53 protein-coding genes, 1 tRNA gene and 1 pseudogene (2 of these 55 running past the window's edge) are annotated in these 56,916 nt (G+C 62.3%); 39 read left to right on the top strand and 16 right to left on the bottom strand.

All coding sequences use genetic code 11. The features are described 5' to 3' along the window. Positions 1-936: the 3' portion of a catalase gene (locus tag N430_RS15150; RefSeq protein WP_110637822.1), read on the top strand. It extends 504 nt beyond the left edge of the window; only the last 936 of its 1,440 coding nucleotides appear in the window; the start codon falls outside the window, past its left edge; it ends in the stop codon at positions 934-936. A 164-nt stretch (positions 937-1,100) separates the two neighbouring features. Continuing rightward, entirely contained in the window at positions 1,101-1,565 is a 465-nt protein-coding gene (gene bfr / locus N430_RS15145; RefSeq protein ID WP_003257116.1) for a bacterioferritin, read from the top strand. Between the two features lie 72 nt (positions 1,566-1,637). Here bfr and uvrA read toward each other — a convergent pair whose 3' ends face one another. After that, positions 1,638-4,472, bottom strand: coding sequence for an excinuclease ABC subunit UvrA (gene uvrA / locus N430_RS15140; RefSeq protein ID WP_165837358.1), 2,835 nt, complete (start codon positions 4,470-4,472; stop codon positions 1,638-1,640). A 129-nt stretch (positions 4,473-4,601) separates the two neighbouring features. On the opposite strand from uvrA, the gene N430_RS15135 reads away from it, so the two are divergent. The 8 genes from N430_RS15135 to N430_RS15100 all read left to right on the top strand — a co-directional run bounded on the left by N430_RS15135 (position 4,602) and on the right by N430_RS15100 (position 14,551). Next, positions 4,602-5,996, top strand: a complete 1,395-nt coding sequence (locus N430_RS15135) for an MFS transporter (protein WP_103448766.1) — start codon at positions 4,602-4,604, stop codon at positions 5,994-5,996. A 9-nt stretch (positions 5,997-6,005) separates the two neighbouring features. Then, positions 6,006-6,548, top strand: a complete 543-nt coding sequence (locus tag N430_RS15130; RefSeq protein ID WP_085677073.1) for a single-stranded DNA-binding protein — start codon at positions 6,006-6,008, stop codon at positions 6,546-6,548. A gap of 143 nt (positions 6,549-6,691) precedes the next feature. Further along, a complete protein-coding gene (locus N430_RS15125) occupies positions 6,692-7,909 on the top strand; it encodes a site-specific integrase (RefSeq protein ID WP_110637820.1) in 1,218 nt (405 codons plus the stop codon). Beyond that, on the top strand, positions 7,899-9,419 hold the full coding sequence (locus N430_RS15120) for a site-specific integrase (protein ID WP_110637819.1): 1,521 nt from the start codon (positions 7,899-7,901) through the stop codon (positions 9,417-9,419). Before N430_RS15125 ends, N430_RS15120 begins: the two co-directional genes overlap by 11 nt. Continuing rightward, entirely contained in the window at positions 9,412-11,415 is a 2,004-nt protein-coding gene (locus N430_RS15115) for an integrase (RefSeq protein WP_110637818.1), read from the top strand. Before N430_RS15120 ends, N430_RS15115 begins: the two co-directional genes overlap by 8 nt. A 3-nt stretch (positions 11,416-11,418) precedes the next feature. Next, positions 11,419-11,832: a hypothetical protein gene (locus N430_RS15110; protein WP_110637817.1), complete on the top strand. Its 414-nt coding sequence runs from the start codon at positions 11,419-11,421 to the stop codon at positions 11,830-11,832. Then, positions 11,832-12,272 carry a VPA1267 family protein gene (locus N430_RS15105; RefSeq protein ID WP_110637816.1) on the top strand — a complete coding sequence of 147 codons (441 nt, stop codon included), beginning with the start codon at positions 11,832-11,834 and terminating at the stop codon, positions 12,270-12,272. Before N430_RS15110 ends, N430_RS15105 begins: the two co-directional genes overlap by 1 nt. Continuing rightward, complete coding sequence (locus N430_RS15100; protein WP_110637815.1) at positions 12,269-14,551, top strand: ATP-dependent RecD-like DNA helicase; 2,283 nt, start codon at positions 12,269-12,271, stop codon at positions 14,549-14,551. Before N430_RS15105 ends, N430_RS15100 begins: the two co-directional genes overlap by 4 nt. Before the next feature lie 349 nt (positions 14,552-14,900). Here the strand turns inward: N430_RS15100 and N430_RS15095 are convergent, their stop codons facing one another. Continuing rightward, entirely contained in the window at positions 14,901-16,301 is a 1,401-nt protein-coding gene (locus N430_RS15095; protein ID WP_110637814.1) for a PLP-dependent aminotransferase family protein, read from the bottom strand. A 425-nt stretch (positions 16,302-16,726) separates the two neighbouring features. Between N430_RS15095 and N430_RS15090 the strand changes: the two genes are divergently transcribed. The 12 genes and pseudogenes from N430_RS15090 to N430_RS15025 all read left to right on the top strand — a co-directional run bounded on the left by N430_RS15090 (position 16,727) and on the right by N430_RS15025 (position 30,936). Then, on the top strand, positions 16,727-17,752 hold the full coding sequence (locus N430_RS15090) for a TauD/TfdA family dioxygenase (RefSeq protein WP_110637813.1): 1,026 nt from the start codon (positions 16,727-16,729) through the stop codon (positions 17,750-17,752). Between the two features lie 32 nt (positions 17,753-17,784). After that, positions 17,785-18,570: a TSUP family transporter gene (locus tag N430_RS15085; RefSeq protein ID WP_099814604.1), complete on the top strand. Its 786-nt coding sequence runs from the start codon at positions 17,785-17,787 to the stop codon at positions 18,568-18,570. Positions 18,571-18,592: 22 nt separating this feature from the next. After that, entirely contained in the window at positions 18,593-19,354 is a 762-nt protein-coding gene (locus tag N430_RS15080; RefSeq protein ID WP_110637812.1) for an SDR family NAD(P)-dependent oxidoreductase, read from the top strand. Positions 19,355-19,730: 376 nt separating this feature from the next. Further along, a pseudogene (locus N430_RS15075) lies at positions 19,731-20,599 on the top strand (DMT family transporter). Between the two features lie 230 nt (positions 20,600-20,829). After that, positions 20,830-21,303, top strand: a complete 474-nt coding sequence (locus N430_RS15070) for a hypothetical protein (RefSeq protein WP_110637811.1) — start codon at positions 20,830-20,832, stop codon at positions 21,301-21,303. A gap of 427 nt (positions 21,304-21,730) precedes the next feature. Beyond that, the gene (gene fdnG / locus N430_RS15060) at positions 21,731-24,799 is read left to right on the top strand and encodes a formate dehydrogenase-N subunit alpha (RefSeq protein ID WP_146232699.1); all 3,069 of its coding nucleotides are present in this window, start codon (positions 21,731-21,733) and stop codon (positions 24,797-24,799) included. After that, positions 24,799-25,749 (top strand): formate dehydrogenase subunit beta, encoded by a 951-nt coding sequence (fdxH, locus tag N430_RS15055; RefSeq protein WP_110637808.1) that lies wholly within the window; start codon positions 24,799-24,801, stop codon positions 25,747-25,749. The genes fdnG and fdxH overlap by 1 nt, the downstream gene beginning before the upstream one ends. Next, positions 25,746-26,402, top strand: coding sequence for a formate dehydrogenase subunit gamma (locus tag N430_RS15050; RefSeq protein WP_110637807.1), 657 nt, complete (start codon positions 25,746-25,748; stop codon positions 26,400-26,402). The genes fdxH and N430_RS15050 overlap by 4 nt, the downstream gene beginning before the upstream one ends. Before the next feature lie 4 nt (positions 26,403-26,406). Further along, positions 26,407-27,327 (top strand): formate dehydrogenase accessory protein FdhE, encoded by a 921-nt coding sequence (gene fdhE / locus N430_RS15045; protein WP_110637806.1) that lies wholly within the window; start codon positions 26,407-26,409, stop codon positions 27,325-27,327. Between the two features lie 160 nt (positions 27,328-27,487). Beyond that, on the top strand, positions 27,488-28,915 hold the full coding sequence (gene selA, locus N430_RS15035) for an L-seryl-tRNA(Sec) selenium transferase (protein WP_110637805.1): 1,428 nt from the start codon (positions 27,488-27,490) through the stop codon (positions 28,913-28,915). Next, positions 28,912-30,834, top strand: a complete 1,923-nt coding sequence (gene selB, locus N430_RS15030; RefSeq protein ID WP_110637804.1) for a selenocysteine-specific translation elongation factor — start codon at positions 28,912-28,914, stop codon at positions 30,832-30,834. Before selA ends, selB begins: the two co-directional genes overlap by 4 nt. A gap of 6 nt (positions 30,835-30,840) precedes the next feature. Next, positions 30,841-30,936: transfer RNA gene (locus N430_RS15025), tRNA-Sec, on the top strand. Positions 30,937-30,947: 11 nt separating this feature from the next. Here N430_RS15025 and N430_RS15020 read toward each other — a convergent pair. Then, entirely contained in the window at positions 30,948-31,934 is a 987-nt protein-coding gene (locus tag N430_RS15020) for an asparaginase (RefSeq protein WP_110637803.1), read from the bottom strand. Positions 31,935-32,006: 72 nt separating this feature from the next. Further along, positions 32,007-33,449 (bottom strand): sodium:alanine symporter family protein, encoded by a 1,443-nt coding sequence (locus N430_RS15015; RefSeq protein ID WP_110637802.1) that lies wholly within the window; start codon positions 33,447-33,449, stop codon positions 32,007-32,009. Positions 33,450-33,627: 178 nt separating this feature from the next. Between N430_RS15015 and N430_RS15010 the strand changes: the two genes are divergently transcribed. Next, positions 33,628-34,437: a helix-turn-helix transcriptional regulator gene (locus N430_RS15010; protein WP_110637801.1), complete on the top strand. Its 810-nt coding sequence runs from the start codon at positions 33,628-33,630 to the stop codon at positions 34,435-34,437. A gap of 5 nt (positions 34,438-34,442) precedes the next feature. Here N430_RS15010 and N430_RS15005 read toward each other — a convergent pair whose 3' ends face one another. Further along, positions 34,443-35,240: a TSUP family transporter gene (locus N430_RS15005; protein WP_110637800.1), complete on the bottom strand. Its 798-nt coding sequence runs from the start codon at positions 35,238-35,240 to the stop codon at positions 34,443-34,445. A 280-nt stretch (positions 35,241-35,520) separates the two neighbouring features. Here N430_RS15005 and N430_RS15000 point away from each other — a divergent pair, with 280 nt between their 5' ends. Beyond that, on the top strand, positions 35,521-36,405 hold the full coding sequence (locus N430_RS15000; protein ID WP_103448783.1) for a sugar nucleotide-binding protein: 885 nt from the start codon (positions 35,521-35,523) through the stop codon (positions 36,403-36,405). Next, on the top strand, positions 36,398-37,330 hold the full coding sequence (locus N430_RS14995; RefSeq protein ID WP_110637799.1) for an NAD-dependent epimerase/dehydratase family protein: 933 nt from the start codon (positions 36,398-36,400) through the stop codon (positions 37,328-37,330). Before N430_RS15000 ends, N430_RS14995 begins: the two co-directional genes overlap by 8 nt. Before the next feature lie 134 nt (positions 37,331-37,464). Here N430_RS14995 and N430_RS14990 read toward each other — a convergent pair whose 3' ends face one another. After that, entirely contained in the window at positions 37,465-37,908 is a 444-nt protein-coding gene (locus N430_RS14990; protein ID WP_110637798.1) for a helix-turn-helix domain-containing protein, read from the bottom strand. Between the two features lie 103 nt (positions 37,909-38,011). On the opposite strand from N430_RS14990, the gene N430_RS14985 reads away from it, so the two are divergent. Further along, positions 38,012-39,205, top strand: a complete 1,194-nt coding sequence (locus tag N430_RS14985) for an MFS transporter (RefSeq protein WP_110637797.1) — start codon at positions 38,012-38,014, stop codon at positions 39,203-39,205. On the opposite strand, the gene N430_RS14980 is transcribed toward N430_RS14985, so the two are convergent. From N430_RS14980 to N430_RS14960, 5 genes are all read right to left on the bottom strand, one after another. Further along, positions 39,193-39,876, bottom strand: coding sequence for an OmpW family protein (locus N430_RS14980; protein ID WP_110637796.1), 684 nt, complete (start codon positions 39,874-39,876; stop codon positions 39,193-39,195). The two genes, N430_RS14985 and N430_RS14980, sit on opposite strands and share 13 nt — an antisense overlap. 109 nt (positions 39,877-39,985) lie before the next feature. Beyond that, complete coding sequence (locus N430_RS14975) at positions 39,986-40,501, bottom strand: DUF3299 domain-containing protein (protein WP_110637795.1); 516 nt, start codon at positions 40,499-40,501, stop codon at positions 39,986-39,988. Between the two features lie 8 nt (positions 40,502-40,509). Further along, positions 40,510-41,775 (bottom strand): ABC transporter permease, encoded by a 1,266-nt coding sequence (locus N430_RS14970; protein WP_110637794.1) that lies wholly within the window; start codon positions 41,773-41,775, stop codon positions 40,510-40,512. Next, complete coding sequence (locus N430_RS14965) at positions 41,775-42,485, bottom strand: ABC transporter ATP-binding protein (protein WP_110637793.1); 711 nt, start codon at positions 42,483-42,485, stop codon at positions 41,775-41,777. The genes N430_RS14970 and N430_RS14965 overlap by 1 nt, the downstream gene beginning before the upstream one ends. A 1-nt stretch (position 42,486) precedes the next feature. Continuing rightward, positions 42,487-43,062 (bottom strand): DUF2796 domain-containing protein, encoded by a 576-nt coding sequence (locus N430_RS14960; protein WP_110637792.1) that lies wholly within the window; start codon positions 43,060-43,062, stop codon positions 42,487-42,489. A 131-nt stretch (positions 43,063-43,193) separates the two neighbouring features. Between N430_RS14960 and N430_RS14955 the strand changes: the two genes are divergently transcribed. Then, on the top strand, positions 43,194-43,529 hold the full coding sequence (locus N430_RS14955; protein ID WP_110637791.1) for a hypothetical protein: 336 nt from the start codon (positions 43,194-43,196) through the stop codon (positions 43,527-43,529). A gap of 130 nt (positions 43,530-43,659) precedes the next feature. Here the strand turns inward: N430_RS14955 and trxA are convergent, their stop codons facing one another. The 3 genes from trxA to N430_RS14940 are packed head-to-tail and all read right to left on the bottom strand — an operon-like array spanning position 43,660 to position 45,688. Continuing rightward, entirely contained in the window at positions 43,660-44,544 is an 885-nt protein-coding gene (gene trxA, locus N430_RS14950) for a thioredoxin (protein ID WP_110637790.1), read from the bottom strand. A 31-nt stretch (positions 44,545-44,575) separates the two neighbouring features. After that, positions 44,576-45,235, bottom strand: a complete 660-nt coding sequence (locus tag N430_RS14945; RefSeq protein ID WP_110637789.1) for a methyltransferase — start codon at positions 45,233-45,235, stop codon at positions 44,576-44,578. Beyond that, positions 45,236-45,688, bottom strand: coding sequence for a YbaY family lipoprotein (locus N430_RS14940; protein WP_110637788.1), 453 nt, complete (start codon positions 45,686-45,688; stop codon positions 45,236-45,238). A gap of 105 nt (positions 45,689-45,793) precedes the next feature. Between N430_RS14940 and nrdR the strand changes: the two genes are divergently transcribed. The 12 genes from nrdR to N430_RS14880 all read left to right on the top strand — a co-directional run bounded on the left by nrdR (position 45,794) and on the right by N430_RS14880 (position 54,631). After that, positions 45,794-46,258 (top strand): transcriptional regulator NrdR, encoded by a 465-nt coding sequence (gene nrdR / locus N430_RS14935; RefSeq protein WP_003255402.1) that lies wholly within the window; start codon positions 45,794-45,796, stop codon positions 46,256-46,258. A gap of 2 nt (positions 46,259-46,260) precedes the next feature. Further along, complete coding sequence (ribD, locus tag N430_RS14930; RefSeq protein ID WP_110637787.1) at positions 46,261-47,391, top strand: bifunctional diaminohydroxyphosphoribosylaminopyrimidine deaminase/5-amino-6-(5-phosphoribosylamino)uracil reductase RibD; 1,131 nt, start codon at positions 46,261-46,263, stop codon at positions 47,389-47,391. A gap of 42 nt (positions 47,392-47,433) precedes the next feature. Further along, positions 47,434-48,099, top strand: a complete 666-nt coding sequence (locus tag N430_RS14925) for a riboflavin synthase (RefSeq protein ID WP_016497780.1) — start codon at positions 47,434-47,436, stop codon at positions 48,097-48,099. An 18-nt stretch (positions 48,100-48,117) separates the two neighbouring features. Further along, positions 48,118-49,209 (top strand): bifunctional 3,4-dihydroxy-2-butanone-4-phosphate synthase/GTP cyclohydrolase II, encoded by a 1,092-nt coding sequence (ribBA, locus tag N430_RS14920; protein WP_027917815.1) that lies wholly within the window; start codon positions 48,118-48,120, stop codon positions 49,207-49,209. Positions 49,210-49,300: 91 nt separating this feature from the next. Then, positions 49,301-49,777, top strand: a complete 477-nt coding sequence (gene ribE / locus N430_RS14915; protein ID WP_027917814.1) for a 6,7-dimethyl-8-ribityllumazine synthase — start codon at positions 49,301-49,303, stop codon at positions 49,775-49,777. Beyond that, on the top strand, positions 49,774-50,274 hold the full coding sequence (gene nusB, locus N430_RS14910; RefSeq protein ID WP_003255393.1) for a transcription antitermination factor NusB: 501 nt from the start codon (positions 49,774-49,776) through the stop codon (positions 50,272-50,274). The genes ribE and nusB overlap by 4 nt, the downstream gene beginning before the upstream one ends. 18 nt (positions 50,275-50,292) lie before the next feature. After that, positions 50,293-51,261 carry a thiamine-phosphate kinase gene (gene thiL / locus N430_RS14905; RefSeq protein WP_110637786.1) on the top strand — a complete coding sequence of 323 codons (969 nt, stop codon included), beginning with the start codon at positions 50,293-50,295 and terminating at the stop codon, positions 51,259-51,261. Next, complete coding sequence (locus N430_RS14900) at positions 51,258-51,761, top strand: phosphatidylglycerophosphatase A (protein WP_027917812.1); 504 nt, start codon at positions 51,258-51,260, stop codon at positions 51,759-51,761. Before thiL ends, N430_RS14900 begins: the two co-directional genes overlap by 4 nt. 16 nt (positions 51,762-51,777) lie before the next feature. Then, positions 51,778-52,521, top strand: a complete 744-nt coding sequence (locus N430_RS14895; protein ID WP_110637785.1) for an ABC transporter substrate-binding protein — start codon at positions 51,778-51,780, stop codon at positions 52,519-52,521. A gap of 264 nt (positions 52,522-52,785) precedes the next feature. Next, the gene (gene ribA, locus N430_RS14890; protein WP_103448799.1) at positions 52,786-53,403 is read left to right on the top strand and encodes a GTP cyclohydrolase II; all 618 of its coding nucleotides are present in this window, start codon (positions 52,786-52,788) and stop codon (positions 53,401-53,403) included. Then, positions 53,400-53,819 carry an MFS transporter gene (locus N430_RS14885; protein WP_110637784.1) on the top strand — a complete coding sequence of 140 codons (420 nt, stop codon included), beginning with the start codon at positions 53,400-53,402 and terminating at the stop codon, positions 53,817-53,819. The genes ribA and N430_RS14885 overlap by 4 nt, the downstream gene beginning before the upstream one ends. Then, on the top strand, positions 53,819-54,631 hold the full coding sequence (locus N430_RS14880; RefSeq protein WP_110637783.1) for a cobalamin-binding protein: 813 nt from the start codon (positions 53,819-53,821) through the stop codon (positions 54,629-54,631). Before N430_RS14885 ends, N430_RS14880 begins: the two co-directional genes overlap by 1 nt. Here N430_RS14880 and N430_RS14875 read toward each other — a convergent pair. Further along, positions 54,609-56,480 carry a TonB-dependent receptor domain-containing protein gene (locus N430_RS14875; RefSeq protein ID WP_116583644.1) on the bottom strand — a complete coding sequence of 624 codons (1,872 nt, stop codon included), beginning with the start codon at positions 56,478-56,480 and terminating at the stop codon, positions 54,609-54,611. The genes N430_RS14880 and N430_RS14875 overlap by 23 nt on opposite strands. A 104-nt stretch (positions 56,481-56,584) precedes the next feature. After that, a protein-coding gene (gene dxs / locus N430_RS14870; protein ID WP_110637781.1) for a 1-deoxy-D-xylulose-5-phosphate synthase crosses the window boundary here: on the bottom strand, positions 56,585-56,916 show its final stretch. It continues 1,564 nt past the right edge of the window; 332 of the gene's 1,896 nt are visible here — the last part of the coding sequence; the start codon falls outside the window, past its right edge; the stop codon is at positions 56,585-56,587.

Here is a 56,916-nt window from a genome sequence, read left to right as displayed (position 1 = left end):
GAAGCATTGCACCAGGTCACCATCCTGTTCTCCGATCGCGGTATCCCGGACGGTTACCGGCACATGCACGGCTTCGGTAGCCACACCTACAGCCTGATCAATGCCGAAGGCGAGCGCACCTGGGTTAAATGGCACTTCAAGACCCAGCAAGGCATCAAGAACCTGGCCCCGGCCGATGCAGCGCGCCTGGCCGGTACCGATCCTGACTATGCTCAGCGTGACCTGTTCGAGGCCATCGAGCGTGGAGACTTCCCGCGCTGGACCGTGTGCATCCAGGTGATGAGCGAGGCCGAGGCCGCCAACCGCAGCGAGAACCCGTTCGACGTGACCAAGACCTGGTCGCAGAAGGACTACCCGCTGATCGAGGTCGGTGTACTGGAGCTCAACCGCAACCCGCTCAACTACTTCGCCGAAGTGGAACAGGCGGCATTCGGCCCGAGCAACATGGTCCCGGGTGTCGGCCTGTCGCCTGACCGCATGCTGCAGGGCCGCGTATTCGCCTACGCCGATGCACACCGCTACCGTGTAGGTACCAACCACCAGCAACTGCCGGTGAACGCCCCACGCAGCCCGGTGAACAGCTACCAGCGCGATGGTTCGATGGCTATGGGCAGCTACGGCAGTGCGCCGAACTATGAGCCCAACAGCTACGCTGATGCGCCGAAGCAGTCGCCACGCCACGCCGAACCCGCGCTGGCCCTCAGCGGCGCAGCTGACCGCCACGACCACCGTGAGGACAACGACTATTACAGCCACGCCGGTGCGTTGTTCCGCCTGATGAGCGACGAGCAGAAGGCGCTGCTGATCAACAACATTGCCGGCACCATGGTGGGCGTCAGCGAAGACGTCATACAGCGCCAGTTGCAGTACTTCTTCAAGGCCGACCCGGCCTACGGCGAAGGCATCGCCAAGGCATTGGGCGTGAATCTCGCCTAAGTCGAAGTGATAAGAAGAACCGCCCTCATTTGGGCGGTTTTTCAATGAATATCACTACTGTTTAACCGATTTTTTGCTTCTAATTGCGCGTTTTTCAGTGACCGCGCGCAAAAGCTGGTTCACACTATGTGCATCAAGCCGTTTTCACAGGGAGAATCAGGGCGATGCAAGGTCACCCGGACGTAATCAACTACCTCGTCACGTTGCTGAAGGGCGAACTGGCCGCTCGCGACCAGTACTTCATCCACTCGCGCATGTACGAAGACTGGGGCCTGTCCAAGCTCTACGAGCGTATCAACCACGAGATGGAAGAAGAGACGCAGCACGCTGATGCCCTGATGCGTCGTATCCTCATGCTCGAAGGCACTCCCGACATGCGCGCGGACGACCTCGAAGTGGGCAGCACCGTGCCGGAAATGATCGAGGCCGACCTCAAGCTTGAGTACAAGGTGCGTGGCGCGCTGTGCAAAGGCATCGAGCTGTGCGAATTGCACAAGGACTACATCAGCCGCGACATCCTGCGCGCGCAGCTGGCTGACACCGAAGAAGATCACACCTACTGGCTGGAGAAGCAGCAGGGCCTGATCAAGGCCATCGGCCTGGAAAACTACCTGCAGTCGCAGATGTAAGTTATTCACAGCTTCATGAAAAAGCCCCTGGCACCATCGGTACCAGGGGCTTTTTCATGTCAGCGGCAACCGTCAGGCCCGGTCACGCTCCAGCAGTGGCTTGAGGTAGTGCCCGGTATATGACTGCTTCATCTTGGTCAGCTCTTCCGGGGTACCGCAGGCAATGATCTGCCCGCCCTTGGAGCCGCCTTCCGGCCCCAGGTCTACCAGCCAGTCGGCGGTCTTGATCACATCCAGGTTGTGCTCGATCACCACCACGGTGTTGCCGTGGTCACGCAGGCGATGCAGAACGTCCAGCAACTGCTGGATGTCGGCGAAGTGCAGGCCGGTGGTTGGTTCGTCGAGGATGTACAAGGTCTTGCCGGTGTCGCGCTTGGACAGCTCACGGGACAGCTTCACCCGTTGCGCCTCGCCACCGGACAAGGTGGTCGCCGATTGCCCCAGCTTGATGTACGAAAGCCCCACGTCCATCAGCGTCTGCAGCTTGCGCGCCAGCGCCGGCACTGCATCGAAGAACTCACGGGCATCCTCGATGGTCATTTCCAGCACTTCGTGGATGTTCTTGCCCTTGTACTTGATCTCCAGGGTTTCGCGGTTGTAGCGCTTGCTCTTGCACACGTCGCAGGGCACGTAGATGTCCGGCAGGAAGTGCATTTCGACCTTGATCAGGCCATCGCCCTGGCAGGCCTCGCAACGGCCGCCCTTGACGTTGAACGAGAAACGCCCCGGGCCGTAGCCACGCGAGCGCGATTCTGGCACGCCGGAGAACAGCTCGCGAATCGGCGTGAAGATGCCGGTGTAGGTCGCCGGGTTCGAGCGCGGGGTGCGGCCGATCGGGCTCTGGTCGATGTCCACCACCTTGTCCAGGTGCTGCAGGCCGTCCATGCTGCTGTGCGGTGCGGCTTCCAGGCTGCTCGCGCCGTTGAGGGCGGTGGCGGCGAGGGGGAACAGGGTGTTGTTGATCAGCGTCGATTTGCCCGAGCCGGACACGCCGGTCACGCAGGTCAGCAGGCCGATCGGGATCTCCAGGTCGACGTTCTGCAGGTTGTTGCCACGTGCGCCCTTGAGCTTGAGTTGCAGCTTCTTGTTGCGTGGGGTGCGCTGCGCCGGCACGACAATTTTCTTGCGCCCGGACAGGTACTTGCCCGTCAGCGAATCAGGATGGTCCATGACCTCCTGCGGCGAGCCCTCGGCGACGATCTGGCCACCGTGCACGCCAGCCCCAGGGCCGATGTCCACCACGTAGTCGGCCAGGCGGATCGCGTCCTCGTCGTGTTCCACCACGATCACCGTGTTGCCCAGGTCGCGCAGGTGGTTGAGGGTGGCCAGCAGGCGGTCGTTGTCCCGTTGATGAAGGCCGATGGACGGTTCATCGAGGATGTACATCACCCCGACCAGGCCGGCACCGATCTGGCTGGCCAGGCGGATACGCTGGGCTTCACCGCCAGACAGCGTGTCGGCACTGCGGTCGAGGGTCAGGTAGTCGAGACCGACGTTGACCAGGAACTGCAGGCGCTCGCAGATCTCCTTGAGGATCTTCGCCGCAATCTCGCCGCGGCGACCGGTCAGGGTCAGGTCACCGAAGTAACTGCTGGCTTCACCGATCGGCAGGTTGGTCACCGCTGGCAGGGTCTTCTCGCCGACCCACACGTGGCGGGCTTCGCGGCGCAGGCGGGTGCCGCGGCAATCCGGGCAGGGCTGGGTGCCGAGGAACTTGGCCAGCTCTTCACGCACGGTGGCCGACTCGGTTTCGCGGTAGCGGCGTTCGAGGTTCGGCACGATGCCTTCGAACGGGTGTGAGCGCTTGACGATATCACCGCGGTCGTTGAGGTACTTGAAGTCGACGCTCTGCTTGCCGCTGCCCTGCAGGATCACCTTCTGGTGGTCGGCTGACAGTTCGCCGAACGGCTCCTCCAGGCTGAAGCCGTAATGCGCGGCCAGCGAGCCGAGCATCTGGAAGTAGTAGACGTTGCGCCGGTCCCAGCCGCGAATCGCGCCTTCGGCCAGGGTCAGCTCGCTGTTGACCAGGCGCTTGGTGTCGAAGAACTGCTTCACGCCCAGGCCGTCGCAGGTCGGGCAGGCACCGGCCGGGTTGTTGAAGGAGAACAGCTTCGGCTCCAGCTCGCTGATCGCGTGGCCGCACACCGGGCAGGCGAAGCGCGCGGAGAAGATCATCTCTTCGCCTGGCTCGTCGTCCATGGGCGCCACCAGGGCGATGCCGTCGGCCAGCTTCAACGCGGTCTCGAACGACTCGGCCAGGCGCTGCTGCAGGTCGGCGCGAACCTTGAAACGGTCCACCACCACGTCGATGCTGTGCTTTTTCTGCTTGTCCAGCTTGGGCAGTTCATCCAGCTCATAGAGCTTGTCGTTGACCCGTGCACGGACGAAGCCTTGGGCGCGTAGCTCATCGAACACCGCCAGGTGCTCACCCTTGCGTTCGCGCACCACTGGCGCCAGCAGCATCAGCTTGCTGCCTTCCGGGCGCTCCAGCACCAGGTCGACCATCTGGCTGATCGTTTGCGCTTCCAGCGGAATATCGTGGTCCGGGCAGCGCGGCGTACCGACGCGTGCGTACAGCAGGCGCAGGTAGTCGTAGATTTCGGTGATGGTGCCGACCGTGGAGCGGGGGTTGTGCGAGGTCGACTTCTGCTCGATGGAAATGGCCGGTGACAGGCCTTCGATGGTGTCGACGTCGGGTTTCTCCATCATCGACAGGAATTGCCGCGCGTAGGCCGACAGCGATTCCACGTAGCGGCGCTGGCCTTCGGCGTAGAGGGTGTCGAACGCCAGGGACGACTTGCCGGATCCGGACAGGCCGGTGATCACGATCAGCTTGTCCCGCGGCAGGGTCAGGTCGATGTTCTTCAGGTTGTGGGTACGCGCCCCACGAATCAGGATCTTGTCCACTGCGGCCTCGCTCGGCGGGCATAAACAAGGAAGTATACGGCGCGCTGCCAGTACGCGGCAAAGCGTCGCGTAGATGCCGTCAAGCTGTCGGACTGATAGAATCGCCGCCGGTTCACACGAGGTTTATCCATGCACGACACCCACAACGAGCGCATGAGCAGCGGCGAAACCCGCGCTGCTAGCGGCCTGGCCCTGGTCTTTGCCTTTCGTATGCTGGGCATGTTCATGGTCTTGCCGGTGCTGGCCACCTACGGCATGGACCTGGCCGGCGCCACACCTGCACTGATCGGCCTGGCCATTGGCGCCTATGGCCTGACCCAGGCAGTATTGCAGATCCCGTTCGGGATGATTTCCGACCGCATCGGCCGCCGGCCGGTGATTTACCTGGGGCTGGTGGTCTTTGCCCTGGGCAGCTTGTTGGCGGCCCAGGCCGACTCCATCTGGGGCGTGATCGCCGGGCGAATCCTGCAGGGCGCCGGGGCGATTTCCGCGGCGGTCATGGCCTTGCTCTCGGACCTGACCCGCGAGCAGCACCGGACCAAGGCGATGGCGATGATCGGCATGAGCATCGGCCTGTCGTTCGCGGTCGCCATGGTTATTGGCCCATTGCTCACAAGCCACTTCGGCTTGTCAGGATTGTTCCTGGCCACCGCAGGACTTGCCCTGGTCGGCATCCTGTTGATCGCCTTCGTCGTACCCAATACCCACAGCACCTTGCAGCACCGCGAGTCGGGTGTGGCGCGCCAGGCCCTCGGCCCGACCCTGCGTCACCCGGACCTTCTGCGCCTGGACGTGGGCATTTTCATCCTCCACGCCATCCTCATGGCCAGCTTCGTCGCGCTGCCCCTGGCATTCGTCGAACGCGGCGGCCTGCCCAAGGAACAGCACTGGTGGGTGTACCTGACCGCGCTGCTGATCTCATTTTTTGCAATGATCCCGTTCATCATCTACGGCGAAAAAAAGCGCAAGATGAAACGTGTGTTGGCCGGTGCGGTCAGTGTCCTGCTGCTGACGGAAGTGTTCTTCTGGCAGTGGGCTGACGGTTTGCGCGGACTGGTGATTGGCACCGTGGTATTCTTTACCGCATTCAACCTGCTGGAGGCTTCGTTGCCTTCGCTGGTGAGCAAGGTGTCGCCTGCTGGTGGCAAGGGGACGGCGATGGGGGTGTATTCCACCAGCCAGTTCCTCGGCGCCGCCCTGGGAGGAATCCTCGGTGGCTGGCTGTTCCAGCACGGCGGGCTGAACATGGTGTTCCTTGGTTGCGCAATCCTGTGTGCCATCTGGTTGGTCGTTGCCTTGCGCATGAACGAGCCGCCCTATGTGACCAGCCTGCGCATGCCGCTGACGCCAGAGGCAGTTCGGGAAGCCGGCTTGACCGAGCGCCTGATGGCCGTGCCGGGTGTGACCGACGCCGTGGTGGTGGCAGATGAAGCCGCCATCTATATCAAACTGGATACGAAAATTTTGGACCGTGCGACCCTCGAGCGACTGGTGAATCCAGCCTCTTCGGCGTGCGAAGCCTAGGAGAACGTTATGGCCCGTGGGGTTAACAAAGTCATTCTGGTCGGCACCTGTGGCCAGGATCCCGAAGTCCGCTACCTGCCCAACGGTAACGCCGTGACCAACCTGAGCCTGGCCACCAGCGAGCAGTGGACCGACAAGCAGTCGGGCCAGAAGGTCGAGCGTACCGAGTGGCACCGTGTGTCGCTGTTCGGCAAGGTTGCCGAAATCGCCGGCGAATACCTGCGCAAAGGTTCGCAGTGCTACATCGAAGGCAAGCTGCAGACCCGTGAGTGGGAAAAAGACGGCATCAAGCGCTACACCACTGAGATCATCGTCGACATCAACGGCACCATGCAGCTGCTCGGCGGTCGTCCGCAAGGTCAGCAGCAGGGCGGCGACCCGTACAACCAGGGTGGCGGCAACTACGGTGGCGGCCAGCAGCAACAGTACAACCAGGCTCCTCCACGCCAGCAGGCTCAGCGCCCGCAGCAGCAACAGCGCCCGGCGCCGCAGCAGCCTGCGCCGCAGCCGGCGGCTGACTTCGACAGCTTCGATGACGATATTCCGTTCTAGAGTCCACCTGAGACTTTTTTGTAAAGTTTCATAAGAGAGCCCCCGCCCTGCGGGGGCTTTCGCGTTTTCGGGGTGTAAAAAATCGGTTGACGATTATTTTCCACACTCCTACCTTGAATTTACGTAAGGAATTCGAGGTGTGTATGCGGCTGTCGATCAGAAGGTTTCAAGGTGAATCGGGGGAGAGATTTTCGATCCTTGTCGATGAGACTGGTATGCCTCTCTACTACCCATCGCTCTATGTGACAGCCGAGCTGCGTGGTGCCTCCCTTTCCATCAACACCATCAACAGCGCTCTGTCATCTCTCAAGGTGCTTTTCGCCTGGCAGGATTACTACAACCTGGAGCTGGAGTCGCGGTTTAAGCGAAGCGAGCTGCTCCTGCCCCATGAGATCCACTCCCTTCGAGACTTCGCTCAGAAGCGGCTAGAGGATGCCCGACCGAAAGACGGCAAGGTGGTATCGATCAAAGGCCGTCGCAGACGAGTTAGCAGGGACAGCCAGTACAACCGCATGACTGACATTGCATGCTACATAGGCTTTCTGGCGGGAAGACTGCACCCCATGACGGAGAGCAGTGTGAGCTCAATCGCGCTCATGGTCGCGCAGATCAAGGCGAACCGTCCCAAAACCCCCGGCAAGACAGAGTCAGATCGGTCGGAGAGTCATCTCGATGAGGATCTGTTGGACAAGCTTGAAGAGATCCTCACTCCTGGCCATGAAGCCAACCCTGTCAAAAGCATTGGAGTCCAATTCAGGAATGCGTTGCTGTTCGGGCTTCTCCGTATCACTGGGATGCGGCGAGGAGAGATATTGAATCTTAAAATTGGGGATTTTGACTTTGCTAAGAACACAGTCAAGGTTGTCCGGCGTGCGGACTCACCTGATGATCCAAGAACATATCAGCCGTTGGCCAAGACCCGTGAGCGAACCTTCCCCCTGATCCCCGAGTTCATGGATAAAATCCGTGATTACGTATCTCACTATAGGAACAAAGTTCCTGGTGCTAGAAAGCATGGGTATTTGTTCGTAACTCATAAGTCCGGTGATAGTTTGGGATGGCCATTGTCCAACTCCGGATTTGGGGTATTCATCGGGACTTTGTCCGGTCTTGCTAATGAGTTTTCTAGTCTTCATGCCCACGCACTTCGTCATCATTGGAATTACATTTTCTCCAAGAGTTGCGATGAGCGAGGAACGAGCCCCGAGCGTGAGGAAAAGCTTCGATCATACTTGATGGGTTGGAGTGAAACATCAGGTACTGCTCGTACTTACAATAAGCGTCATATCAAAGAACAAGCTGGTAAGGCTGTGATCGGTTTGCAAGAGAAATACTTGAGGAAGTCGTCTGGTGATCGTTAATAAAAGTGCTCTGCCGTCTCGTTATCTGCGTGCTGAGTTTCTGTCAAAAGATGGGTATGAAATTGTCGTCTCATCTGATCATTGGCGCTTGAATAAAGATATTGCTTTTTACCCCGTTGATATCGATAAGTTAATCGGTAAGGAAATGGGTGAAAGCTTTCGCCAAGTGCTGGCGATTTACTCGGAGACTTGCTCTGCAAACCACGCGAGAAATACTTTTTCGTGGCTTAAGCTCTATTTTGAATTCTGCGCCGGTTTTGAACTTTTCAGTTCGGAATCTCTTATTTCATATCGGGCTAACTTGGGTAAGAACGAATGGATGCTCAGCACAATTAGAGCCTTCATGCGTACGTGGACTACGCTTGGCTATCCCGGTATTCCTCCCCACTCGATGAGCATGATCGAGAAATGGAAGATTAAGGGGAACGAGAAGGGCTACGCAGTGCAGTCCATGTGCCCGGAAAATGGCCCGCTTACTGACATTGAAATGGATGGAATTGTCTCAGGCGTTATCGAAGGATTTGCGGAGGGTAGGATAATACTTCGCGACACCTGCTATGCGATGATTCTGTCTATGACAGGGCGACGGCCAATCCAAATTGCTGCTCTGAAAATCAAGGATCTTATTAAAGTAGGTCAGAAGTATTTTGTGAACTTCCCTCGTGCCAAGCAGCGGCATGCGGATTGGCGTAGTTCATTTGCTAAGTTCGAGGTCGTAGAGGATCTTTGGGTGTTGTTGCAGTCCCAAGCGGAAGCAGTGCGATTGGCTTTCGACGAAGCCTATGGGAAACCGCTACCGCAAAAGCTAGCTCTCGAGCTGCCTCTATTTCCTGTCTTGGGGAATTACGACTCGAAGAGGAGCTTGAAAGACCAACTGGACGGTGACTTTCTTCACGCACGAACGTTGGAAGTCGCTGAGGTCATGCGGGGTATCAAAGAGACCATCGGCGTGATAAGTGAGCGAACGGGCGCCATTACCCACCTTAATGCATACCGCTTCAGGTATACGCTCGGTACAAACCTGGCGAGAGAAGGGAAGGGTGAGTACGTCATCGCGGAAGCCCTTGATCACTCCGATCTTCAGAATGCTGGGGTTTATGTGAAGAACATCCCTGACATCGTTGAGCGGATTGACAAGGCTGTGGCTTTGCAGCTGGCTCCATTGGCTCAAGCGTTTCAAGGTGTCCTGGTATTGGATGAGTCGAAGGCCCGTCGAGGTGATGACCGTAGCAGTCGGATCTGCAGCTCCGGAGGTAATGTTGGCACCTGTGGGAGTTACGGATTCTGCAGCGCGCTGGCTCCTATCGCTTGCTACACCTGCTCTCACTTCCAGCCTTGGCTGGATGGGCCTCACGAGTATGTTTTGGAAGGACTGATCGCTGAGCGGGACGGTGTACTCGCGAGCACCGGCGATCTCAAGATCGCGTCCGTGAATGACCGGCTCATCCTCGCCGTCAGTGATGTAGTAACACGTTGCAAAGCCATGAAGGGCGACTCTGCCGATGACTAATATTTTTCAGTTTGTTCCAAAGCCTGAGCTGACCAGCCAGCAAAACCTGGAAGAGTTCATCCTCATGTGCCGGGACAGGCTCACAGTGTTCGGCGCAGACCTCGATTGGTACAGCCACACCTGGCCGCAGATTGGGAACTTCACGAAGACGGGGGCTCCTTCTCGAGGTTTCACTCCCGACCAGCTTTTGGATGCCGGTATCATGTCCTTTGCTAAGGCATATGTCCGTTATCAGCAAGGTCACAAACCTACCAAGCTGAAGAATGAGTTCAAAGCTATTCGCTGCATTGAAGCTGCTCTGTTGGAGATCAAGAACTGTGCGGACATCACCAAGACTGACCTCAGCGTTATGGATGAGGCCGCTAACGTCGCCCGTACACTTGACGCCACGTCTTACCAGGCTGGCATTAGCCTCGCAAAGCTGCTCGCATTTCTGAACGAGAGTCGGATCATCCCTACGCCAATCTCTTGGAAAAACCCAATCAAGAAGCCAAAGGAGATCAACCGTACCGACGAGGCTGGTAAGCAACTACGTGAGGACAAAATGCCAGAAGAGCATGTGTTGCATGCTATGGCAGAGATGTTCAATAACGATTTGCTAGGCGCTAGGGATCGCTTCACTACGTCAGTTTTTGCTCTGTGTATGTGCGCACCTTCAAGAATCACAGAAATTCAAGATCTGCCGTTGAATTGTTTGCATCGAGACAAAGACAGCAAGGGTGTGGATCGATTAGGCCTTAGGTTCTATGCCGGTAAGGGATATGGGGCTGACATCAAGTGGCTGCCGACTCCTATGCAGCAGATCGCAGAGGAAGCTGTTCGCCGCCTCGCCGAGATGTCTGAGCCAGGGCGAAAATTGGCCCGGTGGCTTGAGGCTAACCCAGATAAGTTCTACCGCCATGAAGGATGCCCGGATGTAGCGGAGGATCATCCGCTTACTGATACTCAAGCGTGTTTGGCACTCGGGTTTCTGCCATCTCAGAGCCCCAGATCTAGGTTGAAGGTTGCACTGGAAGGGTACGCCCCCTTTCAGGACTTCTATGCTGAGCATGGATATGTGACGCTGCGCTTTCTGAACGGCTTCATGCACAGCAAGCTGCCGGAAGGGTGGCCATGGCTGAACAAAGAGCGGCACGTTAAGTACTCTGAAGCGCTTTGCTGCTTCCGTCAGAACGAGTTTCGGGCTGATCACCCACCACGGCCTATCATCGTCTGGGCACCCGGCAAGAGCACGTTCACGACCGATATCAACTATATCGATGGTCAGGAGCGGAGCATCTGGGAACGTAACGGCTACAAGAACCCGGACGGCACGCCGATCAACCTCAGTTCTCACCAGATTCGCCATTACCTGAACACCCTGGCCCAGCGCGGTGCACTCGGCCAACTGGACATTGCGAAATGGTCAGGTCGGGCGAATATTCATCAGAACGCCACCTACAACCACATGACAACCGACGAGCATGTCGAGTTGGCGAGGGAGGCTGGGATTGGTGTGGCTCTGACCAAAATTCGGCAGAACATGCCGGTCACGTTGGCTGACCTAGATGCTATCGGCGATGGAATCGCGCACATCACTATCTTCGGCTTCTGCGTACATGACTACTCGATGCTCCCATGCCAGAAACACCGTGACTGCCTCAACTGCACTGAGCAGGTGTGTGTCAAAGGGGACGCAACCAAGCTCGAAAGGCTCAAGGCTCATCGCGACGCAACTCGCACACAGCTTGAAAAGGCCGAAGCGGCAAATGAGGAGGGGATCTATGGGGCAGACCGTTGGAGTCAACACCAGATCAAGACCTTGGCGCGAGCGGATCAACTGGTTCAGATCCTTGAGTCGAAGGATACCCCTGATGGCACGATCATCCGTTTGAGCAACGACCAAGAATTCAGTCCGCTGAAGCGTGCCATCGCTGCACGGTCTACTGCTCCTAGTTTGCCTGCTCCGGATGATGAGCCGGACATGAGCGAGCTTCGTGCTCTGATGGGGATGTAAGCCATGGCAAAACACCTGAGCCCAAAAGACCTGGATGTGATTGTCGGCCTCATCGATGGATGGGACGGAAAGCTTTCATGGGATGCCCTGTGCGATGCGGTAGAGCCGGTCATTGGGTCGCGTCCTACTCGGCAGACCTTGAGCTCACACGAGAAGATCAAGAATGCCTTCTCGCATCAGAAAGTGCGGCTGAAATCCGGGTTCGTCTCAACCAAGCGCCCGGCCAGCCTGAGTATCGCGGAGCAAAGGATTCGTCGACTTGAGGCAGAGAACCATCGCCTGGAGCGGGAGAACCAACGCTTGTTGGAGCGCTTCATTCGGTGGCAGTACAACGCTCACAAATTCAACGTCTCCGCTGAGAAGCTCGATGCGCCGCTGCCGTTTGTTGACCGTGACTCATCAGAGGTCAAATCCTGATGGCTAATGGGCAACAGATCGCTGAAGAGAACCATGCTGCCTTCCTGGCTTGGTCGACCTCCAAGTCAGACAGCGACTTCAGGGAATATGTACATCGAGGCAAGCTCAAACGCTCTGAGATCGCGACTGAGTGTGGATTCGGCAAGAGCGCTCTCACACAGAATCCAGCGATTCGCTCAGCATTGGAGAATCTCGAGAAAGAGCTTCGCGCCGCCGGGGTTCTGCCTCCCCTGGTTGCATCGCTACCAGCAGGGCAAAAGCCTGAGCCTGCGCTGCGTGATGCGGACGCTAAACAGCGAAGACAGGACGGGCAGCGCCTCAACTCCCTGGAGCAGGAGAACGCTGCTCTTCGCGCAGAGCTCCAAGCGGCAAAGCAGATGCTTGATCGTCATGCCCTGATAACTGAGTTCTTGGAAGAAACAGGGCGTATGCCACGATGAATGCCATAGCCCCTGTTCTGCTCAATATCAGCGTGCGTATCACCAGCATCCGCTCCGCCAATCGCAAGGGGTGCATAGCCTTCGGTCATCGCATGGATGTGGCCCTTGGCATCAATGACCGCTCGAAACCTGTAGTCATCCGAGTTCCCGCTGCCATCGCCAAGCTCTCTGACATTGCTGTGGGGGCGATCTTTGAGGTGTATGGCGAGGCGAGCACGGTCTTGCGCAGTCACGGCGCATTCGCGATCAGTGAACTGACTCTGGACGCCCAGGACGTTCGGCTTGTTCGTCCCAGTGGCTCCCAGGTTATTCAATGGTTGGGAGACAACGTAAAGGGCGTGGGAGAGGTCAAAGCCACTCGATTGTGGGACATGCTAGGGGAGCGACTCTATGAGGCTTTGGATCAGGCCGATCACGGCGCAGTAGAGGTGATTCTCCCATCTAAGGATGTTCGCGAAAGGATGTTCGCGAGATGGTCTCAGGATGGTGACGCCAAGACATTGCGATTTGTCCAGGACAGGCAGATTCCATTGGAAATCGCTCGCAAGGCAATTCGTTTTCATAAGAAGAACACCATCTCAGCTCTCACCAGCGATCCTTATCGGCTGCTGAGTTTCGCAGGCGCCTGGGACTGTGTTGATGACATCGCAAGGCGCAGCTTTGGCCTCACCCTTGATGACCCGCGTCGGCTGACCGCCGCACTGGAAGAGGCGCTGTATCGCGTCGCTGAAAAGGGGCACACATGCAGCTCGCTGACTGACCTTCAGGCATCTGTTGGACAGCTCATTAAGCCGCACGCGGCTCCCATGTCTGCGCTATCGAAAGCCTTACTGGAAGGCTCACGGGTCGGCCAGTTCGTCTTCAAGGATCTGCCAAAGCTAGGGCCTATGCTTTTCGCTCCAGGCTCGTGGTTGATGGAGCGGCGTTGCGCTCAATTCATCCGAGATCTGATCCTCACTCCATCGATGCAGCCTTCCTTGTTTAAGGTAGATGTCGGAGAGGTGATCTCGGGGTTTGAGGAAAGAGAGCGTACCCATCTTGGTTTGCCAGCTTTCGGCTTGAACCAAGCACAGCGGGATGCCGTTGCCACTTCCTTCTCGGCGAGATTCAGTGTGATCACCGGTGGAGCAGGGGTCGGAAAGACCACTGTGCTCAAGGCACTCTATGAAGCCCTGGACACGACGGGACGCCCTCGCTTCCAAATGGCTTTATCAGGCCGAGCTACCGCTCGAATGATCGAGGCTACAGGGCAAGAGGCAAAGACAATCGCCGGGTTCCTGCGCACGGTGACGGACAAGGATATGGGGCTGGCACCGGTAATCGTCATCGACGAGGCCTCTATGCTCGACCTAGTGACGTTCTACCGGCTGGTTCAGAAGCTGCCGCCTCAATGCCAGGTCATCCTTGTAGGTGACCCCTACCAGCTTCCGCCTATTGGTGCTGGGCTCATCCTCCATGTCCTGTGCAACCTGGTGGGCATCCCGAAGACTGAGCTGCTTGAGGTCAAACGCCAGGCCAAAGATTCGGCGATTCCCGCCGTGTCCCGACAGATCAGGAATGGTGAAACGCCTGTGTTCAGCTCAGATGAGGCCGATGATGTGGTCTTCCTGGCGTGTGCCGATGAGGACATCATTCCTACTGTAATCAGGCTCTACGAGCAGGACAGGACGAATACCCAAATCCTGTCTGCAACCAAGTCGTGCCGATATGCAGGTGTCGATGCCCTCAATCGTATCTGCCACACCAAGTATGCAGACCATAGCAAGCAGCTGCTTGTGGAAAACCCTGAGACGGGCGAGACCGAGGCGACCGGACTGTGCGTTGGCGATCTGGTGATGTACACGTCGAACGACTGGGCTCGGGATCTGCAGAACGGCTCGCTTGGCCAAATCGATGAGATCTTCGAACAGCCCAGGACTGTGGATATCGGAGATGAGGAGAGGCCCCGCATATGCAATGCGGTTGGCTTCGCGACGTTCGATGGCGTGCAGCACTACCTTCTGGATAGCGATCTGGACAGCCTGGAACTGGCTTACTCCATCACCGTTCATAAAGCCCAAGGCTCTCAGTTCAGGCGCGTCATCATCCCTGTGCGTAAGTCCCGTATTCTCGACCGGACATTCGTCTACACGGCAGCAACCAGGGCTCAGGTGCAGGTCATTCTGGTCGGCGACATCAAGGCTGTTCAGGACGCTATCAAGCTCCCACCGAAAGCATTCTCGCGGCAGGTTGGTCTCTCTGCGCTGCTGGAGGCAGATCTGGTGAGAGCGGCGGCTTAGAGCAGCTCGGCTCTTGGCGCGGAAGGCAGGCATGACCGTTCGTCGGGTTTTCAGCTGCGGCATCGTTCCCACTCCTGTGACGGTGCCCGCTGCGATTTTGTAAAGTTTTCAGCACCTTGCCAGCCGCCACTTGGCGAAAACCTGACAAAAAACTATACGCCTGATGGCCTGGGTTTAGCGGTCGTTTCTGGCCTTGCCCAAGGAAACCTAGCCATCCACTCACTCACTCGCTCAGCCTATCGACTTTTCGGTGTTCATAACCGTTCTGATCGAGCGGCAAGGCGTTTAGCTGAAACAAAAACCCAGGGCAGTTGCCCTGGGTTTTTTTATGCCCTTCCCACAACCCCGCTCAGTAAAACAACCGCGGCTCCGGCGAATCCAGCAGGCTCGCCAATTTGGTCAGGGCAAAGCCCAGCTCCTGGCGGCTGGGAGACATCAAGGCAATGCGCACGCCACAGGTGGCATGGCTGCGCTCGGGCAGGAACTGGCTGCCGCTGACCACCGTGACGCCATTGTTGCGTGCCAGGTTGGCGAACTCGTCGCTGGTCCAGGGTTCAGGCAGCTCCAGCCAGATGTGGAAGCTGTTGGGCTGGCTGCGGATCCTGTACTTGCCCAGGATCTCTCGCGCCATGTGCTGACGCGCAGCCGCTTCCTCTTGCTGCACCTGCACCAGCTGATCGGCCATGCCGCTGTTGATCAGGTTGCTGGCCAGTTGCGCCATCAATGGCGATGGCATCCAGACGCTGCTGCGTACCATGGACGATAGCCGTGAGAGGGTTTGCGGCGGGGCATACAGGTAGCCGATACGCAGTGCCGGCAGCACGCTCTTGGACAGGCTGGTGAGGTACACCGAGCGTTCAGGGGCATAGGCGGCAAGCGGCTTGTAGTCCGGGGCGGGTTCGAGAAAACCGTAGATGTCGTCATCGACGATGAACAGGTCGAACTCGCGAGCGATCTCCGCAATGGCCTCGCGTCGCGCATGGGGCATGATCGAGTTGGTCGGGTTCTGGTGCGTGGTGACACACACCAGCAGCGAGGGGCGATGTTCCAGGCATGCCGCACGCAGCGCCTCGGGAATCAGCCCGAATTCGTCCATGGCCACGCCACGCAGGCGACGCCCCATGCTGTGGGCCAGGGAGATGATGCCTGGGTAGCAGAACGATTCGCACAGCACCACGTCGTCGCTCTTCGACAGGCTGCTGATGGCCACCAGCAAACCATGCTGGGCGCCGGACGTCAGCACCACCTGCTGCCAGCGTGCCTCGGGCAGCCAGCGCTGGATCCAGGCCGCGCCAGCCTGCTTGTGGGTCGCATGGCCACCCTCGGTGACATAGTCCAGCACCTGAGCCAGGTCGGGCGACTGGGCCAGTTCGTTGATGGCGCCGCGCAGCCAATCGGTCATGTGGGCGTCATTGGGCTTGATGATCGACAGGTCGATCTGCCCGCTCTCGCGTTCGGCGCTACTGGGGCTGGGCCGTGCAGGCGCAAGCGGGGCAGGGGGCTGCGCCTGGCGTTGCGGCAGCACGAAAGTCCCGCGCCCGACTTCTCCCACCACCAGGCCACGCTTGGCGGCTTCGTCATAGGCACGGCCAATGGTGCCGGGTGTCACGTCCAGTGACTCGGCCAGGTCCTTGAGGGTTGGCAAGCGCTCGCCAGCCACCAGCCGGCCGCTGCCGATGTCCTGTTCCAGGGCGTCGGCGATCATCAGGTAGACCGGCTGCGCCAGGTCGCTGTAGTGAGGAACCCACATAGAAATGGCACCAGAATCTGCGAGAACGCGGAAGCCTAGCACGAAAGGTCTGATGGAAGTAATTGTGTTTTCTTACGTGTAAATTACCTTGATTGAATCGCATCGATCAGTCGATCGATGACTTTCAAACGCTGCCTTGATTGAGAAGAATCGGGTCTGCATCCTGCGCCATTTCGCCGTCGCTGCCAGAAACCTTTTGAAATCAATAAGTTGATTGGATCGACTCAATCGGCTGTCTGCGCGGTTTGGAAAATGGATTGAATCGACGTTATTTTTGTAATTACAATGATTGCGTCGATGCAATTCGCTGGCCTTTCTCTGGCTTCAGCCGCATGCATCGTCCCGCTGTGACCGGCTTCAAAAACATAAACATCTGCCGCCGACACCGACTGGCCTCAAGCCAGCAACATGGAATATCACTGCAAATGGAAAGTGCACACCTGCATCAAGGCGCCGAGCTTCAAGCCTCACTGGAGATCCGTCTGCCCTGGGTCATCTCCAGCGCCTGGCAAACCTTGCTGAACAACACACCGCTCGACTTCGAGACGAGCAAGGAGCTTTATCCACAGCTCAAGGACCAGGCCCAGGACGTACTGGGCAAGGCGCTTTGCCAACAGATCCGCGGCTTTGTCACGGACCCGTACCTGACCAGCATGATCGTGCGCAATTGCCCGCGTGACCGTGACATCCCACCCACGCCTTATTCGGGCGTACTCAGCCCGCGCAGCACGCCGGTTGCCTGCCTGGTCAGCCTGACCATGCAGAGCCTGATGGGGATCAACCCGGTGGTCTACGAGGGTGAGAACGATGGCCGGCTGTTCCGCCATGTCATTCCTTCGCGCCATTCTTCCAGCCACAAGAGCTCCCATGGCTCGAAGCTGCGCTTCTCCTATCACGTGGACAACCCGGACCTGCCGCTGTCATCCGAGCCGCTCGGCGACACGTCCTGCTGCCCGGAATACCTGTCGTTCTTCGGCATGCGCTGCGACCCGCGCATCAGCACCACACTGGTGAGCCTCGATGCCGTGGTGGCGGCACTGCCTGCTACCACCGTGCGCGAACTGTGCCTGCCTCAGTTCGAGATCCGCCGCCCGGACTCCTTTAGCGGCAACCGCCGCTGCACCGCCGAACTGCCGGTGCTGGTGCGCGGTCAGGCTGGTGAATGGTTGTGCCGTTTCGACAGCGAGAACACCCACGGCCTCAACCTGCGGGCCGAGCAGGCACTGGCCAGTCTGCGCAGCATGTTGGAAACCCGTCGCTTCGACGAACCCCACCTGCTGCTGCCGGGCGACTTCATGGTCTTCAAGAACCAGCGTGTGCTGCATGCCCGCGATGGCTTCGAGCCACAGAACGATGGCGCCGACCGCTGGCTGCTGCGGCTGTTCGCGGTCAACGACCTGAACCGCGTGCATTTCGCCCGGGCCGATCACCTTTACGAAGTGCTCTCCTGATTCTCTTTTACTGACTCGACGGACGTACCGATATGGAACTGTTAGGCGCCTTCTGGGCGGAACACTGGTTGTTGGCGATCCTGATGCTGGGCGCTATCGCATTCGTTGCAGGCTTTGTCGATAGCATCGCCGGGGGTGGCGGGCTGTTTCTGGTGCCCGGCTTCCTGCTGGTGGGCATGCCACCGCAGGTTGCCCTGGGGCAGGAGAAGCTGGTCAGCACCCTCGGCACCCTCGCGGCTATCCGCAACTTCCTGGCCAACAGCAAGATGGTCTGGCAGGTGGCGCTGGTCGGGGTGCCGTTTTCATTGCTTGGGGCTTATCTGGGCGCGCACCTGATCGTGTCGATCCCCCAGGAAACCGTGGGCAAGATCATCCTGGCGCTGATCCCGTTCGGCATCCTGATCTTCCTCACCCCCAAGGACCGCCCGGTGGAGGAGCGCGAACTGTCGCCGCGCATGCTGTTCACCGTGGTGCCGTTGACCTGCCTGGCCATCGGCTTCTACGACGGCTTCTTCGGCCCCGGTACCGGCAGCATGTTCATCATCGCGTTCCACTACCTGCTGCGCATGGACCTGGTCTCCAGCTCCGCCAACTCCAAGACCTTCAACTTCGCCTCCAACATCGGCGCCCTGGTGGCGTTCGTCATGGCGGGCAAGGTCGTCTACCTGCTGGCGCTACCGCTGGTGGCCTGCAACATCCTCGGCAACCACCTGGGCAGCGCCCTGGCCCTGCGCAAAGGCAACGAAGTGGTGCGCAAGGCGTTGGTGTTCTCGATGCTCTGCCTGTTTACCAGCCTGGGTGTGAAGTACCTGGCCTGACCCCTTTTAAAGGAGATAACTGATGAAAACTGCATTCGTGACCGGCGCTTCCTCGGGCTTTGGCCGGGCCATCTGCCGCACCCTGATCGGCAAGGGCTACCGTGTGATCGGCGCCGCCCGGCGCATGGACAAGCTGCAAGAACTGGAGGCCGAGTTGGGCGACAATTTCATTGCGCTGGCGCTGGATGTCACCGATCCACAGTCGATCGAATCGGCGTTCGAACAAGTCCGTGACGCATCGCTGCAAATTGACCTGCTGGTGAACAATGCCGGGCTGGCGCTGGGTGTCGATCGGGCCCAGGCCAGCAGCAGCGAGAACTGGCAGCAGATGATCGACACCAACGTCACCGGCCTGGCGATGGTGACCCACAAGGTCCTGCCGCAGATGGTGGAGGCCGACAGCGGGATGATCATCAACATGGGGTCCATCGCCGGCACTTATCCGTACCCGGGCGGCAACGTGTATGGCGCCAGCAAGGCCTTCGTCCGTCAGTTCAGCCTCAACCTGCGCGCCGACCTGGCGGGCACCCGTGTGCGGGTAAGCAATATCGAGCCAGGCTTGTGCTCGGGCACCGACTTTTCGGTGGTGCGCCTGAACGGTGACCTGGATGCCGTGCAAGCGCTCTATCGTGACGTGGAGGCCATCTTGCCGGAGGACATCGCCGCCACAGTGGCGTGGATTGCCGAGCAACCTGGGCATGTGAACATCAATACCGTCGAGATCATGCCAGTGGCCCAGAGCAGTGCGGCGCTCAATGTGGCGCGTAATCTGCCGCGGTGTTGACTGGCGTACGCAATAACCGACTGGGGCCTACTCAACTTTGTCCTCCGCCCCAGTCGCCTCAAGCATCCAGGAATGTGCAACCCGCCGCCTCCAGCGAGGCGGCTAATTAACCCTCAGTGTTATCCACCCATGATGCAGCAACTTTTTGGTGTAGGACTTTAGGAATCGCCTTGTAAGAAGGTTCCTATATTGATCTTTTGATGCTTGTTGTTGTTTCAGTAGTATTGACTAATGCTGTTAACTGAACTGCGAGGTGGCGGTCATGCAAGGGGCGTCGGGTTGTAAAGTTTGAGCCTAATCAGGTGTTTGATTTTTGATATGATCCCGATTACTGTCTGGAGGGAAGCAGGGGTAAGTAATAATCAGGAACGTTACTGTGGATGTATTCATGGGTTTGTTAGCAGCGGCGTTCTGGGGGCGACGGACTTTTTGGTCGGCGTGAACGCACGAGCGGTTGGGGTCAAGCGGGCGGTGTTTTTCGGGCAGTTACTGGGTCTTTTATTAATGACGATCATTATTGTCATTTCTGCCAGCCAGTGGGGAAAGTTCATGGCTGCACCATGGCGTGCAGTAGGGTTGGGCGTAGTAGCTTCTCTGTGTACCGTAGTGGGGGCGCTGGCGCTATCGAAGGCTTTTGCTGTTGGCAAAACTGCAGTTGTGGCCCCCTTGGTCACCTCGTATGGCGTTTTTACTACTCTGCTGGCGTGGCTGGGCGGTGATGCGCTGTCAGCTTGGCAAGTGTGCGGCATTCTCGTTTGCTTCTTCGGCGTTCTACTGGCCAGTCGCAGTGATCACGGAGGTGATTTCGAGCGCAAGACCACCAGCACGATATCGGTAGGGTTTGCCTTGTTGGCGGCCATGCTTTACGGCGTCAGCTTCTGGATTCAGGGCAAGTTCGCCTTGCCAGCGCTAGGACCGGTGAACATGTTGGCGCTGGGCTATGCAGTGGGGGTCATGTTTCTCATACCTGAAGCGTTCAGGTTGCTGAGGGACCATGCGACGATCAGGTTGAAGACCTTTGGATCACTATGCGGCGCCAGTCTTTTCAACCTGGGCGGGTTCTCCGCGTTTTCCTGGGGCGCGCTCAATGGCTCGGTTTCCATTGTCACTGTCATCAGCACCTTATCGGGTGGCATTGCCGCGATTCTGGGGTACCTCTTTTATCGCGAACGACTGTCGATCATTCAGATTGGTGGGGTTAGTCTGGTGTTGTTCGGGGCTGTGCTTCTACATCTTTACGGGTGACATTTTCGTGGGGCACGTCAGCAAAATGCTAGAGGGGCCCTAGGAACTCGCCAAACCATGTTCAGCGCCTATGAGATCGAGCGCCAAGAATCTTGAAGCATGCGCCTGGATGCAGAATCGACGTATTCGAGTTGCGTGTCTCGGCGTTGTAGGACATTTCTGAAACTGGTCTTGTGCCAACTATCTGTTGCCGCGATTGCTTAACATCCACTTTTTCAAAGGAGAGGATCATGCAAGCATCGGATAGCGATCTCGTGCAGGAAGTAAAGCTTCAACCGGGCAAGCAGGATTATCAGGTCCCCGGCTTTTCCAATGCCTATGAAGTCCACTCAGAGGAGTGCGCTGACAGGCGACACGGTGCTGGTGTGCTTATGGTTATAGGTATTGCTATAGCTGCATTGGGCCTTGGTATCTGGTTGTTCGGACCGTCGACCATTTACTACAATCGTCTTTCTGGGCCGAGCTTCATACAGCACATGCAGATTGCCCCTCATTTTGTGGTATCGGTGGGGGTTATTTTCTTGGCCTTGGCCAGAAAAATACGTGGTGAAGATCAGCTAAGCCAAGAGCTTTTTCTACTTGCTCATTACAAGCTAGTTGGTATCGATGGGAGTGACGCCAGAGAGCATGTCGACATACGTTATATAGCCGAGGATGACTTCAATATTTCATTGAGTACATCAGAGCCGACGCCGGCTTTGTAGGCGCGCCCGTACGCCACGAAAAGGGCCGCATTGCGGCCCTAGAATTTCGGTTGTGCGTGGACAATGGCTTGGGCTGCCACGCAGCCTTTCGCCACACAAAGTCGCTGCAGTGTTCGTCGATGGGTGGATGTCAGCAGAATGGGTGAGGGTTACCAGGTGCTCGCCATAACTCTTGCAGCGCCTATGAGATCGAGCGCCGCCCGCGCGGCGCTCGATCACACAGGCTCCATAGAACTCAAGGCATGCACGCGGCAGCCCCAACGCAACCCCCAGACACAGTCAATCCCCACGCGCCTGACCCATGTCATCGCACCTTCTCGTTTCTTGACTAGTCTTATCTATTGACGGCCATCAATTAGCCGCCACCGTGACTACCAAGAGGCGCCGGCCATGTTCCGTGCGTCCACCACCTGATCAGGAGTGCACGATGGATCTCAACCGTCGGCAGTTCTTCAAGGTCGCCGCAGTGGGCCTTGGAGGCTCGAGCCTGGCGGCGTTGGGTATGGCCCCGACGCCGGCCTTCGCCGAGCAGGTGCGTCACTTCAAGCTGGCGCACACCAAAGAAACCCGCAACACCTGCCCCTACTGCTCGGTCGGCTGCGGCCTGATCCTGTACAGCCAGGGTGATGCGGGCAAGAACGTCAAACAAAGCATCATCCACATCGAAGGCGACGCCGATCACCCGGTCAACCGCGGCACGTTGTGCCCGAAAGGTGCCGGGCTGCTCGACTTTATCCACAGCCCTAGCCGCCTCAAGTACCCCGAGGTGCGCAAGCCGGGCAGCAAGGAGTGGGTGCGGGTCAGCTGGGAGGAGGCGCTCGACCGCGTCGCCGACCTGATGAAGCAGGACCGCGACGCCAACTTCATCGAGAAGAACGCCCAGGGGCAAACGGTAAACCGCTGGCTCACCACCGGTTTTCTCGCTGCCTCCGCCGCCTCCAGCGAGGCGGGTTACCTGACCCACAAGGTCATCCGCGCAACAGGCATGCTGGGGTTCGATAACCAGGCACGTGTCTGACATGGCCCGACGGTGGCAAGTCTTGCCCCGACGTACGGCCGTGGCGCCATGACCAACCACTGGTCCGATATCGCCAACGCGAATCTGGTCCTGGTGATGGGTGGCAACGCAGCAGAAGCGCATCCGTGCGGCTTCAAATGGGTGACCGAAGCCAAGGCGCACAACCAGGCGCGGCTGATCGTGGTCGACCCGCGGTTTACCCGTACCGCTTCGGTGGCGGACTACTACGCGCCGATCCGTACCGGTACCGACATCGCCTTCATGGGCGGGCTGATCAATTACCTGCTGAGCAACGACAAGATCCAGCACGAGTACGTGCGCAACTACACCGACGTGTCGTTCATCGTCAAAGAGAACTATGGCTTCGAGGACGGGCTGTTCAGCGGCTACGACGAGGCCAAGCGCGTGTATGCGGATAAGTCCGGCTGGGGCTACGAGCTGGGCGAGGACGGCTTCGCCAAGGTCGACCCGACCTTGCAGCATCCGCGCTGCGTGTACCAGCTGATGAAGCAGCACTACAGCCGCTACACCCCGGAACTGGCCAGCATGACCTGCGGCATGCCGCAGGACGCGATGATGAAGGTCTGGGAAGAGATCGCCACCTGCTCGGTACCGGGCAAGACCATGACGATCCTCTACGCACTCGGCTGGACGCAGCATTCCATCGGCGCGCAGATCATCCGCAGTGCGGCCATGGTCCAGCTGCTGCTGGGTAACGTCGGCATGCCGGGCGGCGGGGTCAACGCCCTGCGCGGGCACTCCAACATCCAGGGCCTGACCGACCTCGGCCTGCTGTCCAACTCGTTGCCGGGTTACCTGACCCTGGCCGGGGACGCCGAGCAGGACTACGCCACCTACATCGACAAGCGTGCGTCGAAGCCGCTGCGCCCAGGGCAGCTGTCGTACTGGCAGAACTACGGCAAGTTCCACGTCAGCCTGATGAAGGCCTGGTACGGCGCCAACGCCACTGCGGCAAACAACTGGGGCTACGACTGGCTGCCCAAGCTCGATGTGCCGGCCTACGACGTGCTGCGCATGTTCGAGATGATGGGCCAGGGCAAGGTCAATGGCTACATGTGCCAGGGCTTCAACCCGATCGCCGCGCTGCCGGACAAGAACCGCGTCACTGCGGCCCTGGGCAAGCTCAAGTGGCTGGTGATCATGGACCCGCTGGCCACCGAAACCTCGGAGTTCTGGCGCAACGCCGGGCCGTTCAACGATGTCGACACGGCCAATATCCAGACCGAGGTGATCCGCCTGCCCACCACCTGCTTCGCCGAGGAGGATGGCTCGCTGGTCAATAGCAGTCGCTGGCTGCAGTGGCACTGGAAGGGCGCCGACGGCCCGGGCGAGACCCGCACCGACGTGCAGATCATGAGCGAGCTGTTCCTGCGCCTGCGTCACCGTTACCAGACCGAGGGCGGTGCCTACCCTGATGCGATGATGAACATCCACTGGCCGTACAAAATCCCTGAAGAGCCATCACCCGAGGAGTTGGCCAAGGAGATGAACGGCTGGGCGGTCACCGACCTCTCCGACGCCACCGGCACCACGCTCAAGGCTGGTCAGCAGTTGGCGGGCTTCGCCCAGATGAAGGACGACGGCAGCACCGCGTCCGGCTGCTGGATCTTCGCTGGCTGCTGGACCGAACAGGGCAACCAGATGGCCCGGCGCGACAACAGCGACCCGTACGGCATGCACCAGGTACAGAACTGGGCCTGGGCCTGGCCGGCCAACCGCCGCATCCTCTACAACCGCGCCTCCAGCGACCCGCAAGGCAAGCCGTGGGACGCGGAGAAGAAGCGCCTGGTGTGGTGGAACGGCAAGGCATGGACCGGCACCGACGTGCCCGACTTCAAGGTCGACTCGCCACCAGAAGCGGGGATGAACCCGTTCATCATGAACCCTGAAGGGGTGGCGCGCTTCTTCGCCATCGACAAGATGGCCGAAGGCCCGTTCCCCGAGCACTACGAGCCGTTCGAGACGCCGATTGGCATCAACCCGCTGCACCCGCAGAACAAGAAGGCCATCAGCAACCCGGCCGGGCGGATCTTCGATTCGGTGTGGGACACCCTCGGCAAGCACGACGAGTTCCCTTACGCGGCGACGACCTACCGGCTGACCGAGCACTTCCACTTCTGGAGCAAGCATTGCCGCTTGAATGCCATCGCGCAGCCCGAGCAGTTCGTCGAGATCGGCGAGGTGCTGGCCAACGAGAAAGGCATCAAGGCCGGTGACCGGGTGCGGGTGTCGAGCAAGCGGGGGCACATCGATGCGGTGGCGGTGGTGACCAAGCGGATTCGCCCGCTGCAGGTCAACAACCAGACCGTGCACCAGATCGGCATCCCGCTGCACTGGGGCTTCACCGGGACCACGCGGCATGGCTACCTGACCAACACCCTGGTGCCGTTCCTCGGTGACGGCAACACCCAGACGCCAGAGTCCAAGTCGTTCCTCGTCAAAGTGGAGAAACTCTGATGGCCAGCCAAGACATCATCGCCCGCTCGGCCACCACCACCGTTCCGCCTTCGGTACGCCAGCTGGAAGAGGTCGCCAAGCTGATCGACACCACCAAGTGCATCGGCTGCAAGGCCTGCCAGGTGGCGTGCTCGGAGTGGAACGAACTGCGTGACGAGGTCGGTCACAACCACGGCACCTACGACAACCCCCAGGACCTCACTGCCGAGACCTGGACCCTGATGCGCTTCACCGAGCACGAGCGCGACGACGGCAACCTGGAGTGGCTGATCCGCAAGGACGGCTGCATGCACTGCGCCGACCCTGGCTGCCTGAAGGCCTGCCCGAGCCCGGGCGCGATCATCAAGCACGCCAATGGCATCGTCGACTTCAACCAGGACCACTGCATCGGCTGCGGCTACTGCATCACCGGCTGCCCGTTCAACATCCCGCGCATCTCGCAGAAGGACCACAAGGCGTACAAGTGCACCCTGTGTTCCGACCGCGTGAGCGTGGGCCTGGAGCCGGCCTGCGTGAAGACCTGCCCGACCGGGGCGATCGTGTTCGGCAGCAAGGAGGAGATGAAGGTGCATGCTGCCGAGCGCATCGTCGACCTCAAGTCGCGCGGCTTCGACCAGGCCGGGCTGTACGACCCGGACGGCGTTGGCGGCACCCACGTGATGTATGTGCTGCACCATGCCGACACGCCGAAACTGTATGCCGGCCTGCCGGACCAGCCGGTGATCAGCCCGCTGGTGGGCTTGTGGAAGGGCTTCACCAAGCCGCTGGCGCTGCTGGCCATGGGCGCGGCGGTGCTGGCCGGGTTCTTCCACTACGTGCGGGTTGGCCCACAGCGGGTGGAAGAGGACGAGCACCCCACACCGCCGGACGACAGCGTGCATCAGGTGGACCCGTCGGTGCATGTCTATGACCCGACCAAGCCCGGTGGGCAAGGGGAGCAGAGGCCATGAACGACAACAAACCCATCCTGCGCTACAACGCCAACGAGCGGACCAACCACTGGATCGTCGCGATCCTGTTCATGACGGCGGGGCTCTCGGGGCTTGCGCTGTTCCACCCGGCACTGTTCTGGCTCAGCCACCTGTTCGGCGGCGGGCCATGGACGCGCATCCTGCACCCGTTCCTGGGCGTGGCGATGTTCGTGTTCTTCCTCGGCTTGGTGTTCCGCTTCTGGCGCGCCAACTTCATCACCGCCAACGACCGCCTGTGGCTGCGTCGCGTGGACCGGGTGATGCTGAACAAGGAGGAGGGCGTGCCGCCGATCGGCAAGTACAACGCCGGGCAGAAGCTGCTGTTCTGGACCCTGCTGGCGTGCATGCTGGTGCTGCTGCTCAGCGGTGTGGTGATCTGGCGCGCGTATTTCAGCCACCTGTTCGGTATCGAGGTCATTCGCCTGTCGGCGCTGGCCCATGCCCTGGCGGCGTTCGTGCTGATCCTCAGCATCATCGTGCACATCTACGCCGGTATCTGGATCAAGGGCTCGATCGGCGCCATGCTGCATGGCTGGGTCAGCCGCGCCTGGGCACGCAAGCACCATGAGTTGTGGTACCGCGAAGTGACCGGCGACAAGACGCCGGGCAATCACGGACGAAAAGAAGGATGAGCGCTTGAGCACGATACTCGAACCCGGGCAGATCGAAGCGTCGGCAGTGATGCCGCCGTTTCTGCATCTGCCGCCTGCCAATCTGTTTGCACTGCGCGCAGCGCGCCTGGAGCACCTGGCCGAAGGCAACGCCCTGGGTGATTACCTGCGGCTGATCGCCCAGCTGTGCCGCGTCCAGCAGCAGCTTGTGGATAACCCTCCCGGCGGGTTGCCGGTGGCCGAGGAGCGTCAGCGCCTGTGCATAAGTCATGGCTTGCCACCGCTGGCAGCCGACAGCCTGGTGCGTGAAGGGCCGTGGCTGGTCTGGATGCAGGCCTTGCTCACGCACTTCGATAGCGAGGCCAGTGGTGCGCTGGGCGAGGCGCTGCAAAGCCTGCGTGACAGTGACGACAGCCAGCGCAAGGGCTGGGGCATCGCCTTGCTCTCCGGGCAATACGACGCGGTGCCAGCGGCGCTGGTACCGTTCATTGGCGCCGCCTTGCAGGCCGCCTGGTCGAGCTGGTTGCTGGCGCTGCCTGCCCCTGAACTGAAGCCCGCGGGTAGCCTGGCCCAGTGTCCGGCCTGTGGTTCGCCGGCAATGGCCGGGGTGGTGCGCAACCGGGGCAAGCACAACGGCCTGCGTTATCTGGCCTGTTCGCTGTGTGCCTGTGAGTGGCATGTGGTGCGGGTCAAGTGCGTGTATTGCGAGTCGAGCAAGGATTTGCGTTATACCAGCCTTGAAGACGACCGCCACGCGCCGGGCAAGGCGCCGCTGCGGGCCGAATGCTGTCCAGCATGTGAGAGCTACCTGAAGCAGAACTATCTGGAAAACGATGCGGCGGCCGAGCCGCTGGCCGACGACCTGGCCAGCCTGGCATTGGACATTCGTCTGGATGAGGAGGGCTTCCATCGCCTGGCACCCAACCTGATGCTTGCGCCTGGGTAGTGGGGGAGTGTCTACACTGTAATACCGAGTCGCCTGCTTCGCGGGCTCGCCCGCTCCTACAGGTACTGCACAAGCGTCAAAAGCTGCGCGGACCTTGTGGGAGCGGGCGAGCCCGCGAAAGGGCCAGTACAGACAACGGATCAGTCCAAGGTAGTACCGCATGTCCTCCAGCCTAGCCAGCGACACCCCACGCCTGCCCTCCATCGACACCCTCCTGCGCCACCCGGCCTGCCTTCCGCTGATCGACCGCCACGGTCGCGACGCCGTCCTGGCCACCCTGCGCCAGTTGCTCGACGACTTGCGCGACCCCACCCGCAACGGTGAGCTCAGCAGTGCCGAACTGGCCCCTGAAATCCTTCTTGGCCGCACCGGCGAACGCCTGTCGATCCAGCAGCGCAGCCAGGTACGCCGCGTGTTCAACCTCACCGGCACCGTGCTGCACACCAACCTCGGCCGCGCGCTGCTGCCCGAGGAAGCGGTCGAGGCGATGCAGACTGCCGCCCGCTACCCGCTCAACCTGGAGTTCGACCTGGCCACCGGCAAGCGCGGCGACCGTGACGACCTGATCGAAGGCCTGATCCGCGAGCTGACCGGTGCCGAAGCCGTCACCGTGGTCAACAACAACGCAGCCGCCGTGCTGCTGGCGCTCAACAGCCTGGGCGCGCGCAAGGAGGGCATAATCAGCCGTGGCGAACTGATCGAGATCGGCGGCGCTTTCCGCATCCCCGACATCATGGCCAGGGCCGGGGTGAAGCTGCACGAGGTCGGCACCACCAACCGCACCCACGCCCGTGACTATGAGGCCGCCATCGGCCCGCGCACCGGCCTGCTGATGCGCGTGCACTGCAGCAACTACAGCATTCAGGGCTTCACCCATCAGGTACCGACTGCCGAGCTGGCGCGTATCGCCCACCAGCATGAGTTGCCACTGCTCGAAGACCTCGGCAGCGGCAGCCTGCTCGACCTCACCCGCTGGGGCCTGCCCGCCGAACCGACGGTGCGTCAGGCGTTGGCCGATGGCGCCGATATTGTCACCTTCAGCGGCGACAAGTTATTGGGCGGCCCCCAGGCCGGGATCATCGTCGGTCGCAGGGAGTTGATTGCCAGAATCAAGAAAAACCCACTCAAGCGCGCACTGCGTGTCGACAAGATCACCCTCGCTGCTCTCGAGGCGGTGCTGGCGCTGTACCGCAACCCCGACCGCCTGGCCGAACGCCTGCCGAGCCTGCGCCTGTTGACCCGCAGCCAGGCCGAGATCCAGGCCCAGGCCGAACGCCTGGCCCCCGAGCTCAAGGCACACCTGGGTGAACAATGGCAGGTCAGCGTCGAGCCCGCGCTAGGCATGATCGGCAGTGGTAGCCAGCCGGTGGCGCGCTTGCCCAGTGCGGCGCTGTGCCTGCGCCCGCAAGTATCGAAGAAGCTGCGCGGGCGCAGCCTGCATGTGCTGGAGCGGGCCCTGCGCGACCTGCCGGTGCCGGTGCTCGGGCGCATCGCTGAGGACGCCCTGTGGCTCGATCTGCGCCAGCTCGACGATGAGGCCCAGTGGTTGGCGCAGCTACCGGCCTTGCAGCTGGGGCCAGTGCAATGATCGTCGGCACTGCCGGCCACATCGACCACGGCAAGACCGCGCTGCTTCAGGCCCTCACCGGCCAGGCCGGTGACCAGCGCCAGGAAGAACGCGCCCGTGGCATGACCATCGACCTCGGCTACCGCTACGCGGCGCTGGCCGAAGGCGCGGCGTTGACCGGTTTCATCGATGTGCCGGGCCATGAGCGGTTTATCCACAACATGCTGGCCGGCGCCCATGGCATCGACCTGGTGCTGCTGGTGGTGGCCGCCGACGACGGGGTGATGCCGCAGACCCGCGAGCACCTGGCGATCATCGAGCTGCTGGGTATTCCCCAGGCGTTGGTGGTGATCAGCAAATGCGACCGGGTCGAGCCTGCACGTGTGGCAGAGGTGCAGACGCAGGTCAGGGAGTTGCTGGCAGAGGGGCCTTATGCCAAGGCCCGGCAATTCCCCGTGTCGAGCATCACCGGGGAGGGTATCGATGTTCTGCGCCGGGCCTTGCTGGAGGCCGAAGTGCGGGTGCGTCAGCGCAGCGTGCGCGGCGGTTTTCGCCTGGCGGTCGATCGGGCCTTCGCCGTGACCGGCGCCGGGGTGGTCGTGACCGGTACGGCGCTGGCCGGGCGCGTCAGTGCCGGCGACACATTGCTGCTGGGTAAAGCCGGCAAGCCGGTGCGGGTGCGTGGGCTGCACGCGCAGAACCAGGTGGCCTTGGTGGCCGAGGCCGGCCAGCGGGTGGCGTTGAACATCACTGCCGAGCGCCTGGCGGTTGAGCAGGTGCACCGAGGCGACTGGCTGGTGCCCGAATGGCTGCATGCGCCCAGCGTGCGGGTGGATATCGAACTGTGCCTGCTACCCGGTGAGCCTCGCATTTTCGAGCACTTCAGTGCCGTTCACGTACACCTCGGTACCCAGGATGTGACGGCCCGGGTGGCCTTGCTCGAAGGTGAAACCTTGGCCGCCGGCCAGCGCATGTTTGCCCAGCTGCTGCTCAACGCACCGTTGCAGGCGGTACACGGTGACCGTCTGGTGCTTCGGGACCAGCGTGCCCAGCGCACCCTTGGCGGTGGCAAGGTGCTAGACCCGTTCGCACCGAGTCGGCAGCGCCGCAGTGAACAACGCCTGCGTCAGCTGCAGGTGCTGCGCGATGCCGATGGCCTGGAGGAGGCACTGCCAGCCTTGCTCGCCAGTGCGCTGGGTGGCCTCGACCCGCAGCGCCTGGAGCGCCAGTTCAATCGCCAACGCGAAACCTGGCTGTTGCCCAATGACGTGCTGGTGGTGGCTACGCGCCAAGGCCCGCTGCTGTTTGCCAAAAGCCAATGGCATGCACTGAGGCAGCAGGTGCTGGAGCAGTTGGCGCGCTTCCACGAACAGGAACCCGACCAGCTTGGCCCGGACCGCGACCGCCTGCGCCGCTTCGCCGCCTTGCCGCTGGAGCGCCCGGCATTTGTCAGCCTGGTCGATGAGCTGCTTAATGAGCAGGTGATAGCCAGCAGCGGGCCATGGCTGCATCTGCCTGATCACAAGGTGCAGTTGAGCGCCGCGGACAGTGCGCTGTGGGAGCGACTGCTGCCGAAGCTGCTGGCAGGGCAATATGACCCACCCTGGGTGCGGACGTTGGCCACTGAAGAAAATTGCGCGGAGGCGGATGTGCGCCTGCTGCTGCGCAAGCTGGCCCGGCTGGGCCTGGTGCATCAGGTGGTGCGCGACCTGTTCTACCCTGAGGTGACGCTAGGGCGCATGGCAGAGCTGCTGCTGGGGCAGGCCAGCGAGACGCCGATAGTGCAGGTTGCTGCGTTTCGCGATATGTTGGGCATCGGTCGCAAGCGCAGTGTGCAGATTCTCGAATACTTCGACCGCATCGGCCTGACCCGGCGGGTGGCCGACCAACGCTACATCCGCGCCGACAGCGCCCTGGCCCAGCAGCAGGCCAGGCACTGAGTTCAAGGAAGGCAATCGCGCCCGGTGGCGCGGCCGGGCTTCAAACCCGGTTGGGGACGGCAGCCGTTCCCGGGCAGGTTCGACTCCCGCTGCCTTCCGCCATTTTCCCGGGTTTAAGCCCGCTCCCCGCAAAGATCCAGCGCGAACCATTGCTCCGCCGTATCCACATCCAGCCCTGCACCCAGCAGCGCAAACATCTTGCCCAAGGCCGCCTCGCGGGTCATGCCGCCAGCACTGACCAGCCCGGCCGCGCGCAGGCGATTGCCCGCCGCATAGGTATCGAACACCACCGACCCTTCCGGGCACTGGCTGATGGCGGTCAGCAGCACGCCACGCTGGCGCGCTGCACGCAGCACCTCCAGCAGCGCCTGGTCATCCGATGGCCCGGTACCGCTGCCATAGCACTCCAGCAGCAACCCTTGCACGCCGCTGTCGAGCAGGCCCTTCAGATGCCCGGCTTGCAGGCCCGGGAACACTGGCATCACCGCCAGGTTGACCGGCTGGCGCTGTTGGCGATAGCTCAGGGCAGCTGGCAGTTCGGCGGCGCGCTCGCCTTCACGATGGCGCGGCAGTGCGGCAAAGGCGTCGAACGCCTCGCTGCGCAGTTTCGACGTCCGGCAGCCATGCAGGAGCTGGCCGTGGAAGTACAGCTGCACGCCATCTTCCAGGCCCTGTTCGACCTGGCGCAAGGCCCCGCACAGGTTGTCCCAGGCATCGCTGCCCGGCGCGCCGGCCGGCAACATCGAGCCGGTCAGCAGCACCGGCACTGGCAGGCCCAGTAGCAGGAACGACAGCGCCGCGGCGCTGTAGGCCAGGCTGTCGGTGCCATGCAGCACCAGCACGCCGTCATGGCCGGCGTCCACCGCCGCGACGATGGCATCGCGCATCGCCAGCCAGTTGTGCTGCTGCATGTTGGCGCTATCGAGCAGCGGGTTCATTTCCTGCAGCGTCCATTGCACCTGGGGCGCATCGGTCAGCTGGGCGAGGTGTTCGCGCATCCGCGCGTCGAAACCACCGGCCGGCGCCAGGCCTTCGGCGGTTTCGAGCATGCCGATGGTGCCCCCGGTGTAGAGGACGAGGAGATTCTTGACTGCACGCATGGAAAGCATCCGTAGCGGTGAGCGGAGGTAGAGCAGCCGCCCACGGACGGGGCGGCTGGGCAGGGCAGGATATCAGCGCTGCGGCTGAGCTTGGCCGACTGCTTTGTCAGTGGCTGTTTCCGCCTGCGGATTGGCAGGCCAGGCGTTGCGGTCCAGGTCCAGGTCGGCGAACTTCGACGAGTCGAACACTGGCTGCTTGATGCCGGCCTTGCGCTGGTCATCGTAGTCGCGCATCACCCGCAGGCCGACCTTGAACAGCAGGGCCAGGGCCACCAGGTTGACGAAGGCCAGGCAGGTCATGGTGATGTCGGCGAAGGCGAACACGGTCGACAGGTCCTGCATCGAACCCCACACCACCAGCGCCAGTACCAGGGCGCGGAACGCCAGCAGGACCACGCGGTTGCGGCTGAGGAACTGCAGGCTGTTCTCGCCCAGGTAGTAGTTGTAGAGGATGCAGGTGAACACGAACAGCGACAGTGCCACGCTGACGAACAGGCGACCCCAGTCACCGACCACGGCGGCCAGCGAGTTCTGGGTCAGGACGATGCCGTCACCTTCGAAGCCCGGGGTGTAGAAGCCCGACAGCAGGATCAGCAGCGCGGTGCAGGTGCAGATCACGAAGGTGTCGAGGAACACGCTGAACGCCTGGACCACGCCCTGGGCGCCAGGGTGCTTCACGGCAGCTACGGCAGCCACGTTTGGCGCACTGCCCAGGCCCGCTTCGTTGGCGAACACGCCACGCTTCACGCCCATGACGATGGCGCTGCCGAGCAGGCCACCGAATGCCGGGTCGAGGCCGAAGGCGCTCTTGAAGATGGTTTCCAGCATGGCCGGCACGTGCTCGATCTGGGTGCCGATCACGTACAGGGTCACGCCGATGTAGGCCAGGGTCTTGACCGGTACCAGCAGGTCGGAGACTGCGGCAATGCGCTTGATGCCACCGATGAAGGTGATGGCCAGCAGCACGGCAAGGACGATGCCGGTGTGCTTAGGGTCGAAGGCGAAGGCATTTTGCAGCGAGTGGGTCACGGTATACGACTGCAGGCCGATGAAAGCGAAGCCATAGGTGACCAGCAGCAGGATCGAGAACACGATGGCCATGCTCTTGAGCTTCAGGCCGTGCTGGATGTAGTAGGCCGGGCCGCCGCGGTACAGGCCGTCGCCGTCGGCGCGCTTGTACACCTGGGCCAAAGTACATTCGAAGAAGCTGCTGGACATGCCCACCAATGCGGTGACCCACATCCAGAACACCGCGCCTGGGCCACCCAGGGTCACGGCAATGCCGACACCGGCGATGTTACCAGCGCCCACGCGGCCTGCAAGGCTCAGCATCAGGGCCTGGAAGGAGCTTAGTTGGCCTGCCTGGCCACGCAGCGATTCCTTGAATACAGCGAACATGTGGCCGAAGTGGCGGAACTGGACGAACCGGGAACGGATGGTGAAGTAGCTACCCAGCCCCACGATCAGCACGATGAGGAGTTTCCCCGAGAGGAAATCGTTGATTACTTCGAGCATTGGAAAATGACCTCGATTCTTATTGTTCGCGTGGAAAGACAGCGGACGGCAGGCGAACCGCTATTCGTTAGGGCGCATGGTTGGCCATGACAAGAGTGGTTACAATTTCGCGGCTTGCTCTGAATTGGTGCAACTTGATGCTAGAATGGCGTCAATCGCGTCACCTGAGTCCCCTGTCATGAGCGATCACTTCGCTACCAACCTCAAACTGGCCTGCAGCCACTACCGCTCTATCTCGGAAGTTTGCCGCCAGCTTTCGATCAACCGTGCGCAGTTCAACAAGTACCTGAGCGGGCAGAGCCGCCCGACGCCGTTCAACCTCAAGCGCATCGGTGATTTCTTCGGTGTCGAGGATTACGAGCTGAATTTGCCGGCCGAACAGTTCGCCCGCCTGATCGGCGCACGCGTATCGGCAGTCTCCGACCAACCCGACGACCCGATCAGCGAACTGTTCCGTCCGCTGCATGAGCACGCCGGCAACCTGTCACGCTATTGCGGCTATTACTTCGAGTATTCCAACTGCATGTCGGTGCCCGGCACCATCCTGGTGTCGCTGGTGCACCTGTGGGAAGAACGCGGCCGCTTCCTGTTCGAGCGCCAGGAACGCCAGGAGCGCTCCAGCGCCACCGACCAGCATGCCGAGGTGCGCTGCCGCTACTTGGGCGCGGCGTTCCAGTTGCAGGACCGGGTGTTCCTCATCGACTACGAGTCGCTGACCTTCAACGAGATGAGCCAGACCATCCTCATCCCCAGCTTCAAGAGCCGCATCACCCGCCTCAACGGCCTGAAGTCCGGGGTGTCCAGCGGCGATCGGCGCAACCCGGCCTGTACCCGGGTGGTGTGGGAGTACCTGGGGGAGGAGATCAACCGCATCAATGCCTATCGGCAGGTCAAGCTGTACCGCCCGGACGACCCACGGATCGATGACGATGTGCGTGAGCGGTTGAGTGTGGGGCCGTTGCGTAACAGCTTGTTCGAGATTGAGTGAAATATTTAGCGCAGCGCCGTGTAAGTGCGCAGCCATTCACCTGCCGGATGAGCATCACCAAGCAACAACTTCGCCGCCATCAGACAACACACCGTGATCAACAGTGGTTTGACCAGTTGCGGTCCGAAGTAGAGGGCGCAACGAGCGCCGAGTTGAGCGCCGGTGATGGCGCAGGCCGCCATGGCCAGCGCCAAAGGCCATATGATGGCTCCACTGTAGGCAAATACCGACAATGCTCCAAGGTTGCAGGATGCGTTGAGCAGTTTGCTGCTACAGATTGCCTGCATGAGATGCTGTCCCAGCAGCAGAGTGAAGGCGACCATGAAGAATGAACCGGTACCCGGGCCAAAAATGCCGTCATAGAAGCCAATGCCTGGAGCAACCACGAGCGCAAAGCAGAAATACGAGAGCCGCCGCTTGCGGTCCTGGTCCTCAAGCTTGGGGCAGAGTGCAAAGTAGGTAGCGACCGCTATCAGCAAGAACGGCACAGTTGCTTCAAGCACCGCTCTGTCGAGCAAGCTGATAGACAAGGCCCCTGCAAAACCACCTGCGAATGACAGCAAAGCCATTGGCCAGTCTGTTCGCCATTGGATCATCCGCTTGCGGGCGAACGCCCAGACTGCTGAAGAACTGGCCGAGGAGGCCTGGAGCTTGTTGGTAGCCATTGCCGCCAGCGGATCGACTCCGGCAATGAATAGCGCCGGAAGCGTGAGTAAACCACCGCCGCCTGCGATGGCGTCGAAGAAGCCTGCCAGCAATGCAGTGGCGGCAAGGATCAACAAAGTTGAAATTTCGATTTCCATGCGTTTTCGTCCGGTATTGGTCGAGGGCGACAGATGAAGTTATGCCGCGGATTTGACTGTCTGTAGGAATCTACTGAGGCTTGTTGCAGTGGCCGGACTATTGAATCGAGTTTTTCTGGACCAAGAAGTCGGATAAGGGCGATGCGCGGCGTAGGGCAATTCCGAGTTACTGGTGACGCCAAGCAGTATTTGTTGATAAGCCCCAAGGTTGGACTTCCCCGCCCGGAAACCGCAAAATGGCTCCTTTCCTTCTATCAACCTGTTCGGATCTGCTGACTCTATGCGTATGCGCCTGATGCTGTTGGGTGGTGGCAATGCCCTCGGGCAAGCGCTGATTCGTCTCGGGGCCGAGGAGGACATCGCATTCCTGGCACCGCGCCCGCCGGAGAACGGCTGGGCCCCGGCCAGCCTCACTCAGCTGCTTGACGATCATCGCCCCGATGCCGTGGTCAACCTGGCCTACTACTTCGACTGGTTCCAGGCCGAGTCGGTCAGCGACCAGCGCCTGGCCCTGCAGGAGCGGGCAGTGGAGCGGCTGGCGGAGTTGTGCCAGCACCACCAGATCACCCTGGTGCAGCCTTCCAGCTACCGCGTGTTCGACGGTTCGCGGGCCACGGCCTACAGCGAGAAGGATGAGCCAGTACCGCTGGGCCAGCGTGGCCAGGCCCTTTGGCGTATCGAGCAGAGCGTGCGCGCGGCGTGCCCGCAGCATGTGCTGCTGCGCTTCGGCTGGTTGCTGGATGAAAGCATCGACGGTGCCCTGGGCCGCTTCCTGACCCGTGCCGAGCAGCCGCAGGAGCTGCTGCTGGCCGATGACCGCCGCGGCAATCCGACGCCGGTCGACGACGCTGCCCGGGTGATCCTCTCGGTGCTCAAGCAGCTCGATTGCAGTGCGCCGCTGTGGGGCACCTACCATTACGCCGGTAACGAGGCGACCACGCCACTGGCGCTGGGCCAGGCAATTCTCAGCGAGGCCGGGCAGTACCGTCAGCTGGCCGTACAGGCGCCGACCGCGCAGGCCCATGCCGCACGGCCGGATGCCAGCGAGGAGCCGCAGCACGCGGTGCTGGCCTGCAAGAAAATTCTTCACACCTTCGGCATCAAGCCGCGTGCCTGGCGCGCGGGCTTGCCGCCACTACTGGATCGATTCTACCGCCATGGCTGATGCCCCCATCCTGATCACCGGCGGCGCCGGCTTCATTGGCTCCCACCTGTGCGATGCGTTGCTGGCCAAGGGCTATGCCGTACGTATTCTCGACGACCTTTCCACCGGCAAGCGCGATAACCTGCAACTGGATAACCCGCACCTCGAACTGATCGAAGGCGATGTGGCCGACGCCGAGCTGGTTCAGCGTGCCGCCGCCGGTTGCGCTGCTGTGGTCCATCTGGCTGCTGTGGCGTCGGTGCAGGCGTCGGTCGAAGACCCGGTGAAGACTCACCAGAGCAACTTCATCGGCACCCTCAACGTGGCCGAGGCCATGCGTGTGCATGGCGTGCGTCGCGTGCTGTTTGCATCGAGCGCGGCGGTGTACGGCAACAATGGTGAAGGCGAGTCGATTGCCGAGGACACGCCGAAGGCGCCGCTGACGCCCTATGCGGTGGACAAGCTGGCCAGCGAGCAGTACCTGGACTTCTACCGCCGCCAGCATGGCCTGGAGCCGGTGGTGTTCCGCTTCTTCAACATCTTCGGCCCGCGCCAGGACCCTTCCTCGCCGTACTCCGGGGTGATCAGCATCTTCAGTGAGCGGGCGGTTCAAGGCTTGCCGATCACCGTGTTCGGTGATGGCGAGCAGACCCGTGACTTCCTCTACGTCGGCGACTTGGTGCAGGTGATGGTGCAGGCCCTGGAGCAGCCGCAGGTGGAAGAGGGCGCGGTGAACGTCGGCCTGAACCAGGCAACTTCGCTGAATCAGATGCTCAAGGCACTGGAGCAGGTGGTAGGCAGCCTGCCGGCGATCAGCTATGGCCAGGCGCGCTCGGGTGATATTCGCCATTCGCGGGCAGACAACCAACGCTTGCTGGCGCGCTTTGCATTCCCGCAGCCGACCCCGATGGTCGAGGCATTGGCCAAGCTGCTCGGCAAGGCTTGAGATAGCCGGGGCTGCTTCGCAGCCCTTTCGCGACGCAAGGCCGCTCCCACATTGATCTGCGCAAATATCAAAACTTGCGCAAACCCTGTGGGAGCGGCCTTGCGTCGCGAAAGGGCCGCAAAGCGGCCCCAGGTTCATGAATGCCGCACAACCTTGCGTAGGCAATCCTCCGCCGCGAGCAGTCTGCCATCTTCGGCCCGCACCTGCAGAATCCCGACCGGCCGCCCCTTGGCACTGTCCACCAGCTCCGACCGCGCTTCCCCCGCGTCGAACAAAAACCGTTCCCCCCACTGGCGCAACCCCACCACGATCGGAAACACCGAGCGCCCTTTCTCGGTCAGCACATATTCCTTGTAGGCGCTGCCATCCGACGCCGGCTGCAACGCCAGCAACCCACTCTCCACCAGCAGCTTCAGCCGCGACGCCAGGATGTTCTTCGCCAGCCCCAGGTTCTTCTGGAACTCGCTGAAACGGCGCAGGCCATCGAAGGCATCACGCAGGATCATCAGCGCCCAACGGTCACCCAGCACTTCCAGCGCCCGGGCCACAGGGCATTGAGCGTTCACTTCATCGAGCATTGGCAGCACCTGCTTGGTTCATCTGGTTGCAGATTAAAACCACTCTTGCTAAATATCCATCATATGGTTTCAATTTGAAACCAGATGCGAAGGAGTCAGCCTGATGAATCGCTGGATAACCCTGTTGCTTGCCGCCACCTGCGCCATGGCCGTGGCCACGGTGTATTTCGCCCAGCCTTTGCTCGAGTCGATGGCCAGTGACCTGGGGGTGGCGCAGCAGCAGATCGGTTGGGTGGTCGGTGCGACCCAGGCGGGTTATGCCCTTGGGTTGATCCTGATCGTACCGCTGGGCGACCTGATCGAGCGCAAGCGCCTGCTGCTGGTGCAGTTGCTCGTTGCCGCTCTGGCCCTGGTCGGTGTCGGCCTGGCACAGGACTGGCTGGTTCTGCTGGCAGCCTTGGCCCTGGTCGGGCTGATGGCGGTCATGGTGCAGGTGATGGTCGCCCACGCCGCGACCCTCGCCACCCCAGCCAGCCAGGGCCAGGCGGTGGGTACGGTCACCAGCGGGGTCGTGCTGGGCATCTTGCTGGCGCGTCTGGTCTCGGGAGCGCTCGCCGACCTGGCTGGATGGCGCAGTGTGTACTTCGTGGCGGCGGCACTGCTCATGCTGATGGCCGTGGTGCTCTGGCGCTGGCTGCCAGTGAGTCGGTTACCCGCGCAACGACCTGGCTACCTGCAATTGATTGGCTCTTTGTACGCTTTGTATCGCCACGACAGCCTGCTGCGCCGGCGTGGGTTGCTCGGCCTGCTGATCTTCGCTGCATTCAGCGTGCTGTGGAGTGCCATGGTGCTGCCCCTGAGCGCACCTGCGCTTGCGCTCAGCCATACCGAGATCGGCCTGTTCGGCCTGGCGGGGATCGCCGGCACCTTGGCGGCGTCGCGAGCCGGGCGTCTGGCTGATCGAGGGCTGGGCGAGCGCACCACCGTCCTGGCGCTGGCCTTGTTGACGCTGTCATGGCTGGCGACAGCCTTCGTTGGTCAATCGTTGGCGTTGTTCGTGCTGGGTGTGCTGATGCTGGATTTCGCCGTGCAGGCGGTGCATGTCACCAACCAGAGCCTGCTGCTGGCGGGGCGTGGTGCGATGGCTAGCCGCTTGATCGGCGCCTACATGTGTTGCTACTCGATCGGCAGCGGTTTGGGGGCGGTGCTGGCGAGCTGGGTGTATGCGCGCTGGGGCTGGACTGCGGTATGCGGGCTGGGGATGGTGATCAGTGCGCTGGCGCTGGGGTACTGGTCTTGGGGGCAACGAGAGAGGGCGGCCGAAGCCGCCCTGCCGTGTTCAGGTCAGAACTTGTAGCCAAGGCCGACCATGTACACCCAAGGGTCGACATCGACGTCGACCTTGGTCTTGCTGTAGCCCAGGGCGGTTGGGCCGTTGACGCTGGCCTTGGTGTCGATGTCGACGTACCAGACCGAGGCGTTGACCAGCAGGTTGTCGGTGATCATGTAGTCCATGCCCAACTGGCCGGCGATACCGACCGAATCCTGCAGCTTGAGGTTGCTGAAGCCCTGCTGCTTGCGCTCGCTGGTCAGGTCTTCGTCGAAGAACAGGGTGTAGTTGATGCCCACGCCGGCATAGGGCTGGAACTTGGAGTTAGGCTCCATCGGGTAGTACTGCACGGACAGGGTCGGTGGCAGCTGTTTGATGTCGGCCAGTTTTCCGTCCAGCCCGCCGCCCAGGCCTTTGACGCCTACGCTGTGCTTGAACGGGGTTGCGGCCAGCAGCTCCAGGCCGATGTGGTCGGTGAGCATGTAGGCGAAGGTCAGGCCCAGCTGGGTGTCGCTGTCCAGGGTCGCCTTGGTGCCCGATACCTTGTTGCCGTCGAATTTCAGGTCGCCGCTGTTTTCGTTCGGTGCAGTGGTGATGGCACCGGCGCGGACGATGACATCGCCCGCCTTGTGGGCGTGGGCAACAGGGGCGGCGAGCGCAAGGGCCACAAGCGAGGCGCCGAGCAAGGACTTGTTCATGGAAGCTCCCAAAGGACGTGAGTAATCGAGTAGTCCAATGGTACGGATGCGTCTGAACCGAAAGTTTGACCCAGCTCAAAGAAGCGTCGTCACGAATTCGAAACAGTTCTCACTTGAGAACATAAGCGTATATTTTCTCGGCTTCCATCTGGTAGCCGGCGTCGGCCAATTCGCTGCTGGAGGCTCTAACTTGCATCTTTCCCTCGATCCAGTAGGGCTGGTAGAGGTCCTCCACACGCACACCCATTTCGCTGAAAATGTGCACGATCTGGTTCGACGGTGGGGGCGGCACATGGATGCAGGCGCCGTAGTAAGGCACCAGCAAGAATTCCGTGGTGCGGCCTTCTTCACTCACCTCCAGCGGCACGATGTAGCCCGGGATCTTGACCTGTTGGCCGTCGAGGCTTTTCACCACCGGGGCGTCGGGCGCCTGCTGGCGTGCCGGCGGGGCCGACTCGGCTGACAGTGCATTGCTCAGCTGCGACATGTCGTGCAGCGGCGTCAGTTGTGGCGGGATGACCGGCGCGCCTTCAGGGATCAATGCGGGCCAGTCCAGTTCGCGCACCTCGTCCGCCCACACAGGGGCGGCGAGGAACAGGATCGATAGCAGTAATACGCGGAGCATGGTGCCTCTCAGAGGTGAATGGACAGGCCATCGGCCAGCGACTGCCGATAGGCACGCCAGGCCGGCACGCTGCCCATCAGCAGCGCTGCGCCCAGGATGATAGCCAGCAGCGTCCATTCATGTGCGCTGGGCAGGGCCACGGGTAGGTACAGACCGTAATTGGCCTGAACGTAGCCCTGGGCCACGGCAATGCCCGCATACAGCAAGCCAAGCCCCGCCACGATGCCCGTCACCGCCAGCGCCAGCGCTTCGAGCACCAGCAGCCCGGCGATATGCCACGGCCGTGCGCCCACCGAGCGCAGGATCGCCATTTCCCGGCGGCGTTCGTTGAGGCTGGTGAGGATTGCCGTGAGCATGCCGATCAAGCCGGTCAGTACTACGAACAGCGACACTACGAACAACGCCTGTTCGGCAGTGCCCATCAGGCTCCACAGTTCCTGCAAGGCAACCCCAGGCAGGATCGCCAGCAACGGTTCGTTGCGGTACTCGTTGATCTCGCGCTGCAGGCTGAAGGTGGCAAGCTTGTTGTTCAGGCCGAGCATGAACGCGGTGATGGCGGCTGGCTGCAGGTCCATGGTCCGCGCCTGTTCGGCGCTGATGCGCCCGGCACCACGGGCCGGCACGCCGTTGTGCCAGTCGATGTGAATCGCCTCCATGCCGCCGAGGCTGATGTGCAGGGTGCGGTCGACCGGCGTGCCGGTGCGCTTGAGCACGCCGACCACGGTGAACGGCTTGTCGTCGTGCTTGACGAGGCTGATCGCGGCGACACCGTGCGCCAGTACCAGCTTGTCGCCCAGCTTGTAGTGCAGCGCGTCGGCCACTTCGGCGCCGAGCACCACTTCGAACGGGTCGCTGGCGAATTCACGGCCCTGGCTCAGCTCCAGATGCTGCTTGCGGCCGTACTGGTAATGGCTGAAGTAATCGGTGGTGGTCCCCATCACCCGGTAGCCACGGTGCGAGTCACCCAGCGAGATCGGGATCGCCCACTTCACCCGCGGGTCCTGGGCATAGTGCTGGAAGCTGTCCCAGCGGATGTTGTTGGTGGCGTTGCCGATGCGGAACACCGAGTACAGCAGCAGGTTCACCGAGCCCGAACGGGCGCCGACGATCAGGTCGGTGCCGCTGATGGTGCTGGCGAAGCTGGCGCGCGCTTCGGTGCGCACGCGTTCTACGGCCAGCAGCAGGCACACCGACAGGGCGATGGCGAAGGCGGTGAGGAATGCGGTGAAACGGCGGTTGGCCAGGCTGGCCAAGGCAAGGCGGAGCAGGTACATCAGGCCTCCCGGGGCTTGGCGGCGCGGTTGAGTTCGGCCAGGGACAGGTGACGGTCGAACAGCGGTGCCAGGCTCTGGTCATGGCTGACGAACAACAGGCTGGAGCCTGCCGCGCGGCACTCGTCGAACAGCAAGCGGATGAACGCTTCGCGGGTGTCGGCATCCAGCGCCGAGGTTGGCTCGTCGGCAATCACCAGTTCGGGCTGGCCGATCAGTGCACGTGCAGCGGCGACGCGTTGCTGCTGACCGATCGACAGGCTGTCGGCGCGCCGCGCAAGCAGCGCCGGATCGCCCAGACCCAGGTGCGCCAGCAGTTCGCTGGCGGCCTGGTCGACGCTGCCGTGGCGCTGTATGGCCCGTTCGGCGCGGCTGCGCGAGAAGCGGCAGGGCAGCTCGACGTTCTCGCGCATCGAGAGAAACGGCAGCAGGTTGAACTGCTGGAAGATGTAGCCGGTATGGTCGACCCGGAAGCGGTCACGCGCACCCTGGCCGAGCAGGGCGAGGTCCTGCCCGAGCAACTGGATACGCCCCTGGCCCGGCCGGTTGACCCCGCCGAGCAGGCCCAGCAGGGTGGTCTTGCCACTGCCGCTGGGGCCCTTGAGGAACAGTGCTTCGCCGGCTTCCAGGCAGAACGCCGGGATATCCAGCAGCGGCGCCTGGCCGGGCCAGGCGAACACCAGGTCCTGCAGTTCAATCAACGCCTGGCTCATTTCAGAACGCGACCACGGCCTTGGCAGGCGAGCTCTCGACGCCTTTCTGGCCGTTCGGGCCGATCAGTTGCACGTTGATCTTCTGGGTGGCCGGGAAGGCCTTGTACAGCGGGGAAAGGTCGATCTGGGCGAGTTTTTCCGGGGTGGCGCAGGTCAGCTGGTAGTGGGCATTGATGTCGCTGTGCACGTGGCCTTTCTCGTGCTCGTCACCGTCGTCGTCAGCCTTGGCTGCATCGCCGAACAGCGGGCTTTCCAGCTCTTGCTGGTCTTCCTTGCAGCCGGCGGCCGAGGCCAGGGCGAACAGCTTGAGCGGCTGTTCGAGCTGCTGGCGTACGGCGGCGACCTTGGCCTTGTCGGCATCGCTGCTGGCCATGTGCTCGAAGCCGACCAGGTTCATCGCCGGGCTGTCCAGCTCCAGCTCCAGGGTGTTGCCATCGAGCACGGCATTGAGCTTGGCCACGCCATGCTCGTGGGCGCCGAGAGTGCCGTGGGCGTGATCATGGTCATGTTCGTTGTGGGCATGGGCCACGGCCAGGGGCAGCAGGGCGAAGGGCAGGGCGAGCAGCAGACGACGCATGGACGACTCCGGGAGCGGGCTGTAAGATTCGGTTATGTTATAACAATTTTTCTTCGCGCCGCCAGCCTGTGTGGCGCAGGTTTCATGTTGCGGTAGCATGGTTGCATTGACCTGAGCTCAAGGAACGCATCGTGAGAATTCGTGGACAGATTGGTGACTGGCCGGTGGACCTGACCATCGAGCTGGAGCCGCAGGAGTGGGCGCAGTTGGGGCGGAATGTCGAGGTGCCGGTGGTTCAGCCGGTAGCCACGGCAGCGGCACCGCGCCAGGATGATGGGCAGTGGAATGCGGCGCGTGAGGTGTTGCGCCTGGCAGGGCAGATGAGCGGGCCGGAGTTGCTCGACCGGCTGGAAGGGCTGGCAGGCAGTACGGCGGCGGGCAAGCGGCTGCTGGTGCGCTTGCGGCACAGCAGTGAGGTGAAGGTGGAAAGTGGCGTGGATGCGCCGGTGTACCACTGGGTGGGTTGAGGCTCTGGATTCTGGGGCTGCTCTGCAGCCCTTTCGCGACACAAGGCCGCTCCTACAGGAGACCGCGTTCCCTTGTAGGAGCGGCCTTGTGTCGCGAAAGGGCCGCAAAGCGGCCCCGGCAATCACAAACTCAAAACATGGCTGAAGACAAGCGACGGCGGTAAACACCTACCAGCGGGTGATCACTGCCCAGCAGCTCGAACACCTGCAGCATCGCCTTCTGCGGCAAGCCGTTCTCATACCCACGATTACGCTGGAACAGCTTCAGCAACCCATCCAGCGCCGCTTCATACTGCTGACGCGCCAACTGCTGAATGCTCAGCTGGTAGGTAGCCTCATCATCCTGCGGGTTCTGCGCCAGGCGGCTCTTCAAGTCGGCCACTTCCGGCAGGCTGGCGGCCTGGCGCAGGAAGGTCAGCTGCGCCTTGGCACCGGCCAGTGCAGCCTTGTGCTCGTCGGTCTTGACCGCGTCCAGCACCACCTGGGCTTCACCCAGCTCGCCACGCTCGGCCAGGCAACGGGCATAGTAGATCAGCGCTTCAGCATTGCTATTGTCTTCACCCAGCAGCGCCTGCAGCAGGGCTTCGGCCTCGGCGAACCGGCTTTCGGCGAACAGCGCCTTGGCCTGCTCCAGCGGCGAAGCGGCTGGCGCGGCCGGCATCTGCACATGCGGCTCGAGCATGGCGCGGATCGCCGATTCCGGCTGAGCACCGGCAAAGCCGTCAACCGGCTGGCCATCCTTGAACAGCACCACGGTCGGCAGGCTGCGGATGCCGAACTGGGCCACCACCTGCTGCTCGACGTCGCAGTTGATCTTGGCCAGCAGCAGCTCGCCCTGATAGCCCTCGGCGATCTTCGCCAGCAGCGGCATCAGCGCCTTGCACGGCGCGCACCACTCGGCCCAGAAATCCACCAGTACTGGTTTGTGGAAGGAATTCTCGATCACCAGTTGCTGGAAGGTGGCATCGGTGGCATCGAAGATGTAGGGCAGATCTTTACTAGGAGCAAGGCTCATCGCGACTCTCGCAAATCTGTGATTCGCACCACTATAAAGGCTCGCGGCTGGCGTGGTACAGGCTGACCCGGCGGAATTCGTGCGGCTCGGCCAGGTCCGGCAGGGTCAGGGCTTCGAGCACGCCTAGCTGGCGGTACAGCGGGTGGCTGAAATCACGGACACGCGAGTCGGCTACCAGTGCCTGGCGGCCACGGCCCAGGAAGGCATCGAGCAGCGGCAGGTTGGCGCGGTCATAGAGCACGTCGGCGACCAGGATCAGGTCGAAGCGGTCGGCTTCGGCGAAGAAATCGCTGCTGTAGCCCAGCTCGACATCGTTGAGCTGGGCGTTGGCACGGCAGGCGTCCAGGGCCAGCGGGTCAAGGTCACAGGCGACCACTTCCAGCGCCCCGGCACGGGCCGCCGCGATCCCGGCGATACCGGAGCCAGCGCCAAAGTCCAGCACGCGCTTGCCGGCGACCCACTCGGGGTGCGCCGCCAGGTAGCGGGCCATGGCCAGGCCGCTGGCCCAGCAGAAGCTCCAATACGGCGGTTCTTCGAGGATGCGCCGGGTTTCCTCACTGCTGAAGGCGCGGTCCATGTTCTGATCATCGATCAGCCACAGCTTCAGCTCGCACTCGGGCAAATCGCTGACCACCAGGCGCGCTTCGCCGATCAGGCCGCTGAGGGCCTGTTGCAGGGCAAGCGGCGCCACTTACGGCGCCTTCTCGAAGCGCAGCGGGCCGGTGGCCTGAGTCTGGGCCTGGATGATGCGCACGGGGGGCAGGTGCATGATCAGCTGGCCGGAACTGCTGGCACGCCCGCGCAGCTCGACGCGGGCCCCGGCAGGGAAGGCTTCGGGGTTGAAACGCAGGTGATAGGGCAGGGCCTGGCCGGTACCGGTCAGGTTGCTGCTGGCCAGCAGTTGTTGCGGGCGGTCGCGGTCGTCGATGACCAGCAGTGCCAGCTCCACGTCGGCGCCGGCGGGGATCTCCAGCAAGGTGCCGCTCAATTCACGCTGATAGGCCGGCAGCGGGCCAAGCGGCTCGGCGTTTTTCGCCACCTTGGCCGCTGTTGGCGCGGGGGCTGCTTCGGTCTTGGGGCGGTCACTGCCGCAGGCGGCGAGCAGGGAAGCGCAGCACAGCACGACGAGCGCACGAAGATGCATGGGTGGGTCCTTCACGGGCAGAATTGTATGGATGTTAACCCCTTTGGCTTGTCTTGCCAGTGCAATGCGCTACCATGGCCCTCCCTTTTTTTGTTGCCTGCCACCATGCACTGTCCCTTTTGCGGTGCCAACGACACCAAGGTCATCGACTCGCGTCTGGTCGCCGAGGGCGAACAGGTGCGCCGCCGCCGTGAATGCGTCGCCTGTGGCGAGCGCTTCACCACCTTCGAAACCGCCGAGCTGGTGCTGCCCCGGCTGATCAAGCAGGACGGCACGCGCCAGCCCTTCGATGAAGAGAAGCTGCGCGCCGGCATGCAGCGTGCGCTGGAGAAGCGCCCGGTCAGCGTCGAACGCCTGGAAGCGGCGCTGGCGCATATCAAGAGCCGCCTGCGCGCCACTGGCGAGCGTGAGGTCAAGTCACTGGTGGTAGGTGAAATGGTCATGGCCGAGCTGCGCAAGCTCGACGAGGTGGCCTATATCCGCTTCGCCTCGGTGTACCGGCGCTTCCAGGACCTTGACGAATTCCGCGAAGAAATCGACCGCCTGGCCCGCGAGCCGGCTAAAGAGTGAGCATGCCCAGCCAGACCGCGATCCTCGACGCCCATTACATGGCCCGCGCGCTGGAGCTGGCGCGCCAGGGTGTGTACACCACCCACCCCAACCCGCGTGTGGGTTGCGTGATTGTCCGCGATGGCGAGGTGGTCGGTGAAGGCTGGCATGTGCGTGCTGGCGAACCGCATGCCGAAGTGCATGCCCTGCGTCAGGCCGGCGAACGGGCCCGCGGCGCCTGTGCCTACGTGACCCTGGAACCGTGCAGCCACCATGGCCGCACGCCGCCGTGCGCCGAGGCGCTGGTCAAGGCCGGTGTGGCCCGGGTGGTCGCCGCCATGCAGGACCCCAATCCGCAAGTCGCAGGTCAAGGCCTGCGGCGCCTGTCCGATGCAGGCATCATGGTGGCCAGCGGCGTGCTCGAAGCTGAAGCCCGCGCCCTCAACCCTGGCTTTCTCAAGCGCATGGAACACGGCCTGCCGTTCGTCCGCGCCAAGCTGGCGATGAGCCTGGACGGTCGCACCGCCATGGCCAGCGGCGAAAGCCAGTGGATCACCGGGCCCGCTGCCCGTTCGGCGGTGCAGCGTCTGCGCGCCCGCTCCAGCGTGGTGCTGACCAGCGCGGCCAGCGTGCTGGCCGACAACGCGCGGATGACCGTGCGTGGCGCCGAGCTGGGCCTGGATGCCGAGACCACCGCCCTGGCGCTGAGCCGCACGCCGTTGCGCGTGCTGATCGACGGCCGCCTGCGTTTGCCGCTGGATGCGCCGTTCTTCCAGGCCGGCCCGGCACTGGTGGTCACCGCCGTCGCAGATGACCCGCAATATGCCGCTGCCGGCCATGAGCTGCTGAGCCTGCCGGGCGACAATGGCCAGGTGGACCTGCCGGCACTGCTGCAGGCACTGGCTGCGCGCGGCGTCAACGAAATCCTGCTGGAGGCCGGTGCCGGCCTGGTCGGCGCCTTTGCCCAACGGGGCCTGATCGACGAATACCAGCTGTTCGTCGCTGGCACCTTCCTCGGCTCCCAGGCCCGGCCGTTGCTGGACTGGCCGCTGGACAAGATGAGCCAGGCACCGCGGCTGAAAATCACCGAAATGCGCGCAGTGGGCGATGACTGGCGGGTCACGGCCATCCCTCTGCCGGCGCCCGGCGTATAATGCCGGGCTTGCCCCGCGCAACCCGTTTTTGAGGAAGTCCCCATGTTCACCGGCATCATCGAATCCATCGGCACCATCCGCAGCCTGACCCCCAAGGGCGGTGACGTGCGCGTCTACGTCGAAACCGGCAAGCTCGACCTGGGTGACGTCAAGCTCGGCGACAGCATCGCCGTCAACGGCGTGTGCCTGACCGCCGTCGAACTGCCGGGCAACGGGTTCTGGGCCGACGTCAGCGTCGAGACCCTCAAGCGTACCGCGTTTATCGACCTCAAGAGCGGCAGCAAGGTCAACCTGGAAAAAGCCCTGACCCCGACCACCCGCCTGGGCGGCCACCTGGTCAGCGGCCACGTCGACGGCGTCGGCGAAATCATCTCGCGCAGCGATAACGCCCGCGCCATCCAGTTCCGCGTGCGTGCACCCAAGGAGCTGGCCAAGTACATCGCCCACAAGGGTTCGATCACCGTCGACGGCACCAGCCTGACGGTCAACGAGGTCAATGGCGCCGAATTCGAGCTGACCATTGTCCCGCACACCCTGTCCGAAACCATCATGGCCGACTACCGCGCAGGGCGTCGGGTCAACCTTGAGGTCGACTTGCTGGCCCGTTACCTGGAGCGTCTGCTGCTGGGCGACAAGGCTGCCGAACCGAGCAAGGGCAGTGGCATCACCGAAAGCTTCCTGGCCGCCAACGGCTTCTTGAAATCCTGATTGAGAAGGGGGTGCCGAGTGGCGCTCAACAGCATCGAAGAACTGGTCGAAGACATCCGCCAGGGCAAAATGGTCATCCTCATGGATGACGAAGACCGCGAGAACGAAGGCGACATCATCATGGCGGCCGAATGCTGCCTGCCTGAGCACATCAACTTCATGGCCAAGCACGCCCGCGGCCTGATCTGCATGCCGATGACCCGCGAGCGCTGCGAAACCCTGAAGCTGCCGCTGATGGCGCCGCGCAACGGTTCGGGCTTCGGCACCAAGTTCACCGTGTCGATCGAAGCCGCCGAAGGCGTCACCACCGGCATTTCCGCTGCTGACCGTGCGCGCACCGTGCAGGCTGCCGCCGCCAAGGACGCCAAGGCCGAAGACATCGTCAGCCCAGGCCACATCTTCCCGCTGATGGCCCAGCCGGGCGGCACCCTGGCCCGCGCCGGCCACACCGAGGCGGCCTGCGACCTGGCGCGCATGGCCGGCTTTGAGCCGAGCGGCGTGATCTGCGAAGTGATGAACGACGACGGCACCATGTCGCGCCGCGCCGAGCTGGAAGTGTTCGCCGCCGAGCACGGCCTGAAGATCGGCACCATCGCCGACCTGATCCACTACCGCATGATCCACGAGCGCACCGTGCAGCGCGTCTCCGAACAGCCGATCGAGAGCGAGCTGGGCGAGTTCAACCTGGTTACCTACCGTGATGCGGTGGAAGGCGACGTGCACATGGCCCTGACCCTGGGCAACATCTGCGCCGAAGAGCCAACCCTGGTGCGCGTGCACAACATGGACCCGCTGCGCGACCTGCTGCTGGTCAAGCAGCCAGGCCGCTGGAGCCTGCGCGCGGCCATGGCCGCCGTGGCCGAGGCGGGCAGTGGCGTGGTACTGCTGCTGGGCCACCCGCTGGACGGCGACGTGCTGCTGGCGCACATCCGCGAAAGCGCGGGCGATGCACCGACCAAGGCGCCGACCACCTACAGCACCGTCGGTGCCGGTTCGCAGATCCTGCGTGACCTCGGCGTGCGCAAGATGCGCCTGATGAGTTCGCCGATGAAGTTCAATGCGATATCCGGATTCGATCTGGAAGTTGTAGAATACGTGCCCTCCGAGTGACTTGAGGCGGCATTGACGCCCAGAGCTCGAGTCCAGACCCCTGTCGAGGCCGCTTGTATGCGGCCTCGCTCTTGAAGATGAGAATATCGGAATGACCCTGAAGACCATCGAAGGTACCTTCATCGCCCCCAAAGGTCGCTATGCTTTGGTGGTTGGCCGCTTCAACAGCTTCGTCGTCGAAAGCCTGGTAAGCGGCGCCGTTGATACCCTGGTACGCCACGGTGTCAGCGAAAGCGACATCACCATCATCCGTGCCCCGGGCGCGTTCGAAATCCCGCTGGTGGCACAGAAAGTCGCCCAGCAAGGCGAATATGACGCGATCATCGCCCTGGGCGCAGTGATCCGTGGCGGTACCCCGCACTTCGAATACGTGGCGGGCGAATGCACCAAGGGCCTGGCCCAGGTGTCCATGGAGTTCGGCGTACCGGTGGCCTTCGGCGTTCTGACCGTCGACTCCATCGAGCAAGCCATCGAGCGCTCCGGCACCAAGGCTGGCAACAAAGGCGGTGAAGCTGCCCTGTCCGCTCTGGAAATGGTCAGCCTGCTGGCGCAGTTGGAGGCCAAGTGATTAGCGACGAAAGCGATCGTTTCAACCCGCGCGATCCAAAACCTGCGGATGCCGGCAAGCCATCGAAAAGCGCCAAGCGCCGCGAAGCCCGCAAGCTCGCGACCCAGGCCCTGTACCAGTGGCACATGGCCCAGCATTCGCTGAACGAGATCGAAGCGCAGTTCCGGGTCGATAACGATTTCACCGATGTCGACGGTGCCTATTTCCGCGAGATCCTCCACGGGGTCCCGGCGATCAAGGGCGAAATCGACAAGGCGCTGGTGCCTTGCATGACCATCGCCCTGGAAGAGCTCGACCCGGTCGAGCTGGCCGTGCTGCGGCTGTCCACCTGGGAACTGATCAAGCGCGTCGACGTACCGTACCGCGTGGTGATCAACGAAGGCGTGGAACTGGCCAAGGTCTTCGGTGCCACCGACGGCCACAAGTTCGTCAACGGTGTGCTGGACAAGCTCGCTCCGGCCCTGCGTGAAGCAGAAGTCAAGGCGAACAAGCGCTGATCCTGGCGCTGCCTGCCCATGGGTGAGTTCGAGCTGATCAACCATTACTTCGCCGCCGCGCCTTGTGCGCAGGGCGGCGAGGGCGTGGCCCTGGGTATCGGCGACGACTGTGCCCTGCTGGACCTTCCACCCGGTGAACAACTGGCGGTGTCGACCGACACCCTGGTCGCCGGTGTGCATTTCCCCGCTGTCTGCGACCCGCTGCTGCTTGGCCAGCGCTCGTTGGCCGTGGCGGCCAGTGACCTGGCGGCCATGGGCGCGACGGCGATCGGCTTCACCCTCGCCCTGACCCTGCCTGATGTCGGCCCCGACTGGCTGGCGGCCTATGCCGACGGGCTCAGCCGCATGGCCCACCGTTGCCGCATGAGCCTGATCGGTGGGGATACCACCCGTGGTCCGCTGAGCATCACCGTCACCGTGTTCGGCCGCGTGCCGGCCGGTCAGGCATTGCGCCGCAGCGGCGCGCGTCCGGGCGACCTGCTGTGTGTCGGTGGTTCGCTGGGCAAGGCGGCAGGGGCGTTGCCGCTGGTACTGGGTGAGCGCGAGGCGCCAGCGGAACTGGCCGAGCCGCTGCTCAATCACTACTGGTCGCCGATGCCTCAGCTCAACCTGGGCCAGCTGCTGCGCGGCCGGGCCACGGCGGCGTTGGACATTTCCGATGGCCTGCTCGCCGACTGCGGGCATATTGCCAAGGCGTCCGGGGTCGCACTCGAGGTGAACCTGGCGCAGGTGCCAGTGTCTCCTGCTTTGGAAGCCTTCCTTGGCCACGATGCGGCACGGCTGGCAGCGCTGACCGGTGGCGACGACTACGTACTGGCCTTCACCCTGCCGCCTGCGGCGCTCGCCCCGCTGACCGACCTCGGTTTTGCCGAGGTGCACGTGATAGGCCGCGTGCTCGAAGGCCAGGGCGTGGCCCTGCGCGACTCGCAGGGTCAGGACATCACCCCGGTTCAACGGGGCTATCAACACTTTAGGGAGACACCGTGACCGACCACCCCAACCAGGTGCCTGCGGAGTTCGTTCCGCCATCGGTCTGGCGCAACCCGTGGCACTTCATCGCCTTTGGCTTCGGCTCCGGCACCCTGCCCAAGGCCCCCGGCACCTGGGGGTCGATGGTAGCGATCCCGTTCATCCCGCTGTGGCAGATGCTGCCCGACTGGGGCTACTGGCTGCTGCTGGGTGTGATGATGCTGTTCGGCTTCTGGCTGTGCGGCAAAGTTGCGAATGACTTGCGTGTGCACGACCATGAAGGCATTGTCTGGGACGAGATGGTCGGCATGTGGATCACCCTCTGGCTGGTGCCGGAAGGGTGGCAGTGGATCCTCGCCGGGTTCCTGATGTTCCGCTTCTTCGACATTCTCAAGCCATGGCCGATTCGCTGGATCGACCGCCATGTGCACGGGGGTGTCGGGATCATGCTCGACGATATCCTGGCCGGTGTTTTCGCCTGGCTGGGCATGCAGATTCTGGTGTGGGCGGTAGGCTGAAGCGGGGAGCGTTTCGATGGCCATAAGGACTGTGCTGCTGGCAATGATGCTGAGCCTTGCCCCTTGGGCGATGGCGGCCGATGCGCTACCGAAGCAGATTCATCTGGTCAGCGAAGAGTGGATCGACTACACCAACGCCGATGGCAGTGGTGTGGCCTGGGATGTGCTGCGCAAGGTGTTCGAGCCTGCCGGGGTCAAGGTAGTGACCCAGAGTGCGCCGTACAGCCGTGCGGTTGGCCTGGTCAAGCGTGGCGAGTCGGATGCCTGGGTCGGGTCGTACAAGGAAGAGAACGACGACAACCTGTATCCGCGCTGGCATTTCGATATGGACCACATCTATGCCCTGGGCCTGGCCAGCAAGCCGGTGCCGACCCTGGCCACCGTCGGCCAGTACCGCCTGGCCTGGGTGCGCGGCTATGACTACAGCAGTTACCTGCCCAACGCGCACAACTTCCGCGAAATCCAGCGCCGTGAAGGCATCCTGCCGATGCTCGAACATGAGCGGGTGGATTTCTACATCGATGCGCAGACCGAAGTCGACTACGTGCTCGGGCAGTCCTCGCAGCCTGAGCGTTTTCGCAGCACCCATGTGGCCGAGCTGCCGTTGTACCTGGCGTTCTCCAAGAACGATCATGCCAAAGCCCTGTGCGACCTGTTCGACAAACGCATGGCCGAGCTGGTGCACAGCGGCGAACTGAAGCCGATCTTCGAGCACTGGAAGCAGCCGTATCCCTTCACGGCGGACAGCAAGCCACAGTAAGACCACTGTTTCATGGCCTGCGCGGCCTCCTGTGGGAGCGGGCGTGCCCGCGAAGCAGGCGACGCGGTGGATGGCACCGGCGCTGCCGGTGTTCGCGGGCACGCCCGCTCCCACAGGGATCGTGTAAGGCCCAGGCGAGTGCCAGCCCCCGACTAAGCATCGAACTTTTCGATCTTAAGCCACGGTATTCAACGAGCGCACACGCGGCGACCTGCTGATACAATCGGCTCACGAGAAATTTCCTACTTTATCCAGGAGCACAACGTGCCCGTCGTCTTTGTTGCCGCCTCGAAACTCCCGACTCCCTTTGCGATCTTCACCATGCATGGCTTCCTCGACGAAGCCACTGGCCGTGAGCACGTGGTGCTCAGCCTGGGTGATATCGCCGACGGCGAGCCGGTGTTGGGGCGTCTGCACTCCGAGTGCCTGACCGGCGATGCCCTGTTCAGCCAGCGCTGCGACTGTGGTTCGCAGCTGGAAGCCGCGCTGCAGGCTATCGCCCGCGAAGGCCGTGGCGTGCTGCTGTACCTGCGTCAGGAAGGCCGCGGCATCGGCCTTTTGAACAAGATTCGCGCCTATGAGCTGCAGGACGGTGGTGCCGACACCGTCGAGGCCAACGAGCGCCTGGGCTTCGCCGCCGACCAGCGCGACTACGCCATGTGCCTGCCAATGCTCGAGCACCTGGGTGTGAAAGCGCTGCGCCTGATGACCAACAACCCGCGCAAGGTCAAGGCGCTGACCGACATGAACATCAAGGTCGCCGAGCGCGTGCCGTTGCACACCGGGCACAACCCGCACAACCGTTACTACCTGGCGACCAAGGCCGGCAAGCTCGGTCACATGCTGGGTAACGAACACCAGGGCGAGGTGCCACAGGCGTGACCCGCGGCGAGGTCAAGCGGCGTTTGGCGCTGGCCTGGTGGCAGTACCTGGCAGTCGGCCTGGCGCCGCTGCCGGTCATGGCCTGGGCCTTTGGCGGCGGCGATGCACTGATCCCGGTGCTGGCGATGCCGCTGTTCATCTCCGGTGCCGCGACCATGTTCCTTAGCCTGCCGCGCTTCGGCGCTTACAAGCGGGCATTGATCGCCACCTCGAAGGTGCTGGGCACCGCTGAAGAGCCAGCCGCCTGGATCATCCTGGCGCGGGTGCGGCGCATGGCCATGTTGTTTGCCTGTTTCCCGGCCTGGGTCGCTGCGCTGTCGGTGCTGGTCGGGCTGGAGGCGGTGCCGCAGATCCTCCTCGCGCTGTCCACCGTGGTGCTGCTTTACCTCTACCGCATTCCGCGTCAGCTGGGCTGATGCGCGTCCTGCTTTGCCTGCTGGCAATGCTGGCCCTTGGCGCGAGGGCCGGCGAGCATTTGCGCGTGGTCAGCCTCGCGCCGTCGATGAGCGAAATCATGCTCGAACTGCACGCCGATGACCTGCTGGTGGGTGTGCTCGACGGCGGCGAGCGACCGCGAGTGCTGCAACGGCTGCCTTCGGTGGGGCGCCAGGGCCAGCTGGACATGGAAACCCTGCTCAGCCTCAAGCCTGACCTGCTGCTGCTCTGGCCCGGTAGCGTGGCACCCGCCCAGCGCGACCAGCTCAAGCGCTTGGGCATTGCCACCTACAGCGCCGAACCCCACGACCTGAATCAGCTGATCGAGCAGATCGAGGCCATTGCCGTGCGTGTCGGGCGGGGCGAGCAAGGCAGGCCCTACGTGCAGGCGTTGCGCGAGCGCCTGCGGCAGCTGCGCCAGCAGTACCGGCGCGAGCAGCCGTTGCGGGTGTTCTACCAGGTCTGGGATCGGCCGCTTTACACCCTGGGCGGGCGGCAGGTGGTCAGCGATGCCCTGGCAGTGTGCGGGGCGCGCAATGTCTTTGCCGATCTGAGCCAGCCGGCACCGCAGGTGAATGTCGAGTCGGTGCTGATGCGTGACCCGCAGGTGATTTTGGCGGGTGATGAGGCACAGCTTGCGAGCTGGAAAGCCTGGCCACGGCTGAGCGCGGTGGCCGGCGGGGGCTTGCTGGTGGTGCCGGACAAGGGCCTGGAGCGGCCCAGCGGGCAGATGATCGAAGCCACCGCCCGCTTGTGCGCATTGCTGGCGGCTAGAGTGCCGGCGTCCAGGTGACGCTGAACAGCGCAGTGCGGCCTTCTTCGCGGTAGCCGTAGCTGGCCCCGTCAAAGCTGTACAGCGACCGGCTGTAGTCCCTGTCCAGCAGGTTATCCAGCTTCACTTCCAGCTTCAGTTCCTCGGTTGCCAGCCAGCCTGCCCGCAGGCCCAGCAAGCCGTAGCCGCCGAGTCGATTGCGGTTGGCTTCGTCATCGTAGCTGGCGCTCACGGCCTGCCAGCTGGCGCCCACATTGAAACGTTCGAACTGGCGATCAAGGTCCAGGCTCAGGGTGCGGCGGGCGCGGCGGGCGAGGGTATGGCCACTGTCGCGGTCGCGTGGGTCGATCAGCGCCAGGCCAAGCTGGCTGCGCCATTCGCCCCATTGCTGGTCCAGTGCCATTTCCAGGCCGTTGATACGCGCCGAAGCGACGTTTTGCGGAATCGAGTCCTGGCCGAAGATGATCGCATCGCGCAGGTCGGTGCGGTACAGCGAGGTCTCCAGGCGGCTGTCGCGGGTCAGCTGGCTGCGCCACTGCACTTCATAGCTCTTCGAACGCTCGGGCTTGAGGTCCGGGTTGCTGAACTGCGGGTAGTACAGGTCGTTGAACGTCGGGGCGCGGAAGCCCTCGCTGTAGGACAGCAGCAGGTCATTGCGGGCATTCAGCGGCACGGTGAGGCTGCCGCTCCAGGTGGTCTGGCCGCCGAACTGCTGGTTCTCGTCGTGGCGTACGCCCAGCTCGGTGGAGAAGTCTTCACCGCTGTAGCGGTGCTGGATGAAGGCCGCACGGTTCCAGCGGCTGTCCTCGGTAAAGTCGGTGCTGCCATGCACACGGTCTTCGTACCAGTCACCGCCCAGCAACAGGTTGTGCCGCTCGGCCAGCGCCAGGTCGTTCTGCCAGGTGACCTGGTCGCGATAGGTGTTGAACACGAAGCGCTCGTCGCTGAGCTTGTCGCGCTTGTCGTCACGGTTTTCGCTGTGGGCGAGCTCCAGGCGCGAATGCCAGGCATCGTTGAGCTGAGCGTCAAGATAACTGCCCAGGCTGCTGACGCTGAAGTCGGTGTAGGGCTTTTGCCCGAAGCTCTCGAAGGTGACCGGGTCGAAGCGGCCGAACGGGTTGTCGTATTCGCTGCGGCCGCGGCTGTCGAGCAAGTTCAGCCCAGCTTCGAAGCGCTCGTCGAAGGTATGGCTCAGGCTCAGGTTGAGCGACTGGCTGCGGTAGGCATCGTGGTCGCCGTCGCTGGCAAACGATGGGCCGGTCGAGTCGATGCCAGCGGTTTCATCGAGGCTGGCTCCGAGGTTGAAACGGGTGGCATCGTCACCGCCGGACAGCCCGAGGCTTCGCTGGAACGTCTGGTTGCTGCCCGCTGCCAGGCGCAGGCGTGGTTGCAGGCCGGGGCCGCTGCTGCGGCGGGTGAAGATCTGGATCCCCCCGCCAATGGCATCGCTGCCATACACTGCCGAGCGCGAGCCGCGCAGTACTTCGACGCGTTCGATCTGGTCGACATCGAGAAACTGCAAGCCGCTGTCGCCGGAGGTGGCATTGGCGATGCGCACGCCATCGACCAGCACCAGGCTCTGGGCGGCCTTGGTGCCACGGATGAAGATGCCCGGCAGGCTGCCACGGCCTCCGGTGGGCGCGACTTGCACGCCGGGCACGCGGGTGAGCAGGTCGGTGACGCTGCTGGGTTGCAGGCGGTCGATGTCGGCGCGGGTGAAGACGGTGTTGGCGGCGCTGGTGGCGGTACGCGATTCGACCTGGCGGTTGGCGCTGATCAGGATGTCGGGGAGCTTGAGGGCGTCGTCGCGTTCAGCGGCCAGCAGGAGTGTAGGCGCGCAGAGTAGCGCGGCACAGGCGGATTTTTTCATGTGCAGTTCCATAGCATTCGCGGGCATGCCCGCTCCCACAGGGTCATCACCGGTCTTGAGGGCGGTGAGTTACCTGTGGGAGCGGGCTTGCCCGCGAATAGGCCTTACAGGCCGAGCTTGGCCATTCGAGCTTTGACGGAGGCCTCGATGCCAGCAGCATCCAGCCCGCACTCGGCCAGCATCTGCGCAGGCTTGGCATGTTCGACATAGATGTCCGGCAGCCCCAGGTGCAGCAGCGGCTTGACCACGCCCTCATGGGCCAGGAACTCGCCCACGGCCGCGCCGGCGCCACCCATGATGCTGTTTTCCTCGATGGTCACCAGCAGCGCATGGCTGGCAGCCAGTTCCAGCACCAGGGCTTCGTCCAGCGGTTTGACGAAGCGCATGTCGACCACGGTGGCGTTGATCTGCTCGGCAACCTGCAGGGCCTCGGCCA

Source organism: Pseudomonas sp. CC120222-01a (genome assembly GCF_003097235.1).
GTDB lineage: Bacteria > Pseudomonadota > Gammaproteobacteria > Pseudomonadales > Pseudomonadaceae > Aquipseudomonas.
This window is presented reverse-complemented; position numbering and strand designations above follow the sequence as displayed.

What these genes read in the sequence shown, in the direction of transcription:
- N430_RS14995 (WP_110637799.1), top strand. Translation starts at nt 36,398, where the DNA reads ATGGCTGATGCCCCCATCCTGATCACCGGCGGCGCCGGCTTCATTGGC.
- N430_RS14970 (WP_110637794.1), bottom strand. Translation starts at nt 41,775, where the DNA reads ATGTACCTGCTCCGCCTTGCCTTGGCCAGCCTGGCCAACCGCCGTTTC.
- N430_RS14980 (WP_110637796.1), bottom strand. Translation starts at nt 39,876, where the DNA reads ATGAACAAGTCCTTGCTCGGCGCCTCGCTTGTGGCCCTTGCGCTCGCC.
- N430_RS15110 (WP_110637817.1), top strand. Translation starts at nt 11,419, where the DNA reads ATGGCAAAACACCTGAGCCCAAAAGACCTGGATGTGATTGTCGGCCTC.
- N430_RS14975 (WP_110637795.1), bottom strand. Translation starts at nt 40,501, where the DNA reads ATGCTCCGCGTATTACTGCTATCGATCCTGTTCCTCGCCGCCCCTGTG.
- N430_RS15115 (WP_110637818.1), top strand. Translation starts at nt 9,412, where the DNA reads ATGACTAATATTTTTCAGTTTGTTCCAAAGCCTGAGCTGACCAGCCAG.
- bfr (WP_003257116.1), top strand. Translation starts at nt 1,101, where the DNA reads ATGCAAGGTCACCCGGACGTAATCAACTACCTCGTCACGTTGCTGAAG.
- N430_RS14940 (WP_110637788.1), bottom strand. Translation starts at nt 45,688, where the DNA reads ATGCATCTTCGTGCGCTCGTCGTGCTGTGCTGCGCTTCCCTGCTCGCC.
- N430_RS15125 (WP_110637820.1), top strand. Translation starts at nt 6,692, where the DNA reads ATGCGGCTGTCGATCAGAAGGTTTCAAGGTGAATCGGGGGAGAGATTT.
- fdxH (WP_110637808.1), top strand. Translation starts at nt 24,799, where the DNA reads ATGGCCAGCCAAGACATCATCGCCCGCTCGGCCACCACCACCGTTCCG.
- N430_RS14875 (WP_116583644.1), bottom strand. Translation starts at nt 56,480, where the DNA reads ATGAAAAAATCCGCCTGTGCCGCGCTACTCTGCGCGCCTACACTCCTG.
- N430_RS15080 (WP_110637812.1), top strand. Translation starts at nt 18,593, where the DNA reads ATGAAAACTGCATTCGTGACCGGCGCTTCCTCGGGCTTTGGCCGGGCC.
- N430_RS15105 (WP_110637816.1), top strand. Translation starts at nt 11,832, where the DNA reads ATGGCTAATGGGCAACAGATCGCTGAAGAGAACCATGCTGCCTTCCTG.
- N430_RS15130 (WP_085677073.1), top strand. Translation starts at nt 6,006, where the DNA reads ATGGCCCGTGGGGTTAACAAAGTCATTCTGGTCGGCACCTGTGGCCAG.
- N430_RS15000 (WP_103448783.1), top strand. Translation starts at nt 35,521, where the DNA reads ATGCGTATGCGCCTGATGCTGTTGGGTGGTGGCAATGCCCTCGGGCAA.
- trxA (WP_110637790.1), bottom strand. Translation starts at nt 44,544, where the DNA reads ATGAGCCTTGCTCCTAGTAAAGATCTGCCCTACATCTTCGATGCCACC.
- N430_RS14985 (WP_110637797.1), top strand. Translation starts at nt 38,012, where the DNA reads ATGAATCGCTGGATAACCCTGTTGCTTGCCGCCACCTGCGCCATGGCC.
- N430_RS15070 (WP_110637811.1), top strand. Translation starts at nt 20,830, where the DNA reads ATGCAAGCATCGGATAGCGATCTCGTGCAGGAAGTAAAGCTTCAACCG.
- N430_RS14965 (WP_110637793.1), bottom strand. Translation starts at nt 42,485, where the DNA reads ATGAGCCAGGCGTTGATTGAACTGCAGGACCTGGTGTTCGCCTGGCCC.
- selA (WP_110637805.1), top strand. Translation starts at nt 27,488, where the DNA reads ATGTCCTCCAGCCTAGCCAGCGACACCCCACGCCTGCCCTCCATCGAC.
- N430_RS15015 (WP_110637802.1), bottom strand. Translation starts at nt 33,449, where the DNA reads ATGCTCGAAGTAATCAACGATTTCCTCTCGGGGAAACTCCTCATCGTG.
- N430_RS15010 (WP_110637801.1), top strand. Translation starts at nt 33,628, where the DNA reads ATGAGCGATCACTTCGCTACCAACCTCAAACTGGCCTGCAGCCACTAC.
- thiL (WP_110637786.1), top strand. Translation starts at nt 50,293, where the DNA reads ATGGGTGAGTTCGAGCTGATCAACCATTACTTCGCCGCCGCGCCTTGT.
- N430_RS15100 (WP_110637815.1), top strand. Translation starts at nt 12,269, where the DNA reads ATGAATGCCATAGCCCCTGTTCTGCTCAATATCAGCGTGCGTATCACC.
- N430_RS15085 (WP_099814604.1), top strand. Translation starts at nt 17,785, where the DNA reads ATGGAACTGTTAGGCGCCTTCTGGGCGGAACACTGGTTGTTGGCGATC.
- ribE (WP_027917814.1), top strand. Translation starts at nt 49,301, where the DNA reads ATGACCCTGAAGACCATCGAAGGTACCTTCATCGCCCCCAAAGGTCGC.
- nrdR (WP_003255402.1), top strand. Translation starts at nt 45,794, where the DNA reads ATGCACTGTCCCTTTTGCGGTGCCAACGACACCAAGGTCATCGACTCG.
- N430_RS15050 (WP_110637807.1), top strand. Translation starts at nt 25,746, where the DNA reads ATGAACGACAACAAACCCATCCTGCGCTACAACGCCAACGAGCGGACC.
- selB (WP_110637804.1), top strand. Translation starts at nt 28,912, where the DNA reads ATGATCGTCGGCACTGCCGGCCACATCGACCACGGCAAGACCGCGCTG.
- N430_RS14990 (WP_110637798.1), bottom strand. Translation starts at nt 37,908, where the DNA reads ATGCTCGATGAAGTGAACGCTCAATGCCCTGTGGCCCGGGCGCTGGAA.
- N430_RS15090 (WP_110637813.1), top strand. Translation starts at nt 16,727, where the DNA reads ATGGAAAGTGCACACCTGCATCAAGGCGCCGAGCTTCAAGCCTCACTG.
- N430_RS14925 (WP_016497780.1), top strand. Translation starts at nt 47,434, where the DNA reads ATGTTCACCGGCATCATCGAATCCATCGGCACCATCCGCAGCCTGACC.
- ribD (WP_110637787.1), top strand. Translation starts at nt 46,261, where the DNA reads ATGCCCAGCCAGACCGCGATCCTCGACGCCCATTACATGGCCCGCGCG.
- N430_RS15135 (WP_103448766.1), top strand. Translation starts at nt 4,602, where the DNA reads ATGCACGACACCCACAACGAGCGCATGAGCAGCGGCGAAACCCGCGCT.
- N430_RS15095 (WP_110637814.1), bottom strand. Translation starts at nt 16,301, where the DNA reads ATGTGGGTTCCTCACTACAGCGACCTGGCGCAGCCGGTCTACCTGATG.
- N430_RS14960 (WP_110637792.1), bottom strand. Translation starts at nt 43,062, where the DNA reads ATGCGTCGTCTGCTGCTCGCCCTGCCCTTCGCCCTGCTGCCCCTGGCC.
- N430_RS15020 (WP_110637803.1), bottom strand. Translation starts at nt 31,934, where the DNA reads ATGCGTGCAGTCAAGAATCTCCTCGTCCTCTACACCGGGGGCACCATC.
- N430_RS14880 (WP_110637783.1), top strand. Translation starts at nt 53,819, where the DNA reads ATGCGCGTCCTGCTTTGCCTGCTGGCAATGCTGGCCCTTGGCGCGAGG.
- N430_RS15005 (WP_110637800.1), bottom strand. Translation starts at nt 35,240, where the DNA reads ATGGAAATCGAAATTTCAACTTTGTTGATCCTTGCCGCCACTGCATTG.
- N430_RS14895 (WP_110637785.1), top strand. Translation starts at nt 51,778, where the DNA reads ATGGCCATAAGGACTGTGCTGCTGGCAATGATGCTGAGCCTTGCCCCT.